This is a genomic window from Citrobacter sp. 172116965, from assembly GCF_013458095.1.
Classification (GTDB): Bacteria; Pseudomonadota; Gammaproteobacteria; order Enterobacterales; family Enterobacteriaceae; genus Citrobacter; species Citrobacter braakii.
Map to the genome: position 1 here is coordinate 5,112,323 of NZ_CP046673.1, position 50,852 is coordinate 5,163,174.

Here is a 50,852-nt window from a genome sequence, read left to right on the forward strand (position 1 = left end):
ACACTACCATCGGCGCTACGGCGTTTCACTTCTGAGTTCGGCATGGGGTCAGGTGGGACCACCGCGCTACAGCCGCCAGGCAAATTCTGTTTATCAACACACTTTTCGCATGTCGATGTAATCTGTATCAAACTGAAAATGATGTCTCTTTCGCCAAAACATCTTCGGCGTTGTAAGGTTAAGCCTCACGGTTCATTAGTATCGGTTAGCTCAACGTATCGCTACGCTTACACACCCGACCTATCAACGTCGTCGTCTTCAACGTTCCTTCAGGACCCTTAAAGGGTCAGGGAGAACTCATCTCGGGGCAAGTTTCGTGCTTAGATGCTTTCAGCACTTATCTCTTCCGCATTTAGCTACCGGGCAATGCCATTGGCATGACAACCCGAACACCAGTGATGCGTCCACTCCGGTCCTCTCGTACTAGGAGCAGCCCCCCTCAATTCTCCAGCGCCCACGGCAGATAGGGACCGAACTGTCTCACGACGTTCTAAACCCAGCTCGCGTACCACTTTAAATGGCGAACAGCCATACCCTTGGGACCTACTTCAGCCCCAGGATGTGATGAGCCGACATCGAGGTGCCAAACACCGCCGTCGATATGAACTCTTGGGCGGTATCAGCCTGTTATCCCCGGAGTACCTTTTATCCGTTGAGCGATGGCCCTTCCATTCAGAACCACCGGATCACTAAGACCTGCTTTCGCACCTGCTCGAGCCGTCACTCTCGCAGTCAAGCTAGCTTATGCCTTTGCACTAACCTCCTGATGTCCGACCAGGATTAGCTAACCTTCGTGCTCCTCCGTTACTCTTTAGGAGGAGACCGCCCCAGTCAAACTACCCACCAGACACTGTCCGCAACCCGGATCACGGGTCTACGTTAGAACACCAGCCATTAAAGGGTGGTATTTCAAGGTTGGCTCCATGCAGACTGGCGTCCACACTTCAAAGCCTCCCACCTATCCTACACATCAAGGACCAGTGTTCAGTGTCAAGCTATAGTAAAGGTTCACGGGGTCTTTCCGTCTTGCCGCGGGTACACTGCATCTTCACAGCGAGTTCAATTTCACTGAGTCTCGGGTGGAGACAGCCTGGCCATCATTACGCCATTCGTGCAGGTCGGAACTTACCCGACAAGGAATTTCGCTACCTTAGGACCGTTATAGTTACGGCCGCCGTTTACCGGGGCTTCGATCAAGAGCTTCTCCTTACGGATAACCCCATCAATTAACCTTCCGGCACCGGGCAGGCGTCACACCGTATACGTCCACTTTCGTGTTTGCACAGTGCTGTGTTTTTAATAAACAGTTGCAGCCAGCTGGTATCTTCGACTGATTTCAGCTCCATGAGTAAATCACTTCACCTACATATCAGCGTGCCTTCTCCCGAAGTTACGGCACCATTTTGCCTAGTTCCTTCACCCGAGTTCTCTCAAGCGCCTTGGTATTCTCTACCTGACCACCTGTGTCGGTTTGGGGTACGATTTTGTGTTACCTGATGCTTAGAGGCTTTTCCTGGAAGCAGGGCATTTGTTACTTCAGCACCGTAGTGCCTCGTCATCACACCTCAGCGTTAGCAAGACTCCGGATTTACCTGGAATCTCCGCCTACATGCTTAAACCGGGACAACCGTCGCCCGGCTAACATAGCCTTCTCCGTCCCCCCTTCGCAGTAACACCAAGTACAGGAATATTAACCTGTTTCCCATCGACTACGCCTTTCGGCCTCGCCTTAGGGGTCGACTCACCCTGCCCCGATTAACGTTGGACAGGAACCCTTGGTCTTCCGGCGTGCGGGTTTTTCACCCGCATTATCGTTACTTATGTCAGCATTCGCACTTCTGATACCTCCAGCATGCCTCACAGCACACCTTCAACGGCTTACAGAACGCTCCCCTACCCAACAACACATAGTGTCGCTGCCGCAGCTTCGGTGCATGGTTTAGCCCCGTTACATCTTCCGCGCAGGCCGACTCGACCAGTGAGCTATTACGCTTTCTTTAAATGATGGCTGCTTCTAAGCCAACATCCTGGCTGTCTGTGCCTTCCCACATCGTTTCCCACTTAACCATGACTTTGGGACCTTAGCTGGCGGTCTGGGTTGTTTCCCTCTTCACGACGGACGTTAGCACCCGCCGTGTGTCTCCCGTGATAACATTCTTCGGTATTCGCAGTTTGCATCGGGTTGGTAAGTCGGGATGACCCCCTAGCCGAAACAGTGCTCTACCCCCGAAGATGAGTTCACGAGGCGCTACCTAAATAGCTTTCGGGGAGAACCAGCTATCTCCCGGTTTGATTGGCCTTTCACCCCCAGCCACAAGTCATCCGCTAATTTTTCAACATTAGTCGGTTCGGTCCTCCAGTTAGTGTTACCCAACCTTCAACCTGCCCATGGCTAGATCACCGGGTTTCGGGTCTATACCCTGCAACTTAACGCCCAGTTAAGACTCGGTTTCCCTTCGGCTCCCCTATTCGGTTAACCTTGCTACAGAATATAAGTCGCTGACCCATTATACAAAAGGTACGCAGTCACCCCATAAAGAGGCTCCCACTGCTTGTACGTACACGGTTTCAGGTTCTTTTTCACTCCCCTCGCCGGGGTTCTTTTCGCCTTTCCCTCACGGTACTGGTTCACTATCGGTCAGTCAGGAGTATTTAGCCTTGGAGGATGGTCCCCCCATATTCAGACAGGATACCACGTGTCCCGCCCTACTCTTCGAGTTCACAACACATGCACTTTTGTGTACGGGACTATCACCCTGTACCGTCGGACTTTCCAGACCGTTCCACTACCACACATGCTGATTCAGACTCTGGGCTGCTCCCCGTTCGCTCGCCGCTACTGGGGGAATCTCGGTTGATTTCTTTTCCTCGGGGTACTTAGATGTTTCAGTTCCCCCGGTTCGCTTCATTACGCTATGTATTCACGCAATGATAGTGTGACGAATCACACTGGGTTTCCCCATTCGGAAATCGCCGGTTATAACGGTTCATATCACCTTACCGACGCTTATCGCAGATTAGCACGTCCTTCATCGCCTCTGACTGCCAGGGCATCCACCGTGTACGCTTAGTCGCTTAACCTCACAACCCGAAGATGTTTCGTAAAACACTTCAGTGTTGCGAAAATTTGAGAGACTCGAACACACCGCTTTTCATTTCTTGTTTACGGAGAAATGAAACAGTGTGTCGTTTCAATTTTCAGCTTGATCCAGATTTTTAAAGAGCAAATATCTCAAACGAGACTCGAAAGTCTGTTTTGAGATACTTCGGTCGGCGACTTTCACTCACACATACCAGCAAGTGGCGTCCCCTAGGGGATTCGAACCCCTGTTACCGCCGTGAAAGGGCGGTGTCCTGGGCCTCTAGACGAAGGGGACACTGAAGTCTCAATCGCAAGACGCCTTGCTATTTACTTTTCATCAGACAATCTGTGTGAGCACTACAAAGAACGTTTCTTTAAGGTAAGGAGGTGATCCAACCGCAGGTTCCCCTACGGTTACCTTGTTACGACTTCACCCCAGTCATGAATCACAAAGTGGTAAGCGCCCTCCCGAAGGTTAAGCTACCTACTTCTTTTGCAACCCACTCCCATGGTGTGACGGGCGGTGTGTACAAGGCCCGGGAACGTATTCACCGTGGCATTCTGATCCACGATTACTAGCGATTCCGACTTCATGGAGTCGAGTTGCAGACTCCAATCCGGACTACGACATACTTTATGAGGTCCGCTTGCTCTCGCGAGGTCGCTTCTCTTTGTATATGCCATTGTAGCACGTGTGTAGCCCTACTCGTAAGGGCCATGATGACTTGACGTCATCCCCACCTTCCTCCAGTTTATCACTGGCAGTCTCCTTTGAGTTCCCGGCCGAACCGCTGGCAACAAAGGATAAGGGTTGCGCTCGTTGCGGGACTTAACCCAACATTTCACAACACGAGCTGACGACAGCCATGCAGCACCTGTCTCAGAGTTCCCGAAGGCACCAAAGCATCTCTGCTAAGTTCTCTGGATGTCAAGAGTAGGTAAGGTTCTTCGCGTTGCATCGAATTAAACCACATGCTCCACCGCTTGTGCGGGCCCCCGTCAATTCATTTGAGTTTTAACCTTGCGGCCGTACTCCCCAGGCGGTCGACTTAACGCGTTAGCTCCGGAAGCCACGCCTCAAGGGCACAACCTCCAAGTCGACATCGTTTACGGCGTGGACTACCAGGGTATCTAATCCTGTTTGCTCCCCACGCTTTCGCACCTGAGCGTCAGTCTTTGTCCAGGGGGCCGCCTTCGCCACCGGTATTCCTCCAGATCTCTACGCATTTCACCGCTACACCTGGAATTCTACCCCCCTCTACAAGACTCTAGCCTGCCAGTTTCGGATGCAGTTCCCAGGTTGAGCCCGGGGATTTCACATCCGACTTGACAGACCGCCTGCGTGCGCTTTACGCCCAGTAATTCCGATTAACGCTTGCACCCTCCGTATTACCGCGGCTGCTGGCACGGAGTTAGCCGGTGCTTCTTCTGCGAGTAACGTCAATTGCTGCGGTTATTAACCACAACACTTCCTCCTCGCTGAAAGTACTTTACAACCCGAAGGCCTTCTTCATACACGCGGCATGGCTGCATCAGGCTTGCGCCCATTGTGCAATATTCCCCACTGCTGCCTCCCGTAGGAGTCTGGACCGTGTCTCAGTTCCAGTGTGGCTGGTCATCCTCTCAGACCAGCTAGGGATCGTCGCCTAGGTGAGCCGTTACCCCACCTACTAGCTAATCCCATCTGGGCACATCCGATGGCAAGAGGCCCGAAGGTCCCCCTCTTTGGTCTTGCGACGTTATGCGGTATTAGCTACCGTTTCCAGTAGTTATCCCCCTCCATCGGGCAGTTTCCCAGACATTACTCACCCGTCCGCCACTCGTCACCCAAGGAGCAAGCTCCTCTGTGCTACCGTTCGACTTGCATGTGTTAGGCCTGCCGCCAGCGTTCAATCTGAGCCATGATCAAACTCTTCAATTTAAGTTTGATGCTCGTGAATTAAACTTCGTAATGAATTACGTGTTCACTCAGAGACTTGGTATTCATTTTTCGTCTTGCGACGTTAAGAATCCGTTTCTTCGAGTGCCCACACAGATTGTCTGATAAATTGTTAAAGAGCAGTGCCGCTTTGCTTTTTCTCAGCGGCGCGGGGTGTGCATATTACGCCATCCCGCTACAGAGTCAAGCGTTTATTTTCGCTTTTCTCCGCTGACCCGGCGGTTTGTAATCCGTTGTTCCGTGTCAGTGGAGGCGCATTATAGGGAGTTATTTCAGGCTGACAAGGGGAAATTTAAAATAACTTTCCGAGTGCGTGTTTTTTCAGCAAAACCACCATTAACATGCCATAAAATAAGCAAATTGCCGTTTTTGCAGCCGCAATAACACTTCCAGGTGGCATACTAATGAATAGGAAATAAAGTAAGGAAAACCATTCATGCCGTTAAATGCCCAACAGCTAGCCGCACAGAAAAACCTGTCCTACGTTCTGGCCGAAAAGCTGGCTCAGCGAATATTAAAAGGTGAATACGCACCGGGCGCTATATTGCCTGGCGAAATAGAGCTGGGCGATCAGTTTGGCGTAAGTCGTACCGCGGTAAGAGAAGCGGTAAAGACGTTAACGGCAAAAGGTATGGTATTACCGCGCCCGCGTATTGGTACACGCGTCATGCCGCAGGCAAACTGGAACTTCCTCGACCAGGAGCTGCTCACCTGGTGGATGACAGAAGATAATTTCTCTCAGGTCATTAAACATTTTCTGGTGATGCGTATCAGCCTGGAGCCTCAGGCGTGTTTACTGGCGGCGACTATAGGTACGGCAGAACAGAAAGCGCATCTCAACACGCTGATGGAAGAAATGGTCGAGCTGAAAAGAAACTTCAGACGCGAGCGTTGGATTGAGGTTGATATCGCCTGGCATGAACACATCTATGAAATGAGTGCGAACCCGTTCCTTATCTCCTTCGCGTCACTCTTCCATTCCGTTTACCAGACCTACTTTACCTCTATTACCTATAACGACGTGGTCAAGCTGGATTTACACCAGGCCATTGTCGACGCAATAGATGAGAGCGATGGCGATCGCGCCTTCGCTGCCTGTCAGGCATTGCTGATAGCACCGAACGTGCTACCGGATAAATAATATGTCAGAAAAGAAATCACGCAGTATGGCCGGGCTACCGTGGATAGCAGCCATGGCCTTTTTTATGCAGGCACTAGACGCCACGATCCTCAATACCGCCTTACCCGCAATAGCACACAGCCTTAACCGCTCTCCGCTCGCCATGCAGTCAGCCATTATCAGTTACACCCTGACGGTCGCGATGCTGATCCCGGTGAGTGGATGGCTGGCAGACAGGTTTGGTACCCGGCGCGTCTTTATGATAGCTGTTAGCCTGTTTACGCTGGGTTCGCTGGCCTGTGCGCTGTCCAGCTCCCTAAGCGAACTGGTGATTTTCCGCATCATTCAGGGCATTGGCGGCGCTATGATGATGCCCGTTGCCCGTCTGGCATTATTGCGTGCTTACCCCCGCAGCGAACTGCTTCCCGTGCTTAACTTCGTAACCATGCCTGGACTTGTGGGGCCGATTTTAGGTCCGGTATTGGGCGGTGTACTGGTCACGTGGGCCAGTTGGCACTGGATCTTCCTGATTAATATTCCAATTGGGGTTGCCGGTATCTTCTATGCCCGCAAATATATGCCGAACTTCACCACGCCGCGCCGCGGTTTTGATATGACCGGTTTCTTTCTGTTTGGTTTGAGCCTGGTGTTGTTTTCCAGCGGGGTAGAGCTGTTCGGTGAGAAGCTTGTCGAGACCTGGATAGCGCTCAGCATTATTCTTGCCAGCATTCTGTTACTGCTCGCCTACATTCGCCACGCGCGTCGTCACCCAACGCCGCTAATATCGCTTCCTATATTTAAGACCCGAACTTTTTCCGTCGGGATCGCCGGAAACCTTGCCACTCGTCTGGGTACAGGGTGCGTGCCCTTCTTAATGCCGCTGATGTTGCAGGTAGGCTTTGGATACCCGGCGCTGATCGCCGGTTGCATGATGGCGCCAACGGCGCTGGGATCAATACTGGCGAAATCAATGGTGACGCAGGTGCTGCGCCGGCTCGGCTACAGAACCACACTGGTGGGTGTTACGGTATTTATCGGCCTGATGATTGCGCAGTTCGCATTGCAATCTCCCGCCATGCCGGTCTGGATGTTGATCCTGCCGTTGTTCATTTTGGGTATGGCGATGTCCACCCAGTTTACCTCCATGAATACCATCACTCTGGCGGACCTGACCGATGAAAACGCCAGCAGCGGCAACAGTGTGCTGGCCGTTACTCAGCAGTTATCAATCAGTTTAGGGGTCGCCATCAGCGCTGCCGTTCTGCGTATCTATGAAGGTATGGAAGGAACCAATACGGTCGAGCAGTTCCACTACACCTTTATGACGATGGGCGCTATCACGGTAGTGTCTGCGCTGATGTTCATGCTGCTAAAAGCAAAAGATGGACGTAACCTGATTAAAGAGCGACATAATCCTAAACCGACCCCCGCTCCATCAAAACAGGAGTAAGTTGCAGGCGCTGTTGCTGTAATGCGGGCTGCGCCATCCGGTGGATTAATACATCGATGGCCAGTTCGCCCAGTTCATCTTTTGGTTGATGGATGGTCGTCAGCGGCGGCGTCATATAGCGCGCCAGCTCGATATCATCATAACCCACCACCGCCATATCCTGCGGAATGCGCAATCCCGATTGGTACAGTGCCTGATACGCGCCAACCGCCATGGCATCATTGCCGGTAAAAACGGCCTGCGGTCGCTGTTTATGCGACAGCAACGTTTGCATAGCTTCAAAGCCGCCGCCGAACTCAAAGTCACCGGTAATCTCGTAACCTTCCGGGACCGGCAGCCCCGCCCGCTTCATTGCCGCCCGATATCCTTCCAGACGTAAACGCGCCGGGGTTTTATCCAGCGGCCCGGTGATGCAGGCAATGCGCGTAAAACCTTTTTCGATAAGATGTTGAGTGGCTAAATCCCCGCCCAACAGGGAGTTATCCTGGATCAGATCGCTTTCACCATCAAAAGGAGACCAGTCCATCATGACGGTCGGTATAGAAGGATAGCGTTGCATGATCTCCCTGGAAGGTTGATGTGTTTCCGTACAGAGCAGCAGCAAGCCGTCCACCCGTTTTTGCATTAACGTTTCCAGATTACGGTTCATGCGCTGTTCATCACCTTCAGTGTTGCACAGCACCAGGCTGTAGCCGCGTTCAAAACAACTACGTTCAACGCCGCGCACCAGCTCGGAATAAAAGGGGTTGGTACTGGCAGTGATTAACATGCCAATAGTGTGGGTCTGGTTTAACTTGAGACTACGCGCCAGCGCTGAGGGCGCGTAGTTAAGCTCTTTAATCGCCGCTTCAACTTTGTCAGTGACAGACTCACTGACAAAGCGATCTTTATTAATGACGTGAGAAACCGTCGACGTGGAAACCCCCGCCAGGCGGGCGACGTCCTTCATTGTAGCCAAGCGTTACCTCTGTTGACTTAAAAACGCTTCTATTTCTTCGCGCCATGGAACGGAAGGCTGTGCGCCCTTACGGGTGACCGCAATCGCCGCAGCGGCATGTGCAAATCGGATCGCTTCAGGCAGCGGAGTCTCTTCCAGTAACGCTGTAATTAACGCGCCGTTAAAGGTATCCCCAGCAGCGATGGTATCAACGGCGTCCACTTTAAACCCTGGCACACGCTGACCTTCACCATTTACGCTGGCCCACACCCCGCGACTGCCTAAGGTAATCAGTACAGTATGGATCCCCTTCGCGTGCAATGCCTGCGCAGCTTTGGCCGCGTCTTCATCGTTTTCAACCCGGATCCCCGTGAGCTTTTCAGCCTCGGTTTCATTCGGGGTAATAATATCCACCAGCGCCAGCAGTTCGTCAGAAAGTTCACGTGCCGGGGCCGGGTTAAGGGCTACCGTGGTCTTATTTTGATGTGCAATCTTTGCCGCAGCCAGTACGCTTTCGATCGGCGACTCTAACTGCATCAGTAAGGCAGACGCCTGGGCAATACGCTCATGCTGAGCTTCCACCAGCGCAGGCGAAAGTGCCGCGTTCGCACCAGCATGAATGCCGATGACGTTCTCACCTTCACCATTCACAAAAATCAACGCCACACCGGTCGATTCCCCCGAAATTACGCTAATCGGCGCAATATCGATATTATCTTTGGCTAACTGTTTACGAACACTTTCGCCAATATCATCATCACCCGTACAGGCAATAAATGCGATATTCGCGCCACTACGCCCCGCAGCAACAGCCTGATTCGCGCCTTTACCACCAAATGCGACCTGATAATGGTTACCGGTTACGGTTTCACCAGGTGTCGGGAAAGAGTTAAGGTTGAGGATGTGATCGGCATTGATACTGCCAAGAACAACGAGGTTGCCTGCGGTTTTCATATTTGGTGTTCCAAGTCAAAGTGCGCCACCGGATTAGGGTGGCGCGTGCCCTGCTTTTCTTTTTACGCTTTCATCCCCAAAACCCGATACGGGGATGGCGTCTTTATGTCTCCATCAGGCCGCGAGCGACCTGAATCGGTATTACTGCTTGATGACCAGCTTCAGGTCAACCGGATATTTAGCCTGAACCTTCTCGCCTTTCAGGACTTTATCCGCAGTCTCAACGCCTTTCGCGCCGATCTGATCCGGCAGCTGAGCAATGGTCGCAGCCAGTTTGCCATCATTTACTGCTTTTTCGCCATCTGGAGTACCGTCAAATCCAACCACCATCACATCAGATTTACCCGCAGTTTGCAGTGCGCGCAGCGCACCCAACGCCATTTCATCGTTCTGGGCAAATACGGCCTGCACGTCAGGATGCGCGGTAAGCAGGTTCTGCATGACGTTCAGACCTTTGGTGCGGTCGAAGTCGGCCGGCTGGCTGGCCAGTACGTTAAATTTGTGTGCCGCAACAGCCTGCTGGAAACCTTCGCCACGCTCACGCGCTGCTGAAGTACCGGCAATACCCTGCAGTTCGATAACTTTCGCGCCTTCACCCGCTTTCTTCGCGATGTAATCGCCCGCAATCTTGCCGCCCAGCACGTTATCAGATGCAATATGGCTTACCACTTCGCCTTTGGACGCAACGCGGTCAAGGGTGATAACCGGAATTTTCGCCTGGTTAGCCATCTTCACAGCGTTACCAACAGCATCGGAGTCTGTCGGGTTAATCAGCAGAATTTTAGTTCCACGAACCGTTAAATCCTGAACGTTAGCCAGCTCTTTCGCCGGGTTGTTCTGTGAATCCAGAATCACCAGGTTGTAGCCCAGCTTATCGGCCTCTTTTTGCGCCCCGTCCTTCAAAGAAACAAAGAACGGGTTGTTGAGGGTGGAGACCACCAGCGCAATGGTATCTTTCGCCATCGCATTCGCGCTCACGGTGGCGCTCAGCGCAACAGCAGAAACCAGGGTAGCCAGTTTTTTCATGTTCATATTTAAGATGTCCTGTAATCGTTGTTACTGCTTTTTGTTGTCTACCAGTACCGCCAGCAAAATCACCACCGCTTTGACGATCATCTGGTAATAGGAGGATACACCTAACAAATTCAAACCATTATTGAGGAAACCAAGAATCAATGCGCCGATCAGCGTCCCAACAATACGTCCTTTACCACCCGCCAGGCTGGTACCACCTAACACCACCGCGGCGATAGCATCCAGCTCATAGCCAGTACCTGCCGTCGGTTGCGCCGAGGAGAGGCGCGCTACTTCAATGATGCCCGCCAGCGATGCCAGCAGACCACACAGGGAGTAAACGATAATTTTGATTTTACTTACGCTGATACCGGACAGGCGCGTTGCCGCTTCGTTACCGCCCAGCGCATAGATATAACGACCCAGACGAGTGTGGTGCAGCATGTACCACGCCGCGAGGAAGACAATCCCCATAATCCACACAGGCGTAGGGACGCCTAACGGACGACCAATACCAAACCAGCCAAACAGATCGGCATTGTCAGTAAACCCGGTATTAACCGGACTGCCGTTGGTGTATACCATGGTCACACCACGCAGCAGCAGCATCATCACCAGGGTCGCGATAAACGCCTGTACCCGGCCTTTCGCGACAATCACCCCGGTTACCGCGCCAATAGCAGCACCGAGCGCCAGGGCCGCAGCGACAGCCACCAGCGCATTGACTTCAATCCCTACAATGGAAGCCGCAACCGCACCGGTAAGCGCCAGCAAAGAACCGACAGACAGATCGATCCCCGACGTCAGGATAACCAGCGTCATGCCAACGGCCATGATGGCGTTCACCGACGTTTGCTGGAGGATGTTGAACAGGTTATTAACGGTAAAAAAGTTAGGGCTCATGGTGGAAACAATCGCGATCAGCACTAACAGAGCGATAAGCGACTTTTGCTCCAGAAGCCATGCTTTAGTGAAATAACGGCGACCAGAAACAGCCTGGGTAGTCATCTTTTTTACTCCTGATTCACGCGATTAAGCTTACCCACAGCGGCAGCCATTAATACTTCCTGAGTGGCCTGCTCGCGAGTGAACTCACCGCCGAGATGCCCTTCATGCATAACGATAATTCGATCGCTCATGCCCAATACTTCTGGCATCTCAGAGGAGACCAGAATGATGCTCAGCCCATCGGCCTTAAACTGGTTGATAAGCTGATAGATTTCTTTTTTAGCCCCAACGTCAACACCGCGCGTTGGTTCATCGAGGATCAGGACTTTTGGTCGGGTCATCAGACCGCGCGCAATCGCCACTTTCTGCTGATTACCGCCAGAAAGCAGGCCGATAGCCTGTTCCATTGATGGCGTTTTAACATTGAACAGACGAATAAAATCACCTACCGCCTGCTGCTCGTCTTTATGTTTAAGGCTTCCACCAGCGTGACTGAAATAACGCAGCGCGGTTAGTGACATGTTCTCTTTCACCGACATGCCCAGCACTAAACCATCGCGTTTACGGTCTTCAGAAATATAGACGATGCCGTTAGCCAACCCATCCTGCGGCGAACGGGTGACCACTTCATGGCCATCAAGCGTGACGTAACCGCTGGTGCGCGGCAATGCGCCGTACAACACTTTCATCAGCTCGGTACGTCCGGCACCCATCAGCCCCGATACGCCAAGGATCTCGCCTTTACGTAGCGTGAATGAAACATCGTTTACGCCAGGGCCGCACAGGTTATCGACCTTCAGGCGAATATCACCCGGCGCTTTTTCCAGGCGCGGGTATTGATCTTCCAGCTTACGTCCCACCATCATTTCAATCAGCGAGTCTTCGGTCAGCGAAGCGACTTCACGTTCGGCAATAAACTGCCCGTCGCGAAAAACGGTCACGTCGTCGCAAATCTCGAAGATCTCTTTCATGCGGTGAGAAATATAGACAATGCCGCGTCCCTGGGATTTCAGTTCGCGAATGACGCGGAACAGGGATTCGGTTTCGGTATCGGTGAGCGCATCCGTCGGCTCATCCATAATGATGACCTTCGATTCAAAGCTCAGCACTTTGGCAATTTCAACCATCTGCTGATCGCCAATCGACAGTTCACCGACCAGTCTGTCGCTTTTAAAGCGCAGATTCAGTTTGGCAAGCAGCAGATCGGCTTCGGCGTACATCTTCTTCCAGTCAATTTTGCCAAAGCGATTAACGAACTCACGGCCAAGAAAAATGTTCTCGGCGATAGTGAGTTGCGGGATCAAATTCAGCTCCTGGTGGATGATACCGATCCCGGCTTCCTGGGAGGATTTAGGGCCGTTAAAGGTGGTCTCTTTTCCCAACCACAATAAAGAACCGGCATCACGGGTATAGATCCCGGTCAGCACTTTCATCATGGTGGATTTGCCCGCGCCGTTTTCGCCCACCAGCGCCATTACGCGGCCTGGGTAGACATTCAGCGCGGCGCCGGATAGCGCTTTTACGCCCGGGAACGCTTTATCGATCCCTTTGAGTTGCAGTAATGCGTTCATGATGGCCTCAGAACGTGACGCCAGCACAGAGAATGATATTCGCATACGGAGAACACTCTCCGCTGCGAATTACCGCCTGACTGTCTGCGGTTTGTTTTTTGAATTGTTCATGCGTGGTGTAACGAATTTCTATGGTGTTTCCCTGGTGTTGTTGCAGTTGCTCAATGTGGCTGAGCAACGTTTCGTGGAGTTGCGGATTATGTTGTTTAATTTCCGTCGCGAGAATGGCCGCCTCGACCTGCATTTCACGTGTCACCACATCCAGTACCTGCATAAAAGAAGGTACGCCCTGGGTTAATGCCATATCGATACGCGTTGTGCTATTCGGGATGGGTAAACCTGCATCACACACCACCAGCGTATCGGTATGCCCCAGACGGGAGATCACCGATGAAATTTCAGAGTTGAGTACCGTGCCTTTCTTCATTTTCTTTCCCCACTAGCGAAACGTTTCGCTGAAGATAAGTGTAGAGCGAAGAGTGGAGATAAAACCACCGCGAAGTTACGAAAATGTGATCGCCATCGAAACGTTTCGCAAGGATTATCATTCGATGAAATGAAAACTGGGAGGGACAAAACAAAACGCCCCCTTTCGCGATGAAAGAGGGCGTCGATGAGATTAAATCTCGACCTGAGTACCGAGCTCAATAACCCGGTTCGGTGGGATTTCAAACTGGTCCGGGGCGCGCAGCGCATTGCGTTGTAGTAGCAGATACAGCTTGCCGCGCAGACGCAGATACCATGGTCGTTTGCCAACAATCAACGACTCGTGCGACATGAAGAACGAGGTTTCCATCATCCGACAGCTTAAGCCTTCCAGACCGCAGCGATGGAACACTTCTTCAACGTTCGGCGTTTCGCGCCAACCGTAGCTGGCTACCACGCGCCAGAAGGTGGGCGATAACTGCTCAATCTGCACCCTACGCACGTTGTGAACATATGGTGCATCTTCCGTGCGCAGCGTCAGCAGAATAACGCGTTCATGCAGCACCTTGTTATGTTTGAGGTTATGCAGTAGCGCAAACGGGATGACGTTCAATGCACGAGACATGTACACCGCCGTTCCCGGCACGCGTACCGGTGGTGATTTCTCCAGAGAGGCAATCATCGCCTCCAGAGAGTTGCCGTGCTCATGCATGCGACGCAGCAGACGGAAACGCTCGCTTTTCCAGGTAGTCATGATGGTGAACATCACCAGACCCAGCGTCAGAGGCAGCCAACCGCCGGAAATCAGTTTATCGAGGTTCGCGGAGAACAGCGGAACATCGACGCACAAGAACGCCACCAGGATCAGGAAGACGAAGTATTTATTCCAGTGCCAGTTTTTGCGCGCCACGGTGGTCGACAGAATTGAGGTCAGCACCATCGTCCCCGTCACCGCAATCCCGTACGCCGCAGCCAGATTACTGGAGTGTTCAAAGCTCACAATCACAATAACCACTGCAAAATAGAGCATCCAGTTAACGAAAGGAATGTAGATCTGGCCCGACTCCATTTCCGAGGTATGGATGATACGCATCGGCGATAAATACCCCAGACGCACGGCCTGACGCGTCAGTGAGAAGACGCCGGAGATAACCGCCTGTGAAGCGATAACCGTTGCCAGCGCGGCGAGGATCAGGAGCGGTATCAACGCCCAGTCCGGCGCCAGCAGGAAGAACGGGTTTTTAATCGCTTCAGGATGCTTTAACAGCAACGCCCCCTGACCAAAATAGTTCAGTACCAGCGAAGGCAATACCACGGAGAACCATGCCAGGCGAATCGGCAACTTACCGAAGTGGCCCATATCCGCATACAGCGCTTCAACACCGGTAATCGACAACACCACCGCACCCAGCGCAATAAAGGACAACGTTTTGAATTCGAGGAAGAAATGCACCGCCCAATATGGATTGAGCGCCTGCAGCACTTCCGGATTGCCAATAATACTACGCACGCCTAACACTGCCAGCGTCAGGAACCACAACAGCATAATCGGCGCAAACAGCTTACCGACCATGCCGGTACCGTGTTTTTGAATCAAAAACAGCAGGGTCAGTACGATTATCGAGAGCGGAACAATCCAGGTATCCAGTTGCGGGGCAATGATCTCCAGACCTTCAATCGCCGACATCACCGAGATAGCAGGCGTTATCACCACTTCTCCATAGAAGAAGCTGCCGCCAATCAACCCCATAATCACCAACATGGAGGTTGTTCGTGCTGAAGTATTACGCCCGGCCAATGACATCAGCGTCAGGATCCCGCCTTCTCCGGCGTTATCCGCGCGCATGACAAACGTCAGGTATTTAATGGAGACAACAAAGATCAGCAGCCAGAAAATCAGCGAGAGAAAGCCAAATACGGCGTCACGTTCAACGCCAAAACCAAACTGGCCGGACAAACATTCACGAAGCGTATAAAGTGGGCTGGTACCAATATCACCGTAGACAACCCCAATGGCCGCAAGGGTAATCGCAGACAATGATTGTTTATTATCAGTGCTCATAGACTCGTCTTTCGTTTATACACATCATCTTTCAAGCCACCTCCGCGTGGGCTGCATTCGTTATTCCCCCCATCCCAGAAGAAAGCTCCATTGCCGCCTTGGTGCAGCTTGATTGATTTGGTGTATATATAAGAAATGTGTGCGTCGTCCCTTGGCCCACAAAAAGGCGCACAGTATGCACGATTAATCGCAAAATCGTACCCCTAAATGAGACCAGATTAATCTGGCTCAAAGAAAAATAAGCGCACCTTCAGTCTATTACTGCACTGGTGTGAAGCATCTATACTCGCTGTTTATGCAGTACATTTGGCGAAAGGACGCCACTTCATTATGGCTCACCCACATTTATTAGCGGAAAGAATTTCCCGTCTGAGCAATGCGCTGGAAAAGGGACTTTATGAACGTAGCCACGCCATTCGTCTGTGTCTGCTGGCTGCGCTTAGCGGCGAGAGCGTTTTCTTATTAGGTCCTCCCGGGATCGCGAAAAGCTTAATTGCCCGCAGACTGAAATTTGCCTTTCAAAATGCTCGCGCCTTCGAATATCTGATGACGCGCTTCTCTACGCCGGAAGAGGTTTTCGGCCCGCTGTCCATTCAGGCGTTAAAAGACGAAGGTCGCTATGAACGCTTAACGGCAGGCTATCTCCCTGAAGCTGAAATCGTCTTTCTCGATGAAATCTGGAAGGCGGGACCGGCGATTCTTAACACCCTCCTGACCGCCATCAACGAACGCCACTTCCGCAACGGCGCGCATGAAGAGAAAATCCCGATGCGCCTGCTGGTGGCAGCCTCCAACGAACTGCCTGAGGCAGACAGCAGCCTGGAAGCGCTGTACGACCGTATGCTGATTCGTCTGTGGCTGGATAAAGTCCAGGACAAGGCCAACTTCCGCTCGATGCTGTTAAGTCAGCAGGATGAAAGCGACAATCCGGTCCCGGTATCGTTACAGGTAACGGATGAAGAGTATTACCAGTGGCAAAAGGACATTGGCGCCATCACGCTTCCCGATCGCGTGTTTGAGCTTATTTTCATGCTGCGCCAGCAGTTGGACACGCTACCGAATGCCCCCTACGTGTCCGATCGTCGCTGGAAAAAAGCCATTCGCTTGCTCCAGGCCAGCGCCTTCTTTAGCGGACGTGATGCGGTAGTTCCCATCGACCTGATCCTGCTGAAAGATTGCCTGTGGTACGACGCACAAAGCCTGAATCTAATGCAGCAGCAGCTGGAAATATTGATGACCGGACACGCATGGCAACAGCAAGCCATGCTGACCCGTCTGGGCAGTATTGTGCAGCGCCGCATTCAGCTCCAGCAGCAGCAAAGCGATAAAACAGCATTCACCGTGATCCGTCAGGGCGGCATGTTCAGCCGTCGTCCTCATTATGATTTACCGCCGGAGGCCACGTCATCCGTCGTGACATTACTACTGCAAAAGCCCTTAAAGCTGCATGATATGGAAGTAATCCATATTGCTTTCGAACGTAGCGCGCTGGAACTGTGGTTAACCAAAGGTGGTGAGATCCGCGGAAAATTAAACGGCATCGGTTTTGCCCAGACGCTGAACATGGAAGTGGATAGCGCGCAGCACCTGGTTGTACGCGACGTCAGCTTACAAGGCTCTCGCCTGGCATTGCCCGGTACATCACAAGAGAGTATGCCCGCTGAAATAAAACAGGAGCTTGAAGCGCTCGATAACGAGTGGCATCAGCAGCACAGCGCATTTAGCGAGCAGCAAAAATGTCTGTTTATTCATAGCGACTGGTTAGGCCGCATTGAGGCCAGCCTGCAGGATGTCGGGGCACAAATCCGCCAGGCGCAACAATGCTGACCCTTGATACACTCAACATCATGCTGGCGGTCAGTGAAGAAGCGATGATCGAAGAGATGATCGTCGCCCTACTGGCTTCTCCGAAGATGGTGGTATTTTTTAACAAATTCCCTCGCCTTAAAAAAGCGATCACTGACGATATTCCCCGCTGGCGTGAATCTTTGCGTAGCCGCCTCAAAGATACCCATGTACCGCCGGAGTTAGCGGAAGAGGTTATATGCTATCAACAAAGCCAGCTCCTCTCTCATGCGCAGTTTATCGTCCAGCTACCGCAAATATTGTCGCTATTGCACCACCTCCATTCGCCATGGGCCGGACAAGCGCAGCAACTGGTCAATGACAACAGCGCGTTTACGCCTGCCCTACATACGCTTTTTCTCCAGCGCTGGCGCCTGAGCCTGGTGGTGCAAACCACAACGCTGAATCAGCAACTGCTGGAAGAAGAGCGCGAGCATTTGCTCAGTGAAGTACAGGAACGGATGACCCTTAGCGGGCAACTGGAACCCGTACTGGCAGAAAATGACAACGCCGCAGGCCGGTTGTGGGATATGAGCGCAGGTCAAATTAAGCGCGGTGATTATCAGTTGATGGTGAAATATGGCGAATTCCTGACGCAACAACCTGAACTCCAGCGTCTGGCTGAGCAGTTAGGCCGTTCCAGAGAAGCGAAATCCGTACCGCGTAAAGATGCGCCAATGGAAACCTTCCGCACCCTGGTGCGCGAACCGGCAACCGTCCCGGAGCAAGTAGATGGCATCCAGCAAAGCGACGATATCCTGCGCCTGCTGCCGCCGGAACTGGCCACGCTGGGCATTACCGAACTGGAATACGAGTTCTACCGACGACTGGTGGAAAAGCAGTTGTTGACCTATCGCCTGCACGGCGAAGCATGGCGTGAGAAAGTCACGGAACACCCCGTGGTGCATCAGGATTTTGACGAGCAACCGCGCGGACCTTTTATCGTCTGCGTTGATACTTCGGGATCGATGGGCGGCTTTAATGAGCAGTGTGCGAAAGCCTTTTGCCTGGCGCTAATGCGCGTCGCCCTTGCCGATAACCGACGCTGTTTCATCATGCTGTTTTCAACAGAAGTAGTGCGCTATGAGCTATCCGGCCCGGAGGGCATCGAACAGGCGATCCGTTTTTTAAGTCAGCGCTTTCGCGGTGGTACCGATATTGCCAGCTGTTTTCGCGCCATTACTGAGCGCATGCAGGGTCGGGAATGGTTTGATGCTGATGCGGTGGTGATCTCAGATTTTATCGCACAGCGATTGCCCGATGAGGTTGTCAGCAAAGTGGAGGAATTACAGCGGGTGCACCAGCACCGTTTTCACGCGGTGGCGATGTCAGAACATGGTAAACCCGGCATCATGCGCATTTTCGATCATATCTGGCGCTTTGATACCGGGATGCGAAGCCGCCTGCTCAGACGCTGGCGGCGTTAATTCTTACAACAGAGAGGCGACGCTTTCACGTACCTGTGCCGGCCATACGCCACACTGAACCTGACCAATGTGTGGTAATTGCAGCAACAGCATGGTCAGACGCGACTGCCCAATTCCTCCACCAATCGTCTGTGGCATTTCACCGCGCAGCAGCGCCTGGTGCCATTCCAGACTCAGACGATCTTCATCTCCGGTCAGAGACAGCTGATGTTTCAGAGCGTCAGCATCCACACGGATCCCCATAGAAGACAGCTCAAACGCATCCTCCAGTACCGGGTTCCAGACCAAAATATCACCGTTCAGACCGGCGTGACCCAGCTCGGATGCTGAACTCCAGTCATCATAATCCGGCGCACGTACATCATGGCGGTGACCGTCGCTGAGCTTGCCGCCGATCCCCACCAGGAATACCGCGCCCAGTTCTTTAGCAATCGCACGTTCACGACCTTTTGCGTCAAGACCAGGATAACGAGATAACAGTTCCTGGCTATGAACAAAGTGGATCTGCTCTGGCAGGAACGGTGCCAGACCAAACTCTTTGCTCACCGCAGCTTCGGTAGCCTTAATTCCCGCCCAGATAGCCTCTACCGTGCTTTTCAGAGTGGAGAATTGACGCTCGCCGTCGCCCATCACGCGCTCCCAGTCCCACTGGTCAACATACACGGAGTGCAGCGGGGAAAGGCGATCTTCATCAGGACGCAGGGCCTTCATATGCGTGTACAGCCCTTCGCCTGCGCTAAAGTCGTGTTGTCCTAATGTTTGACGCTTCCACTTCGCCAGTGAATGAACCACTTCGAATTGAGCGTCTGGCAATGCTTTAACCTTCACCTGCACCGCTTTTTCACAGCCCGACAAGTTATCTTGCGTGCCATCTCCTACGCGGCTGAGGATCGGAGCCTGAACTTCGATCAGACCTAAACGCTCTTCCAGCTGACGAGAAAAATGAGATTTTACGAAGCTAATTTGACGTTGTTTGGCAATGTAAGCGGTTTTCATTATGTGTACTCCTGTGTCCTGTTGCCTATGATTAAGCAACAGAATGTAGGTAATATTCAATAATCAACAAACAAAAAGCCGTCTTCGATTTTGATTCGTTAAAATTAACGTCTAAAATAGAGGGAATCATTAATCTACATAAGAAAAACCTATGGAAAATTATCAGATCGACAATCTGGACCGCGGCATTCTTGACGCCCTGATGGAAAATGCCCGAACGGCCTATGCCGAATTAGCCAAACAGTTCGGCGTTAGCCCGGGGACAATTCACGTTCGCGTAGAGAAGATGAAGCAGGCCGGGATTATTACCGGCGCGCGGATTGATGTTAGTCCCAAACAGTTGGGCTATGACGTCGGTTGCTTTATCGGCATCATCCTGAAAAGTGCGAAAGACTATCCGTCAGCGTTGGCCAGACTGGAAAGCCTCGATGAGGTGACCGAAGCGTATTACACCACCGGGCACTACAGCATCTTTATAAAGGTGATGTGCAAGTCGATCGACGCGTTACAGCAGGTACTTATCAACAAGATCCAAACAATTGACGAAATTCAGTCCACGGAGACCCTGATCGTCCTGCAAAACCCGATCATGCGTACCATCAAGCCATGATCGCTTTTTTTTAATCCCCTATTTTTCCACAGGTAGATCCCAGCTCGCTCACAGCGTACAATACGCCCTCTTTATAAAGGTGGGCGATCATGGCAGAAATCACTCTTATCAGCGGCAGCACGCTTGGCAGTGCGGAATATGTAGCAGAGCATCTGGCTGAAAAACTGGACGACGCGGGTTTTTCCAGCGAAATACTGCATGGGCCAATGCTTGAAGAGGTCCCGACTGATGGGATCTGGCTGATTATTAGCTCCACGCACGGTGCGGGAGACATTCCTGACAACCTGCAGCCTTTATATGATGCCTTATGCGAGCAAAAACCGGACCTTTCACAAGTGCACTTTGGTGCAATCGGGATCGGCAGTCGTGAATATGACACCTTTTGCGGCGCAATCGACAAGCTGGAAGCCGAACTGAAAGCCTGCGGGGCAAAACAGATCGGCGAAACGCTCAGGATCAACGTACTGGAACATGAAATTCCGGAAGATCCGGCTGAAATTTGGCTGGGATCCTGGCATCCATTGCTCAGAGATTTGTAAAGATCGTACTTTTTTATGTGGATAACTCTGGTTAAAAGCTTGGATCAACCGGTAGTTATCCCAAGAACAACCGTTGTTCAGTTTTTGAGTTGTGTATAACCCTTCATTCTGCTCCCAGCTTATACGGGCCAGGATCACCGATCATTCACAGCTAATGATCCTCAACAACCTGTTGATCTTATTAAAAGGATCGCCATTATCCACAGAAAGTTGCGATCCTAATAAGAGATCACAATAAAACAGATCTCTAAATAAAAAGATCTTCTTTTTAATACCCAGGATCCCAGGGCTTTCTCGATCGACTAAAGTTGAGTAGAATCCACGGCCCGGGCTTCAATCCACTTTCACACCGCGTTATGCGAGGCAATTACCATGTTTTATCAGGATCCTTTTGACGTCATCATCATTGGCGGGGGTCATGCAGGCACCGAGGCCGCAATGGCCGCGGCGCGAATGGGTCAACAGACTCTGCTTTTGACACACAATATCGACACTCTGGGACAGATGAGCTGCAACCCGGCGATCGGCGGTATTGGGAAGGGACACCTGGTAAAAGAAGTGGATGCGCTTGGTGGGTTGATGGCAAAAGCGATCGACCATGCAGGTATCCAGTTTAGGATACTAAACGCCAGCAAAGGGCCAGCCGTTCGTGCTACCCGAGCTCAGGCCGACCGTGTGCTCTATCGCCAGGCTGTACGCACCGCACTCGAGAATCAACCCAATCTGATGATCTTCCAACAGGCGGTTGAAGATCTGATTGTTGAAAACGATCGTGTTGTGGGTGCAGTGACCCAAATGGGACTGAAGTTCCGTGCCAAAGCGGTTGTGTTAACCGTAGGGACTTTTCTTGACGGCAAAATTCATATTGGTCTGGACAACTACAGCGGCGGCCGTGCTGGCGATCCGCCGTCTATCCCGCTGTCACGCCGTCTGCGTGAACTGCCTTTGCGCGTCAGCCGCCTGAAAACCGGTACGCCGCCGCGTATCGATGCACGCACTATTGATTTCAGCGTGCTCGGCCAACAAAACAGCGATAACCCGATGCCGGTCTTCTCATTCTTGGGCGATGCTTCTCAACATCCGCGTCAGATGCCGTGTTACATCACGCATACCAATGAGAGAACCCATGACGTGATCCGCAATAACCTCGATCGTAGCCCGATGTACGCAGGCGTGATCGAAGGTATCGGTCCGCGCTACTGCCCGTCGATCGAAGACAAAGTGATGCGCTTTGCCGATCGTAATCAGCATCAGATCTTCCTCGAGCCGGAAGGACTGACGTCTAACGAAATTTATCCGAATGGTATCTCCACCAGCTTGCCGTTCGATGTGCAGATGCAAATTGTCCGCTCCATGCAGGGAATGGAAAATGCCAGAATCGTCCGTCCTGGCTACGCGATTGAGTATGATTTCTTCGATCCGCGCGACCTGAAACCCACTCTGGAAAGCAAATTCATCCAAGGTCTGTTCTTTGCGGGCCAGATTAACGGTACTACCGGTTACGAAGAAGCTGCCGCGCAAGGGATGTTGGCGGGTCTGAACGCCGCGCGCTTGTCTGCTGAGAAAGACGGTTGGGCACCGCGTCGCGATCAGGCTTATCTTGGTGTACTGGTGGACGATCTGTGTACGCTTGGCACCAAAGAACCGTACCGTATGTTCACCTCACGCGCAGAATACCGTTTGATGCTGCGCGAAGATAACGCCGACCTGCGTCTGACCGAAATTGGTCGTGAACTGGGTCTGGTGGACGACGAGCGCTGGGCTCGTTTCAACGAGAAGCTGGAGCGTATCGAACAGGAACGTCAGCGTCTCAAATCAACCTGGGTAAATCCGTTAGCGGAATCTGCAGCAGAAGTGAATGCTCACCTGGCTACGCCTTTGTCACGTGAAGCCAGCGGTGAAGATCTCCTGCGCCGCCCGGATATGACCTATGCTCAGTTGACCTCTTTATCTGCGTTTGCACCAGCGCTCGACGATGCTCAGGCCGCGGAACAGGTTGAGATTCAGGTGAAATACGAAGGGTATATCGCCCGTCAGCAGGAAGAAATCGAAAGACAACAGCGTAATGAGAACACCCTGTTGCCTGCAACGCTGGATTATCGTCAGGTCTCAGGCTTGTCGAATGAAGTTATCGCCAAGCTGAACGATCACAAACCGGTATCAATCGGTCAGGCATCGCGTATTTCTGGCGTTACGCCTGCCGCCATTTCCATTCTGCTGGTATGGCTGAAGAAACAAGGTATGCTGCGCCGCAGCGCTTGATAACACTATTTTGGCGGCGGGCGCTTCGCCTGCCCGCCCTACCAATTTGTAGTCCCGATAAGCTATAGCTCATCGGGAAATTGATTATGAACAGGTAACGACCGTGCTCAACAAACTCTCTCGTCTGCTGGCTGATGCTGGTATTTCTCTTACCGATCACCAGAAAAATCAGCTGATTGCGTATGTCGATATGCTGCACAAATGGAACAAAGCGTACAACTTGACGTCGGTACGGGATCCTAACGAAATGCTGGTGCGCCATATTCTGGACAGTATTGTCGTCGCGCCGTATCTGAAGGGGGAGCGTTTTATCGACGTGGGTACGGGACCGGGCCTGCCGGGTATTCCTCTCTCTATCGTGCGCCCAGAAGCGCATTTCACACTGCTGGATAGTCTGGGAAAACGCGTCCGTTTCTTGCGTCAGGTGCAGCATGAGCTTGCGCTTACTAACATCACGCCTGTGCAAAGTCGCGTTGAAGAATTCCCTTCAGAGCCGCCGTTCGATGGGGTCATTAGCCGTGCGTTCGCGTCACTTACTGATATGGTGAGTTGGTGCCATCATTTGCCTGGCCTGGATGGGCGTTTTTATGCGCTAAAAGGGCAGTTGCCAGAAGACGAAATTGCTTCGTTGCCTGCAGAATTCAGCGTCGAGTCGGTCGAAAAATTACGCGTTCCGCAACTGGATGGTGAACGTCATCTGGTGGTTATTAAGCCAAACAAAATTTAATTTTTATCAAAAAAAATAGAAAAAAAACGGCTATTCAGGTGTTAAAAGTCATAGGGAATAGTGTGGTTAAATGTCGTTACAATTCACTAGCGCCTTACGGTTTTGCATCATAACTATAACGTACCGTTTTTTGTTAAAAGCGAAACAAGTCAGCTGTGAAAATATCAGTCTGCTAAAAATAGAACGTAAGAACCACCCGTTGTGTTAATTTTTTATTATAAATGTCAATGCGTGGTTTTTTTGTTGTTAGCTGTTGTTTTTGAAATAGTGGCTATTTTTACGCTTAAATATCAAAAAGATGAAAAGGCATCATTTGCCACGTAAATAAATTATGCGAAGGTGAATATGTTCAATATGTGATCTGGTGCACGCTTTGCCGCCAGTATTTACGCGGCATTTGCAGTTTTGCATGATCGTTCACAGTTTGCTTAAAAGTGATAAATGTGGGGTAGCGAAAAATATTTAAACATTTATTCACTTTTTAGCTACTTATTGTTTGAAATCACGAAGGCGCACCGTATAATTTGACCGCTTTTTGATGCTTGACTCTAAGCCATAAAGAACGTTTTATACGACACGCGGCATACCTCGAAGGGAGCAGGAGTAAAAACGTGATGTCTATGTCGCTCTTGAGTCGAAACGTTGCTCGTAAGCTTTTGCTCACACAGTTTCTGGCGGTAATAGCAAGTGGATTGCTGTTTAGCCTCAAAGACCCTTTCTGGGGCATCTCCGCATTGTGCGGTGGATTGGCAGTGTTACTGCCTAATGTGTTGTTTATGATATTTGCCTGGCGTCACCAGGCGCATACACCAGCTAAAGGCCGAGTAGCCTGGACGTTCGCCTTCGGCGAAGCCTTCAAGGTGTTAGCTATGCTGGTTTTGCTGGTGGTGGCGTTGGCTGTTTTGAAAGCGGTATTCATGCCGCTGATCGTTACGTGGGTTTTGGTGCTGGTGGTTCAGATACTGGCGCCGGCTGTAATTAACAACAAAGGGTAAAGGCATCATGGCTTCAGAAAATATGACGCCGCAGGATTACATAGGACACCATCTGAATAACCTTCAGTTGGACCTACGTACATTCTCGCTGGTGGATCCGCACAACCCCCCAGCCACCTTCTGGACGCTCAATATTGACTCCATTTTCTTCTCGGTGGTTCTGGGTCTGTTGTTCCTGCTTATGTTCCGTAGCGTAGCTAAAAAGGCGACCAGCGGCGTACCAGGTAAATTTCAGACCGCGATTGAGCTGGTAATCGGCTTTGTGCATGGTAGCGTGAAAGACATGTACCATGGCAAAAGCAAGCTGATTGCTCCGCTGGCCCTGACGATTTTCGTCTGGGTATTCCTGATGAACTTGATGGATTTACTGCCTATCGACCTGCTGCCGTACATCGGTGAGCATATCTTTGGCCTGCCGGCTCTGCGTGTGGTTCCGTCTGCTGACGTGAACATCACCCTGTCGATGGCGCTGGGCGTATTTATCCTCATTCTGTTCTACAGCATCAAAATGAAAGGCATCGGCGGCTTCGCGAAAGAGTTGACGCTGCAGCCGTTCAATCACTGGGCGTTCATCCCTGTCAACTTAATCCTTGAAGGGGTAAGCCTGCTGTCCAAACCAATTTCTCTTGGTCTGCGACTGTTCGGCAACATGTATGCCGGTGAGCTGATTTTCATTCTGATTGCTGGTCTGTTGCCGTGGTGGTCACAGTGGATCCTGAATGTGCCATGGGCCATTTTCCACATACTGATTATCACGCTGCAAGCCTTCATATTTATGGTTCTGACGATTGTCTATCTGTCGATGGCATCTGAAGAGCATTAATTTACCAACACTACTACGTTTTAACTGAAACAAACTGGAGACTGTCATGGAAAACCTGAATATGGATCTGCTGTACATTGCTGCCGCTGTGATGATGGGTCTGGCGGCAATCGGTGCTGCGATCGGTATCGGCATCCTCGGGGGTAAATTCCTGGAAGGCGCAGCGCGTCAACCGGATCTGATTCCTCTGCTGCGTACTCAGTTCTTTATCGTTATGGGTCTGGTGGATGCAATCCCAATGATCGCTGTAGGTCTGGGTCTGTACGTGATGTTTGCTGTCGCGTAGTAAGCGTTGCTTGAATTAAGAGCAATATCAGAACGTTAACTAGATAGAGGCATTGTGCTGTGAATCTTAACGCAACAATCCTCGGCCAGGCCATCGCGTTTGTCCTGTTCGTTCTGTTCTGCATGAAGTACGTATGGCCGCCTTTAATGGCTGCCATCGAAAAACGTCAAAAAGAAATTGCTGACGGCCTTGCTTCTGCAGAACGAGCACATAAGGATCTTGACCTTGCAAAGGCCAGCGCGACCGACCAGCTGAAAAAAGCGAAGGCGGAAGCTCAGGTAATCATCGAGCAGGCGAACAAACGCCGTGCTCAGATCCTGGACGAAGCTAAAACTGAAGCAGAGCAGGAACGTACTAAAATCGTGGCACAGGCGCAGGCGGAAATTGACGCCGAGCGTAAACGTGCTCGCGAAGAACTGCGTAAGCAAGTTGCTATCCTGGCTGTTGCTGGCGCCGAGAAGATCATCGAACGTTCCGTGGATGAAGCTGCTAATAGCGACATCGTGGACAAACTTGTCGCTGAACTGTAAGGAGGGAGGGGCTGATGTCTGAATTTATTACGGTAGCTCGCCCCTACGCCAAAGCAGCTTTTGACTTTGCCGTTGAGCACCAAAGCGTTGACCGTTGGCAGGATATGCTGACGTTTGCCGCTGAGGTGACGAAAAACGAACAAATGGCAGAGCTTCTCTCTGGCGCGCTGGCGCCGGAAACGCTCGCTGAGTCGTTTATCGCCGTGTGCGGTGAGCAGCTGGACGAAAGCGGCCAAAACCTGATTAGGGTAATGGCTGAAAATAACCGTCTGAATGCGCTCCCGGATGTTCTTGAGCAGTTTATTCATCTGCGTGCAGCCAGTGAGGCTATCTCTGAGGTAGAAGTCACTTCTGCCAATGCACTGAGTGATGAACAGCTTACGAAGATTAGTGCAGCGATGGAAAAACGTCTGTCACGCAAAGTTAAGCTGAATTGCAAAATCGATAAGTCTGTAATGGCTGGCGTAATCATCCGAGCGGGTGATATGGTCATTGATGGCAGCGTACGCGGCCGTCTTGAGCGCCTTGCAGACGTCTTGCAGTCTTAAGGGGACTGGAGCATGCAACTGAATTCCACCGAAATCAGCGAACTGATCAAGCAGCGCATTGCTCAGTTCAATGTTGTGAGCGAAGCTCACAACGAAGGTACTATTGTTTCTGTAAGTGACGGTGTTATCCGCATTCACGGCCTGGCCGATTGTATGCAGGGTGAGATGATTTCCCTGCCGGGTAACCGTTACGCTATCGCACTGAACCTGGAGCGCGACTCCGTAGGTGCCGTTGTGATGGGTCCATACGCTGACCTCGCCGAAGGCATGAAGGTTAAGTGTACGGGTCGTATTCTGGAAGTTCCGGTTGGCCGTGGCCTGCTGGGTCGTGTGGTGAACACTCTGGGTTCTCCAATTGACGGTAAAGGTCCGGTTGATAACGATGGCTTCTCGCCAATCGAAGTTATCGCACCAGGCGTAATCGAACGTCAGTCCGTCGACCAGCCAGTACAGACAGGTTATAAATCTGTTGATGCCATGATCCCAATCGGTCGTGGCCAGCGTGAGCTGATCATCGGTGACCGTCAGACAGGTAAAACCGCGATGGCAATCGACGCCATCATCAACCAGCGTGATTCCGGTATCAAATGTGTGTACGTGGCTATCGGCCAGAAAGCGTCCACCATTTCTAACGTGGTTCGTAAACTGGAAGAACACGGCGCACTGTCCAACACCATCGTTGTTGTGGCGACCGCGTCTGAATCTGCTGCTCTGCAATACCTGGCGCCATATGCCGGTTGCGCAATGGGCGAATACTTCCGTGACCGCGGTGAAGACGCGCTGATCGTTTACGATGACCTGTCTAAACAGGCTGTTGCTTACCGTCAGGTTTCCCTGTTGCTCCGTCGTCCACCAGGACGTGAAGCATTCCCGGGCGACGTATTTTACCTCCACTCCCGTCTGCTGGAGCGCGCATCCCGCGTAAACGCGGAATACGTTGAGAAGTTCACCAATGGTGAAGTTAAAGGTAAAACCGGCTCCCTGACCGCTCTGCCGATTATCGAAACCCAGGCGGGTGACGTTTCTGCGTTCGTTCCGACCAACGTAATTTCCATTACAGATGGTCAGATCTTCCTGGAAACCAACCTGTTCAACTCCGGTATTCGTCCGGCAGTTAACCCGGGTATCTCCGTATCTCGTGTAGGTGGCGCAGCGCAGACCAAGATCATCAAGAAACTGTCCGGTGGTATTCGTACCGCACTGGCGCAGTATCGTGAACTGGCTGCGTTTTCTCAGTTCGCTTCCGACCTGGATGAAGCTACTCGTAAGCAGCTGAGCCACGGTCAGAAAGTAACTGAACTGCTGAAGCAGAAACAGTATGCCCCAATGTCTGTAGCACAGCAGGGTGTGGTGCTGTTTGCGGCTGAACGCGGTTACCTCGAAGATGTGGAACTGGCGAAAATCGGTAGCTTCGAAGCCGCTCTGCTGGCTTACGTTGACCGTGACCACGCTCCGCTGATGCAAGAGATCAACCAGTCCGGTGGCTATAACGATGAAATCGAAGGCAAGCTGAAAGCTATCCTCGATTCCTTCAAGGCAACCCAGTCCTGGTAACGTCTGGCGGTCTGCTTTAGGGCGGACCGCAAGGCATTGAGGAGAAGCTCATGGCCGGCGCAAAAGAGATACGTAGTAAGATCGCAAGCGTCCAGAACACGCAGAAGATCACTAAAGCGATGGAGATGGTCGCCGCTTCCAAAATGCGTAAATCGCAGGATCGCATGGCGGCCAGCCGTCCTTATGCAGAGACCATGCGCAAAGTGATTGGTCACCTTGCGAATGGTAATCTGGAATATAAGCACCCTTACCTGGAAGAACGCGACGTTAAGCGCGTGGGCTACCTGGTGGTGTCGACCGACCGTGGTCTGTGCGGTGGCTTGAACATTAACCTGTTCAAAAAGCTGCTGGCGGATATGAAAGCATGGTCCGATAAAGGCGTTCAGTGCGATATCGCAATGATCGGCTCTAAGGGCGTGTCTTTCTTTAACTCCGTTGGCGGTAATGTGATTGCTCAGGTAACCGGTATGGGGGATAACCCTTCCCTGTCCGAACTGATCGGTCCGGTTAAAGTGATGCTGCAGGCCTACGATGAAGGTCGTCTGGACAGACTGTACGTTGTCAGCAACAAATTTATTAACACCATGTCTCAGACGCCAACCATCACCCAACTGCTGCCTCTGCCGGCATCAGATGATGATGAATTGAAGCGTAAATCCTGGGATTACCTGTATGAGCCAGACCCGAAAGCGCTGCTGGATACCCTGCTGCGTCGTTATGTCGAGTCTCAGGTTTATCAGGGCGTGGTAGAAAACCTGGCCAGCGAGCAGGCCGCACGTATGGTGGCGATGAAAGCCGCGACCGACAATGGCGGCAGCCTGATTAAAGAGCTGCAGTTGGTATACAACAAAGCTCGTCAGGCCAGCATTACTCAGGAACTCACCGAAATCGTCGGTGGTGCATCCGCGGTATAACCAGGTTAATTCGTAGAGGATTCAAGATGGCTACTGGAAAAATTGTCCAGGTAATCGGCGCCGTGGTTGACGTCGAATTCCCTCAGGATGCCGTACCGCGCGTGTACGATGCTCTTGAGGTTATGAATGGTAAAGAGAGCCTGGTGCTGGAAGTTCAGCAGCAGCTCGGCGGCGGTATCGTACGTACCATCGCCATGGGTTCTTCCGACGGTCTGCGTCGTGGTCTGGAAGTCAAAGATCTCGAGCACCCGATCGAAGTCCCGGTAGGTAAAGCAACTCTGGGTCGTATCATGAACGTCCTGGGTCACCCGATCGACATGAAAGGCGATATCGGTGAAGAAGAGCGTTGGGCTATCCACCGCGCGGCACCTTCCTATGAAGAGCTGTCCAGCTCTCAGGAACTGCTGGAAACCGGCATCAAAGTTATCGACCTGATGTGTCCGTTCGCTAAGGGCGGTAAAGTTGGTCTGTTCGGTGGTGCGGGTGTAGGTAAAACCGTAAACATGATGGAGCTGATCCGTAACATCGCGATCGAACACTCCGGTTACTCCGTGTTTGCGGGCGTGGGTGAACGTACTCGTGAGGGTAACGACTTCTACCACGAAATGACCGACTCCAACGTTCTGGACAAAGTATCCCTGGTATATGGCCAGATGAACGAGCCGCCGGGAAACCGTCTGCGCGTTGCTCTGACCGGTCTGACCATGGCTGAGAAGTTCCGTGACGAAGGTCGTGACGTTCTGCTGTTCGTTGATAACATCTATCGTTACACCCTGGCCGGTACAGAAGTATCCGCTCTGCTGGGTCGTATGCCATCAGCGGTAGGCTACCAGCCGACCCTGGCGGAAGAGATGGGTGTTCTTCAGGAACGTATCACCTCTACCAAAACCGGTTCTATCACCTCCGTTCAGGCGGTATACGTACCTGCGGATGACTTGACTGACCCATCCCCAGCAACCACCTTTGCTCACTTAGATGCAACCGTGGTACTGAGCCGTCAGATCGCATCTCTGGGTATCTACCCGGCAGTTGACCCGCTGGACTCCACCAGCCGTCAGCTGGATCCGCTGGTTGTTGGTCAGGAACACTACGACACCGCGCGTGGCGTACAGTCTCTGCTGCAGCGTTATCAGGAACTGAAAGACATCATCGCCATCTTGGGTATGGATGAACTGTCTGAAGAAGACAAACTGGTGGTAGCACGCGCACGTAAAATTCAGCGCTTCCTGTCCCAGCCGTTCTTCGTTGCGGAAGTATTCACCGGTTCTCCGGGTAAATACGTATCCCTTAAAGACACCATCCGTGGCTTTAAAGGCATCATGGAAGGCGAATACGACCACCTGCCAGAGCAGGCGTTCTACATGGTTGGTTCTATCGACGAAGCCGTGGAAAAAGCCAAAAAACTTTAACGCCTTAATCGGAGGGTGATATGGCAATGACTTACCACCTGGACGTCGTCAGCGCAGAGCAGCAAATGTTCTCTGGTCTGGTCGAAAAAATCCAGGTAACGGGTAGTGAAGGTGAACTGGGTATTTTCCCGGGTCACGCACCGCTGCTCACCGCCATTAAGCCTGGTATGATCCGCATCGTTAAACAGTTCGGTCATGAAGAGTTTATCTATCTGTCCGGCGGCATTCTCGAAGTGCAGCCTGGCAGCGTGACCGTTCTGGCTGATACCGCGATTCGCGGACAGGATCTCGATGAAGCGAGAGCCCTGGAAGCGAAGCGTAAGGCTGAAGAGCACATCAAGAGCTCTCATGGTGACGTGGATTACGCTCAGGCATCTGCGGAACTGGCCAAAGCGATCGCGAAACTGCGCGTTATCGAGTTGACCAAAAAAGCGATGTAACACCGGCTTGAAAAGCACAAAAGCCAGTCTGGTTGCCAGGCTGGCTTTTTTTATGGTTTTGTTTCAGTGAAAGTGGAACTAAAAAGCTGTTTTATTATTTTGTGATTTGTGTCACAAAAATATTGATCGGTTAAAAGATGAGGCGTAGACTCTTTTTTGTGTGATGTGTGTCACATAATTAACTCAGATAAAAACAGGATACCAACATGAAACTGATTAATAAAATCATCGCCCTTTTCAGCAGCATGGAAGTTTAGTCTTCCCGACCTGCTCTGTGGCGCGATGCTTCATACGGTTATCAGCCCGCGCCAGCTGTTATTAAATTCCCCTCCTCCGCTTTATCGTTTGTCCTCTTCCCTTTTAAAACTCTATTTTCCCTGTCTGTTTTTTCTGCTTCTCGCTGAATCACATTAATAAAATTGTACTTTTCTTTTGTAGCTCTTTATTCATGCAGTAAAAAAATAGCAAAAACATTAACCTAGGCTTTAATAAGAGCAGCCTCCTGGTTTTTGGGAGACAAAAGACGCCGAAATAGACGAAAATAGAGAGTTATCAGAGGGGAAATTTCCCCGATTGAACGTTTTATCTTCGGTCCATTTCACGATGAAAAAAATGTAGTATTTTCAATGTGAAACGGTATAAATTCGTTCTCAAATTACAGTCAGGACGTGTATGTTGAATAATGCTATGAGCGTCGTGATCCTTGCCGCAGGCAAAGGCACGCGTATGTATTCCGATCTCCCTAAAGTGCTGCATACCCTCGCAGGAAAGCCGATGGTTCAGCATGTCATTGATGCTGCTAATGAATTAGGTGCAACTCACGTACATCTGGTCTACGGGCACGGTGGTGATTTGCTTAAGCAGACGCTGAAAGATGGCAATCTAAACTGGATTCTGCAGGCAGAGCAGTTGGGGACCGGCCATGCAATGCAGCAGGCAGCGCCATTCTTTGGTGATGACGAAGACATTTTAATGCTTTATGGCGATGTGCCGCTGATCTCTACCGATACCTTACGTAGCCTGCGTGATGCTAAACCGCAGGGCGGCATCGGCCTGTTAACGGTAAAACTGGATGATCCATCCGGCTATGGGCGTATTACGCGTGAGAACGGTAACGTCACTGGTATCGTCGAGCATAAAGATGCAACTGACGAGCAGCGCCAAATCCAGGAAATCAACACCGGTATTCTGATTGCCAATGGCGCTGATATGAAGCGCTGGCTGTCCAAACTCACCAATAATAATGCGCAGGGTGAATACTACATCACCGATATCATTGCGATGGCGTATCAGGAAGGACGCGAAATTGCTGCGGTACATCCGGCACGTATTAGCGAAACGGAAGGGGTGAATAACCGTCTTCAGTTATCCCGTCTGGAGCGTGTTTATCAGTCTGAGCAAGCAGAGAAACTGTTGTTGGCGGGCGTGATGCTGCGCGATCCTGCACGTTTTGATCTTCGCGGTACGCTTATTCACGGGCGCGATGTTGAAATTGATACTAACGTTATCATTGAAGGTAACGTAACCGTTGGGGATCGCGTCAAGATTGGTGCTGGCTGTATCATCAAAAACAGCGTGATTGGTGAAGGTTGTGAGCTTAGCCCATACAGTGTGGTGGAAGATGCCCATCTGGAAGCCGCTTGCACCATCGGCCCATTCGCGCGTCTGCGCCCGGGTGCTGAGCTGCAGGAAGGCGCGCACGTGGGTAACTTCGTCGAAATGAAAAAAGCGCGTCTGGGTAAAGGTTCTAAAGCTGGTCATCTGACCTATCTGGGCGATGCGGAAATTGGCGATAATGTGAATATCGGCGCGGGTACGATTACCTGCAACTACGATGGTGCCAATAAGTTTAAAACCATTATTGGTGATGATGTGTTTGTGGGTTCTGATACTCAGTTGGTGGCGCCAGTCACCGTGGGTAAAGGTGCGACGATTGCCGCCGGAACCACCGTAACGCGTAATGTCGCCGATAACGAACTGGTATTAAGCCGTGTACCTCAGGTCCATAAACAGGGCTGGCAGCGTCCGGTGAAGAAGAAGTAAGTGATTTTTGCCGGATGGCGGCCTACGTGCGGTGACGTTCTGTAGGCCTCATAAGCGTAAGCGCCATCAGGCAGACAAGAGATGAGGGGATAACATAATCCTCCGCTCAACAAGCAGTACCATAAAAATAACCCCACTCTCTACAAGGCTCGGGGCGCCCGGAAAGGGCAAATACAGGTCAGCGACAACGACAGGCAAATGCCTAAATTCGGAATCAAAAAATATGTGTGGAATTGTTGGCGCTATCGCGCAGCGTGATGTAGCTGAAATCCTTCTCGAAGGTTTACGTCGTCTGGAATATCGTGGTTATGACTCTGCTGGTCTGGCCGTTGTCGATGCTGAAGGCAACATGACCCGTCTGCGTCGTCTGGGTAAAGTGCAGATGCTGACTGCTGCTGCGGAAGAACATCCGCTGCATGGTGGTACAGGTATCGCTCATACCCGTTGGGCGACACACGGTGAACCTTCAGAAGTGAACGCGCATCCCCATGTTTCTGAACACATTGTTGTTGTGCATAACGGCATCATTGAAAACCATGAACCTCTGCGTGAACTACTGAAAACCCGTGGTTACACCTTTGTTTCTGAAACCGACACCGAAGTGATTGCTCACCTGGTGCATTGGGAACTGGAACAGGGTGGTACGCTGCGTGAAGCCGTACTGCGTACTATTCCACAGTTGCGCGGTGCCTATGGCACGGTGATCATGGATACCCGTAACCCGGAAACTCTGCTGGCGGCCCGTTCAGGTAGCCCGCTGGTGATTGGTCTGGGGATGGGGGAAAACTTTATCGCTTCCGATCAGCTGGCGTTGCTGCCGGTAACCCGTCGCTTTATCTTCCTGGAAGAAGGTGACATCGCAGAAGTGACCCGTCGTTCTGTCTCTATTTTCGACAAGTCTGGCGCACAAGTGAAGCGTCAGGATATCGAATCGAATCTGCAGTATGACGCGGGCGAAAAAGGTATTTATCGCCACTACATGCAGAAAGAGATCTACGAACAGCCGAATGCAATTAAAAATACGCTGACCGGTCGCATTAGTCACGGTGAAGTGGATTTAAGCGAGCTGGGTTCACGTGCCAACGAGTTGCTGTCTCAGGTTGAGCATATCCAGATTATCGCCTGCGGTACGTCCTACAACTCCGGTATGGTGTCCCGCTACTGGTTTGAATCGCTGGCTGGTATTCCTTGTGATGTCGAAATCGCTTCCGAGTTCCGCTATCGCAAATCCGCCGTGCGTCGTAACAGCCTGATGATTACCCTTTCCCAGTCCGGTGAAACGGCGGATACCCTGGCAGGTCTGCGCTTATCTAAAGAGCTGGGCTATCTGGGCTCGCTGGCTATTTGTAACGTACCGGGATCTTCTCTGGTGCGCGAATCCGACCTGGCGATGATGACCAATGCCGGTACCGAAATCGGTGTGGCCTCGACGAAAGCATTTACCACCCAACTGACCGTTCTGCTGATGCTGGTGGCGAAACTGTCTCGTCTGAAAGGTCTGGATGCGTCTATCGAGCAGGAGATCGTTCATGGTCTGCAGGCACTTCCTAGCCGTATTGAGCAGATGCTGTCTCAGGACAAACGCATTGCCGCTCTGGCGGAAGGTTTCTCAGACAAACACCATGCGCTGTTCCTGGGCCGTGGCGATCAGTACCCGATTGCGCTGGAAGGCGCGCTGAAGCTGAAAGAGATCTCTTATATTCACGCTGAAGCTTATGCTGCAGGCGAACTGAAACACGGTCCGCTGGCGCTGATTGATGCCGATATGCCGGTTATCGTAGTTGCGCCGAACAACGAACTGTTGGAAAAACTGAAATCCAACATTGAAGAAGTTCGCGCTCGTGGCGGTCAGTTGTACGTCTTTGCGGACCAGGATGCTGGCTTTATCAGCAGCGAAAACATGCACATCATTGAGATGCCGCATGTGGAAGAGGTGATTGCACCGATCTTCTACACCGTTCCGCTGCAGTTGCTGGCGTATCACGTGGCGCTGATTAAAGGCACCGACGTGGACCAGCCGCGTAACCTGGCAAAGTCGGTTACCGTAGAGTAATCCGCACTTAACTGAACTGAAAATGCCCTGCTGCAAGCGGGGCATTTTTTTAGCTTGTTCTGTTTTTAATCAATTACCCCGCCTGTTTTATGTGACAAACCGTCATCTTCAACTACTGTTTTCAGTGTCATAAAAAGAAAATTTCAGCGAAATGTTATTGTCATGATGGTGATTAACATTCTGTTTTAAATGTATTTTTAGATAAAAAACTTCCCAAGTTTTTCATTGTCATAAAACTGTCATATTTCGTACATTTAACTGTCACCTGTTTGTCCTATTTTGCTCACAGTAGCAACTCAAACAACGATTTACGAAAACCGTGCAGGAGACATTATGAAAGTTATGCGTACCACTGTCGCAACTGTTGTCGCCGCGACCTTATCCATGAGCGCGTTTTCTGCGTTTGCAGCAGCGAGCCTGACAGGTGCAGGTGCAACCTTCCCTGCGCCAGTGTATGCCAAATGGGCAGATACCTATCAGAAAGAGACCGGTAGCAAAGTAAACTACCAGGGTATCGGCTCCTCCGGTGGTGTAAAACAAATTACGGCCAATACCGTTGATTTCGGCGCCTCAGACGCACCGTTGTCTGACGAGAAACTGGCGCAAGAAGGCCTGTTCCAGTTCCCGACTGTTATCGGTGGTGTGGTGCTGGCGGTGAACATCCCTGGCCTGAAATCCGGCGAACTGGTGCTGGACGGTAAAACGCTGGGCGACATCTACCTCGGTAAAATTAAGAAGTGGGATGATGAAGCCATCACCAAACTGAACCCGGGTCTGAAGCTGCCTTCTCAGAATATCGCCGTTGTGCGTCGTGCTGACGGTTCCGGTACTTCCTTCGTTTTCACCAGCTACCTGGCGAAAGTGAACGAAGAGTGGAAATCTAAAATTGGTTCCGGCTCTACCGTTAACTGGCCGACCGGTCTGGGCGGTAAAGGTAACGACGGTATCGCTGCGTTCGTACAGCGTCTGCCGGGTTCTATCGGCTACGTTGAGTACGCTTACGCTAAGCAGAACAACCTGGCGTACACCAAGCTGGTCTCTGCTGATGGCAAACCGGTAAGTCCGACCGAAGAAAACTTTGCCAACGCTGCAAAAGGCGCTGACTGGAGCAAAACCTTCGCTCAGGATCTGACTAACCAGAAAGGTGACGATGCGTGGCCGATCACTTCCACCACCTTCATCCTGGTGCATAAAGAGCAGAAGAAACCTGAGCAGGGCGCTGAAGTGCTGAAGTTCTTCGATTGGGCGTACAAAAATGGCGGCAAACAGGCTAATGACCTGGATTACGCCAGCCTGCCGGACAGCGTGGTTGAGCAGATTCGTGCTGCATGGAAGACCAACGTAAAAGACAGCAGCGGTAAAGCGCTGTACTAATAGAATATCTTTAACGAGTTGGCGGATGGCGCTACGCTTATCCGCCCTACAGTTTTGACTGTAGGCCCGATGTGTAGGCCGGATAAGCGTAGCGCCATCCGGCAGGGCAACTTCGTAAACGCGTTTAACTTAAAGAGTGATTTATGGCTGCAACCAAGCCTGCTTTGAACCCACCGGGTAAAAAAGGTGACATGATATTCAGCGCGCTGGTAAAACTGGCTGCGCTGATTGTGCTATTGATGTTGGGTGGCATTATTGTCTCTCTGGTTATCTCCTCCTGGCCAAGCATTCAGAAATTTGGCTTCTCCTTTCTGTGGACTAAAGAATGGGATGCGCCAAACGATATCTACGGTGCATTAGTACCGATTTACGGTACGCTGGTCACCTCGCTTATCGCACTGCTGATCGCCGTTCCGGTGAGTTTTGGCATTGCCTTATTCCTGACTGAACTTGCCCCTGGCTGGCTGCGTCGCCCGCTGGGTATCGCTATTGAATTGCTGGCGGCAATTCCGAGTATCGTGTACGGCATGTGGGGCCTGTTTATCTTTGCCCCGCTGTTTGCGACTTACTTCCAGGAGCCGGTCGGGAACATCCTTTCCAACATTCCGTTTGTTGGCGCGCTGTTTGCGGGTCCGGCATTTGGTATTGGTATTCTGGCCGCTGGCGTGATCCTCGCCATCATGATCATCCCGTACATTGCGGCGGTTATGCGCGATGTGTTCGAACAAACGCCGGTGCTGATGAAAGAGTCAGCCTACGGCATCGGTTGTACTACCTGGGAAGTTATCTGGCGCATCGTCCTGCCGTTCACCAAAAACGGTGTGATCGGCGGCGTAATGCTCGGTCTGGGCCGCGCGCTGGGTGAAACCATGGCGGTGACGTTTATCATCGGTAACACCTACCAGCTCGATAGTGCCTCGCTGTACATGCCGGGCAACAGTATTACTTCTGCGCTGGCGAATGAATTTGCCGAAGCGGAATCAGGACTGCACGTTGCCGCGTTGATGGAACTGGGCCTGATTCTGTTTGTGATTACCTTCATCGTGCTGGCGGCGTCTAAGTTCATGATCATGCGCCTTGCGAAGAACGAGGGGGCACGCTAATGGCTACGCTTGAAATGCAAAACACTGCTGCGCTTGCGGAATCCCGCCGTAAAATGCAGGCGCGTCGTCGTCTGAAGAACCGCATCGCGCTGACGCTCTCTATGGCGACCATGGCATTCGGTCTGTTCTGGCTTATCTGGATCCTGATGTCCACGATCACCCGCGGTATTGACGGTATGTCACTGGCGCTGTTCACCGAAATGACACCTCCGCCGAATACGGCTGGTGGTGGTCTGGCGAATGCCCTGGCCGGTAGCGGACTGTTAATTCTGTGGGCGACCGTGTTTGGTACACCGCTTGGTATTATGGCGGGCATCTACCTGGCAGAGTACGGACGTAAGTCCTGGCTGGCTGAGGTGATCCGCTTTATCAACGACATCCTGCTTTCTGCGCCATCAATCGTGGTCGGTCTGTTCGTTTACACCATCGTGGTAGCAAAAATGGAGCACTTCTCCGGCTGGGCGGGCGTTATCGCGCTGGCGCTGCTGCAGGTGCCCATTGTTATTCGTACCACGGAGAACATGCTCAAACTGGTACCGGATAGCCTGCGTGAAGCCGCCTATGCGCTGGGTACGCCGAAATGGAAGATGATTTCTGCAATCACCCTGAAGGCGTCTGTCTCAGGCATCATTACAGGCGTTTTACTGGCTATTGCACGTATCGCAGGTGAAACGGCTCCGCTGCTGTTTACGTCGCTCTCCAATCAGTTCTGGAGCACCGACATGATGCAGCCTATCGCCAACCTGCCGGTCACTATCTTTAAGTTTGCAATGAGCCCGTTTGCTGAGTGGCAGCAACTGGCCTGGGCCGGGGTACTGATTATTACCCTGTGCGTACTGCTGCTGAACATTCTGGCGCGCGTCATTTTCGCGAAGAAGAAACACGGTTAAGACGAAGTGCCGGATGGCGGCGTAAACGCCTTATCCGGCCTACGATTGAAGACATTTGTAGGCCTGAAAGCTGCGCGCCATCAGGCATGATGAGGAAAAGATTGAAATGAGTATGGTTGATACTGCCCCGGGTAAGATTCAGGTTCGTGATTTGAACTTCTACTATGGCAAGTTCCATGCCCTGAAGAACATCAACCTGGATATTGCCAAAAACCAGGTAACGGCGTTTATCGGGCCGTCAGGCTGTGGTAAATCGACGTTGCTGCGTACGTTCAATAAAATGTTTGAACTGTACCCGGAACAGCGTGCGGAAGGCGAAATCCTGCTGGATGGCGACAATATTCTCACCAACACTCAGGATATCGCTCTGCTGCGTGCCAAAGTGGGCATGGTATTCCAGAAGCCGACGCCGTTCCCGATGTCCATCTACGACAACATCGCTTTTGGCGTGCGTCTGTTTGAGAAACTCTCTCGTGCGGATATAGACGAGCGTGTGCAGTGGGCATTGACCAAGGCCGCACTGTGGAACGAAACCAAAGATAAATTACACCAGAGCGGGTACTCTCTCTCCGGTGGTCAGCAGCAGCGTCTGTGTATTGCGCGTGGGATCGCCATTCGCCCGGAAGTGCTTCTGCTTGATGAGCCGTGCTCAGCGCTCGACCCTATTTCTACCGGGCGTATCGAAGAGCTGATCACTGAGCTGAAAGAGGATTACACCGTCGTTATCGTTACCCACAACATGCAGCAGGCTGCGCGTTGTTCCGATCACACGGCATTTATGTACCTGGGCGAGTTGATTGAGTTCAGTAACACGGACGATCTGTTCACCAAGCCCGCGAAGAAACAAACTGAAGACTACATCACCGGTCGTTACGGCTGATTCAGGAGCTTGTTGTGGATAATCTTAACCTTAATAAACATATTTCCGGCCAGTTCAATGCAGAGCTGGAAAGCATCCGTACCCAGGTGATGACCATGGGCGGCATGGTCGAGCAGCAGCTTTCTGATGCGATTACCGCCATGCACAATCAGGACAGTGAGCTGGCGAAGCGCGTCATTGAAGGCGATAAGAACGTCAATATGATGGAAGTGGCGATCGACGAGGCCTGCGTGCGTATCATTGCCAAGCGTCAGCCGACCGCCAGTGACTTGCGTCTGGTGATGGCGATTATCAAAACGATCGCTGAGCTGGAACGTATTGGCGACGTTGCGGATAAAATTTGCCGCACCGCGCTGGAGAAATTTTCTCAACAGCATCAGCCGCTGCTGGTAAGCCTGGAATCACTGGGTCGCCACACCGTACAAATGCTGCATGACGTGCTGGATGCGTTTGCGCGTATGGATCTTGACGAAGCGGTACGTATTTATCGCGAAGATAAGAAAGTCGACCAGGAGTATGAAGGTATCGTGCGTCAGCTGATGACCTACATGATGGAAGATCCGCGTACCATTCCAAGCGTGCTGACCGCGCTGTTCTGCGCGCGCTCCATCGAGCGTATCGGTGACCGTTGCCAGAATATCTGCGAATACATCTTCTACTTCGTGAAGGGACAAGACTTCCGTCACGTGGGCGGTGATGAGCTGGATAAGCTGCTGGCGGGCAAAGATCCGAAAGAGTGATGTTTGTGGCGGGTGGCGCTAACGCTTACCCGCTCTACGAGACATGCAGGCCGGATCAGCGTTAGCGCCATCCGGCCTTTCAGTTATCGCGTAATATTCCAACCCCGCGCCTTCCATAACGCTGGCAACTGCGCCAGATCGGTAAACGTCGTCACTTTTGGATGATCGATTGGTTTGTTATGCGGATCGGCGCAGAAGTAAAACACTTCCATCCCTGCAGCAATCCCCGCCTGGGCACCTGCGCTGGAGTCATCAACCAGAATGCAGTTATCAACGTTAACGTCCATCGCTTTCGCCGCATGGAACATCAGGGCCGGATCGGGTTTCCAGCGTTGAATATCGTAGCCGCTGAACAGTAAATCAGGGAAATGGTGCAACATACCCAGCTTACCCAGCGAGTGCTGCATTTTGCTGACCGGACCGTTAGATACCACGCACATAGGGACGGTCATGCTGTCCAGCAGCGCATTGGCTCCGGCAATCACCTCCAGTTCCGTATCGAACAGACGTGCGACCTCTGCGCGGTAAACCGGTTCTAATTCGGCTTTTGCCAGTTCGACACCGTGCTCTTCGTTGATAATGTCGATGATCTCGTACAGCTTTACCCCCTTGAAGCGTTTAAAAGTTTCTTCAAGATCGAGCGTAATGCCGAACGCCTGGAACATGCTGACATACGCGCGAGAACAAATCACTTCACTGTCGACAAGGGTACCGTCACAGTCAAAAAATACGGCTTCTATCTGGGACATGTCATTTCCGTTTTAACAAGTTTAACGTTTTCGTAATGCATTATTGGGCGACGCAATCGTTGCCGTATAAGCAAAATCAATGAAAAAAGTTGCTCATAACCCAACCCTATTGTCGCATTTTGGTATAGGATAGCGACGAATTTTCCCTCCTTGTTCGGAAATTGATAATGAGTCAACAACACACAACCCAGGCTTCTGGCCAGGGGATGCTGGAACGCGTGTTCAAACTGCGCGAACATGGCACGACGGCACGGACCGAAGTGATCGCCGGTTTAACCACCTTCCTGACGATGGTGTATATCGTTTTTGTTAACCCGCAAATTCTTGGCGTGGCTGGCATGGATACCAGCGCCGTCTTTGTGACCACCTGCCTGATTGCTGCATTTGGTAGCATCCTGATGGGCCTGTTTGCCAACCTGCCGGTCGCACTTGCGCCTGCTATGGGTCTGAATGCGTTCTTCGCCTTCGTGGTCGTTGGCGCGATGGGCCTGTCATGGCAGATCGGTATGGGTGCAATCTTCTGGGGCGCGGTAGGTCTGCTGCTACTGACGATTTTCCGCGTACGTTACTGGATGATTGCCAACATCCCGGTTAGCTTGCGCGTGGGGATCACCAGCGGTATTGGTCTGTTCATCGGCATGATGGGGCTGAAAAACGCTGGTGTTATCGTCGCCAACCAAGACACCCTGGTGTCTATTGGCAACCTGACGTCCCACAGCGTACTGCTCGGTATTCTGGGCTTCTTTATCATCGCGATTCTGGCTTCACGTAACATCCATGCGGCGGTACTGATCTCTATCATTGTGACCACGCTGCTGGGTTGGATGCTGGGCGATGTCCATTACAACGGGATCGTCTCCGCGCCGCCGAGCGTAATGTCCGTTATCGGGCATGTTGATCTGGCTGGTTCGTTTAACATTGGTCTTGCGGGCGTAATTTTCTCGTTCATGCTGGTCAACCTGTTCGACTCCTCCGGTACGCTAATTGGCGTCACGGATAAAGCAGGTCTGGCGGATGCGAAGGGTAAGTTTCCGCGCATGAAGCAGGCGCTGTATGTGGATAGCGTGTCATCGGTTGCTGGTGCGTTTATCGGTACTTCTTCCGTTACCGCGTATATCGAGTCTTCTTCCGGGGTTTCTGTCGGTGGACGTACTGGCCTGACCGCGGTAGTTGTTGGCCTGTTGTTCCTGCTGGTTATCTTCCTGTCGCCGCTGGCGGGAATGGTACCGGGATATGCGGCCGCTGGTGCGCTGATTTACGTTGGCGTCCTGATGACATCAAGCCTGTCACGCGTGAAGTGGGATGACCTGACTGAAGCCGTTCCGGCGTTTATTACCGCCGTGATGATGCCGTTTAGCTTCTCGATTACCGAAGGTATCGCGCTGGGCTTTATTTCCTACTGTGTGATGAAAATCGGTACCGGACGTTTCCGCGATCTCAGCCCGTGCGTCATCGTTGTCGCACTGCTGTTTGTGCTGAAGATTGTGTTTATCGACGCGCATTAATTGCCGCTGAGACGGTGCTGCGCGAGGTGTGTAGACCTGATAAGCGCAGCGCCATCAGGCAAATTTGATAACCGGATACGGCCCGCCAGGCATTGCAGCCAGCGGGCTTTTTCTTTTAGGCTTTCACACGCTGGATGTAGTCGCCAAATGCGGTCAGCTGGCCGGTTAGATGGTCCAGCGTACTTTGGTCGATCACTTCACCTGTCTGCGGGTCCACTTTGTTCTGAATCACGCCGCCCATAAATTCCGGCTTATTCATTACCATGGCGTCGAGGAACACCAGGATCTGACGCAGATGGTACTGGCAGCGCGCGCCGCCAATAGCGCCCATGGAGCTGGTCTGGATCAGCACCGGCTTACCCGATAATGGCTGATCCGGCAGGCGGGACAGCCAGTCGATGGCGTTCTTCAGTCCTCCAGGCACAGAATAGTTATATTCCGGTGTCACGATGACGACACCGTCAGCCTTCCTGATTTGCTCTGCCAGCGCTTCTACGCTTGCCGGAAAACCTTCTTCCTGCTGGAGGTCGGCATCGTACAGTGGGATATCACCAATTGATGGCAACGCGTTGACTTCCATTCCTGCTGGAGCAATCTTGGGCAGCGTACGGGCAACCATTCCATTAAACGAACCTTTGCGTAGACTTCCCAGTAACGTAACAACATTCAATGTTTCTGACATGGTGACTCCTGTTTCATCATAAAGGTTAAATCAAAGCGTATGGCTCTTCGCTGCGCATAATTGAGAGAACCGGATCAGACGACCCGTAGGCTCATTGGCGCGGGTCTGGATATCAGGCAAACTTTTCCAGTCCTGTTTACCATCAAACTCCCAAACCTTGAGTTTTTCAATGGTTGGCGTAACCGCAACCGACCACACCAGAACATCTTCCGCATCGCAAATGGCTTCAACCTGCGCAACATGGGCACATTTCAGACGTCCTGCGCCGGGTAAAAGCTGGAGTTCGTGCGGATCATCATTGCTTACATCGCCGGTGAGTTTGAGTACGCTCTGGCGCAACGTAATGAGCTGCGCGCGTGCTTCGTTGGGGTCGTTTTGGTTATTGATCCACAGATTTTCGTTGCTGGAGAAGCGCCATGTTTCCGTTGAATGCGGATGGTGAAAGCTGCGGGTAGCTCGCTGCAGTTCCATATCCAGCCCGCACGTTCCTTCAGTTGTTAGCGCAACGCCAACGATATTCCCGGCATAGGAAATCGAAAATCCCGGCAGGTTCTTATCGCGAAAAATGGGCTTACCTTTGGCCTGAGTAACAATCTCGGGCAGCGTACTGGTGCCGTAAAGCATAAACATCAGTTCAGCGAGTAAACTTCGGGAAGCCAGGAAACGTGTTCGGCGATGAGCTGGGAGATCTCTTGCTTCGATATGACATGGAGAAGGGAGGCGAGCTGAAACCAGGTGTCCCTCCGTAAGAATCCCTCTGGCAAAATGTGTCGCCATTTTTCGCTCCGTGATTAATGGTCCGTGATAATTACCAGAGTAACATTTACGCGGCATCCAGGCAGGCTTTGCTGCCCAAAAAGTAAGCTGAAATAGAATACATTACGCGATATTTACATTTCTGTTGCCAGAATAGTCGATTTAGCAACAAAGTGGCGGTGCAACGTCAGGACATATCGCGATAAAGCGCCTTGATGGTGTCTTTCAACCAGACGATCTTAGGATTATGACTGTTACGTTTGTGCCAAAGAAGGGTGAACGGTACGCGCATTTTTTCCAGCTGCGCGGCATCAAAAGGCATAGGACGCGCCACGAGCGGAAGCTGGTGGAGTTGGTTATAACGCTGGCAATAAACCGGAGCTGTGGCTATCAGCGCGTGATCCGGCTGGGCGGCCATAAACAGCGACTGCTCAAAACCGGGCAGACATAACGCAATATTGCGCGCACGCCCCATCTCTTGCAGGACTTCATCCAGTGCCCAGGTATCACTTTGCTCCCAGCTAATGCTGATGTGCGGATAGCGTAGAAATGTGTCCAGATTCCACTCTTCCTGCAATGCCGGATGATCTTCACGTAGCCAGACACAGGGGAGATCGGAAAACAGCACTTCATGGTCGATCGACAACGGCAGCAAACTCAACAGTTCACGCGAACGCGGATGGCTTTCCCGGCCAGTAAAGCCGATATCCACTTCGCCGCGAATAATTGCATCCAGCGAATCATAGTCCCAGTTGCGTATTTTGATCGTCGCCTGGGGATAACGCTGATAGATCTGTCGGGAGAGCGCGTTAAACATGATCATCACCAGCGGCGTTTCGGCCACCAGATCAAACTTCAGCCCGCGCGGCGCTTCATGGTGTGGCTTATCCAGCAACTGGTTGCTCATCTGCATCCACTCTGCCAGATTCTGTTCCATGCTGACCATCAGCGGTGTTGGCGTTAGCCCCAGCGGGGTGTTTACAAACAGTGGATCGTCAAACCAGGCCCGCAGTTTAGACAGCGACTTGCTGACCGCCGACGGCGTGACGTTCATCCGTTTGGCAGTTTTGGTAACACTGCGTTCCTGCATCAACAGCTGCAGGCAGAGCAATAAATTAAGATCGAGACTGCTGAGGGATTTCTTCATGAGTTGGCGTGGACCGGTTAGGGGCAACAGTGATAATCAGCATGATACTCACTATGCTACAGCCAATCAGAATCCCGATCAGCATATTCAGCGCATCAAGACCGAGCACCGCCGCCAGCCATATCCACAGCGAGGAACCGCAAACCTGCGCAATACCTAACGCCGAGCTGGCAACGCCCGCACGCAGCGAGAAAGGTCCCAGCGCCTGGCTCATCGCGACACCGAAGCCGACCGAGAACCCGGCACAGATTAAGGTCAGCCCAAACAGCGTCACCATGTGCGTACTGGCAAGGGTTAACACCACGCCGGCAGACAGAAACAGCACTTGTGAGGTCAGCATCAGAACGCGAGGTTTAAACACGCTCAGGGCGAATGGCGTAGAGAAAGAGACCGCCATACTGATGCCTGCGGTCATGGCCATCGTGGTGGCGTACTCACCACGGTCAAAGCCCATTACTTCCATCAACAGCACCGGCGAAGTATTCACGAAGGTCAGGATCACCGACACGCTGAGAGTGGTGATGGCCAGACGGCTTAAGAAAAAACGGTTCACCAGCGATTCAGATAGGTGGTTCTTCTCTGCAGATGCCGGGAGCGTCGCTGGGCGCGATTCTCGCAGGATAAACACTGACAGCAGGCAAACGGCCACCCCCATACCGATCATCGTGTAGAACAGGCTCTGCCACGGGTATTTGAGCATAATCAGATGCCCCATCACCGGTGCCAGTACCGGCACGATACAGGTGATACCGTTCAACAGCGACAGTACCTTCGCCCGGCGGCGATCGTCGAGCGTATCGCGCAGGATGGCGAAAGCCACCACATAGCAGCAGCCTGCGCCTACGCCCTGAATAAAGCGGCCTGTGAGAAACGGCGTACCGCTTTCGGCGAATGAACACAGCGCAGAGGCGAAAATAAAGATGAGGGCGCCGACAATAGCGACGGGTTTGCGTCCTGACTGGTCGGCAATTTTCCCGGCAAACAGCATCGCCGTCGCCATTCCCGCCAGATAAACCGAAAACGCGATATGCAGTTGCGCCTCGCTGGCCTGTAAATCGGCAGCAATACGGGGCAGCCCCACCAGATACATATCAATACCCGCGGGATAGAGTAACACCAGGGCGAAACTGCAGATTAGAAAGCGTGTCATAGCGACCTCATGAGGAATGTGGCGCTAAGCATACGGGCAGAGAGTCAACTGCACGAGTTGCCATTTGGACAACAGTGATTTCCATATGGGAAATTACTTGTAGCCGGATAGCCGCTTTGCTTTATCCGACTTACGGGTACTGTAGGCCCGGTAGGCATCGCACCACCGGGCAACACAACGTTACTTGCCAATACAGAAGCTGGAGAAAATCCTTCCCAGCAGATCGTCGGAGGTAAATTCCCCGGTGATCTCACTGAGGTTCTGCTGCGCCAGACGTAGTTCCTCTGCCAGCAATTCTCCGGCCCATGCTCCGAGCAGTTGGGCTTTACCCTGCTCGAGATGCTCCGCCGCTTCTGCCAGAGCCTGCAGGTGACGACGGCGCGCCAGGAAGCCGCCTTCCATATTGGTTTCAAAGCCCATGCTCTGTTTGAGATGGTTACGCAGCACGTCAACGCCTTCACCGGTACGCGCGGATAGGCGAACCAGTGAGTGGCCATTTACTTCGCTAAGGCCCAGCGTCTCACCGGTAATATCCGCTTTGTTACGCACCACGGTAATCGGCAGTTTGGCTGGCAGGCGGGCAATAAAGTCTGGCCAGATGTCAGCCGGGTCCACGGCGTCGGTGGTGGTGCCATCAACCATAAACAGAACGCGGTCGGCCTGTTCAATTTCCTGCCACGCGCGTTCGATACCAATGCGTTCAACTTCATCGCTGGCATCGCGCAGACCGGCAGTGTCGATGATGTGCAGCGGCATACCGTCGATATGAATATGCTCACGCAGTACGTCGCGAGTCGTGCCCGCAATGTCGGTCACAATGGCCGCCTCACGACCTGCCAGCGCGTTCAGTAGGCTTGATTTCCCGGCATTTGGGCGACCGGCAATGACTACCTTCATCCCTTCGCGCAGCAGGCTGCCCTGACGCGCTTCGGCACGAACGGCATCGAGATCGCTGATAACGTTGTTGAGCTGCGCTTCAATCTTGCCATCAGACAGGAAGTCGATTTCTTCATCCGGAAAGTCGATCGCCGCTTCCACGTAGATGCGCAGGTGAGTGAGCGCTTCCACAAGATGATTTACCCGTGCAGAAAATGCGCCCTGCAACGAGTTCAGCGCCGAGCGAGCGGCTTGCTCTGAACTGGCATCGATCAGGTCGGCAATTGCCTCTGCCTGGGCCAGATCAAGCTTATCATTGAGAAACGCACGCTCGGAGAATTCACCCGGTCTGGCAATGCGCAGCCCGGGAATGGTCAGAATACGTTTGAGCAGCAGATCGAGAATCACCGGACCGCCGTGGCCCTGAAGCTCTAAAACATCTTCACCGGTAAAGGAGTTCGGACCGGGGAACCACAGGGCAATTCCTTGATCCAGCGTGCTGCCATCCGCGTCTTTAAACGGCAGATAGTCGGCATAGCGCGGTTTTGGTAGTTTCCCCAGTACGGTTTCTGCAACCTCGCGCGCCTTCAGGCCGGAGATGCGCAGGATACCCACGCCACCACGTCCCGGTGGGGTGGCCTGAGCGACGATGGTGTCGTTATGGTTCATGATAGCTCTCTTGTAAATGTAAAAAAGGCGGTCTAATGACCGCCTTCTCTGGCATTAACTTTACCGTGAATACTCGAAATAATTCAAGTTGCAGGAAGGCGGCAAGCAAATGCAGCCAACGCACCTGCGACTAATATCAGGAGTTTTTCTTCTCGCGGCTATGCAGGCCACGTTTCTCCAGACCACGGTAAATCAGCTGCTGCTGAATAATGGTTACCAGGTTGCTGACGATATAGTACAGCACCAGACCTGACGGGAACCACAGGAAGAACACGGTGAAGATGACCGGCATAAAGGTCATGATCTTCTGCTGCATCGGGTCGGTCACGGTGGTCGGAGACATCTTCTGAATGAAGAACATCGTCACGCCCATCAGGATCGGCAGGATGTAGTACGGGTCCTGTGCAGACAGGTCATGGATCCACAGAGCGAACGGCGCATGACGCAGTTCAATGGAGCCCATCAGCATGTAGTACAACGCCAGGAAGATTGGCATCTGGATGATCAGCGGGAAGCAGCCGCCCAGCGGGTTAACCTTCTCAGCTTTGTACAGGGCCATCATTTCCTGGCTCTGACGCTGTTTGTCATCGCCCAGACGCTCACGCATAGCCTGAATCTTCGGCTGCAGCATACGCATCTTCGCCATGGAGGTGTACTGCGCTTTGGTCAGCGGGTACATGATGCCACGAACGATAAAGGTGATAACGATGATGGAGAAGCCCCAGTTACCCAGGAAGCTATGGATCCACTTCAGCAGTTTGAACAGCGGCTGAGAGATGAACCACAACCAGCCGTAATCCACGGTCAGATCCAGGTGCGGTGCAACTGCCGCCATTTTATCCTGAATTTCCGGGCCGACCCACAGGGTGCTGGTCATCGCGCCAGTCTGGCCAGGCTGAACCAGCACCGGCTGTGATTTATAGCCGATAGCGGCAATGCCGTTACCCAGGTTAGCGGTATAGAAGTTGTTGGTGCCGTCGTTACGCGGAACCCATGCCGTTGCGAAATACTGTTGCAGCATTGCGACCCAGCCGTCTTTAGCATTGACGTTCAGGTTTTCGTTTTCAGCAATGGTGTCGAATTTGTATTTCTCATACTTCTCATCCGGCGTGGAGTACGCCGCGCCACGGAAGGTGTGCAGCGCAAAGTTGCTGCTACCGGTGTCGCGATGAGATGGCAGATTGATGGATTGCTTCAGCTGACCAAAGGTGGAGACTTCCAGCGGTTTTTCGCCGGCGTTCTGCACGCTGTAGTTAACGTTGACAGCATATTCACCGCGCTTGAGTACAAACGTTTTAGTGAATGTGTTACCCGCTGCGTCAGTATAGGTCATCGGGATCTGCAGTTCGTTCTGACCGTCAGCCAGTACAAACGCGTCTTTTTCGACGTTGTACAGCGGACGCGGGCCGTTAGCCGGGTTATCCGGGCCGTCACGACCTGTCAGGCCACTCTGTGCCTGGTAGATGAACTGTGGCGTGGTTTCCAGTAACTGGAACGGTTCGGTAGAACCGAGTTCTTTCGGGTAAGCTGGCAGTGAAGCCTGTTCCACATCACCACCACGGGTGTTGATGGTCAGATCAAGCACGTCAGTTTTAACCGTAATCAGTTTCCCCTGGCCACTGGCCGGTACGCCCTGGTCTGCGGCGCTACCCGCTGCGGTGGTCGTTGTCTGCGTGGTCTGTTGGGCCTGAGGTTGCGGGTTTTTATCCTGCTCCCAGGCTTGCCAGATCATGAAAGACACGAACAGCAAAGCGATGACTAAAAGATTGCGTTGCGAATCCATCGTTAGTGTTCTCTGGTATCAAATGGTCCGGGCGGGACGGGATCGTCACCACCAGGGTGTAAAGGGTGGCATTTTAATACGCGTTTCACCGTCAACCAACTGCCTTTTATCACTCCAAACCTGCGCAATGCCTCAATTCCGTAGCTCGAACAGGTTGGAGTGAAACGGCAATGCGGCCCAAGCAGCGGACTGATCAGGCGTTGATAGACCCGAATAAGGGCTATCAGGACCCGCGAGCCAGGCGACAATGGCGACGCCATAATTTTTCCAACGCTTCCGAGAGAGCACGGTTATCGAGGTCAGCAACCCCTTTTTTCGCCACCACCACGAAATCCATTGCTGGAAGTTCGTGCTGACGTAAACGAAAGCTTTCACGTGTCAGACGTTTAATCCGATTGCGTTCATGCGCGCGTTTAACGTTTTTCTTGGCGACGGTAAGACCGATACGGGGATGCCCCAGCGAATTCAGGCGGCCGAGGATGGTGATTTGCGGCGTGCCAGCCCGTTGTGGCTGCTGGAAGACGAATGTGAAATGAGTGGGAGTTAACAAACGTAACTCCCTGGGAAATGCGAGCTTAACCACTCAGGGGCTAGCTTTTATTACTTAGAAACGGTCAGACGAGAACGGCCTTTAGCACGACGACGTGCCAGAACCTGACGACCATTTTTATTAGCCATACGAGCACGGAAGCCGTGAGAACGGTTGCGCTTCAGTACAGACGGTTGAAAAGTGCGTTTCATGGCGATTTCTACCTAAACTTGAATAAATTCACTGACTTTTGCGTATACCCGAACGAATTTCGAACGACTTACGCCACAGTGTGGGTGATTAAAGAGGCCGGATTGTAATAATTGTACACTCCGGAGTCAATTCTCTTTCCTTATTTCCCGCTTTTTTCCGCATGGTTTCGCGTATAAAACAGGCAGCGTTGACGCCGTAAGGCGACCGTTACTCGCTGGGGGTAAGAATTATACGGGCTGGCGGATAAAGCGCAAGGATCGCTCGGGATCTTTATTAGATCGTTTAAGCAGTAAAGCATCTTT

Annotated in this window: 43 protein-coding genes, 1 tRNA gene and 3 rRNA genes (1 of these 47 cut by a window edge); 25 read left to right on the forward strand and 22 right to left on the reverse strand. The window is 52.1% G+C overall.

Features of this window, described 5'->3' with window-relative positions; translation table 11 throughout:
- From rrf to GPJ68_RS24710, 4 genes are all read right to left on the reverse strand, one after another.
- A 5S ribosomal RNA gene (gene rrf, locus GPJ68_RS24695) occupies window positions 1–80 on the reverse strand (it extends 36 nt beyond the left edge of the window).
- 94 nt (window positions 81–174) lie between these two features.
- A 23S ribosomal RNA gene (locus GPJ68_RS24700) occupies window positions 175–3,081 on the reverse strand.
- 220 nt (window positions 3,082–3,301) lie between these two features.
- Window positions 3,302–3,377 (reverse strand) — tRNA-Glu (locus tag GPJ68_RS24705).
- Window positions 3,378–3,462: 85 nt separating this feature from the next.
- Window positions 3,463–5,003: ribosomal RNA gene (locus GPJ68_RS24710) — 16S ribosomal RNA — on the reverse strand.
- The 16S, 23S and 5S rRNA genes sit together here with 1 tRNA gene alongside, the layout of an rRNA operon.
- Before the next feature lie 454 nt (window positions 5,004–5,457).
- Between GPJ68_RS24710 and GPJ68_RS24715 the strand changes: the two genes are divergently transcribed.
- A complete protein-coding gene (locus GPJ68_RS24715) occupies window positions 5,458–6,162 on the forward strand; it encodes a FadR/GntR family transcriptional regulator (protein ID WP_016157828.1) in 705 nt (234 codons plus the stop codon).
- Window position 6,163: 1 nt separating this feature from the next.
- On the forward strand, window positions 6,164–7,591 hold the full coding sequence (mdtD, locus tag GPJ68_RS24720) for a multidrug transporter subunit MdtD (RefSeq protein ID WP_016157827.1): 1,428 nt from the start codon (window positions 6,164–6,166) through the stop codon (window positions 7,589–7,591).
- Here mdtD and rbsR read toward each other — a convergent pair.
- From rbsR to kup, 7 genes are all read right to left on the reverse strand, one after another.
- Window positions 7,557–8,549, reverse strand: coding sequence for a ribose operon transcriptional repressor RbsR (gene rbsR, locus GPJ68_RS24725; RefSeq protein ID WP_016155093.1), 993 nt, complete (start codon window positions 8,547–8,549; stop codon window positions 7,557–7,559). The genes mdtD and rbsR overlap by 35 nt on opposite strands.
- 3 nt (window positions 8,550–8,552) lie before the next feature.
- Window positions 8,553–9,482 (reverse strand): ribokinase, encoded by a 930-nt coding sequence (rbsK, locus tag GPJ68_RS24730; protein ID WP_016157826.1) that lies wholly within the window; start codon window positions 9,480–9,482, stop codon window positions 8,553–8,555.
- A gap of 141 nt (window positions 9,483–9,623) precedes the next feature.
- Window positions 9,624–10,514, reverse strand: a complete 891-nt coding sequence (gene rbsB / locus GPJ68_RS24735) for a ribose ABC transporter substrate-binding protein RbsB (RefSeq protein ID WP_003023760.1) — start codon at window positions 10,512–10,514, stop codon at window positions 9,624–9,626.
- A gap of 24 nt (window positions 10,515–10,538) precedes the next feature.
- Window positions 10,539–11,504 (reverse strand): ribose ABC transporter permease, encoded by a 966-nt coding sequence (gene rbsC, locus GPJ68_RS24740; protein ID WP_003023762.1) that lies wholly within the window; start codon window positions 11,502–11,504, stop codon window positions 10,539–10,541.
- Window positions 11,505–11,509: 5 nt separating this feature from the next.
- Window positions 11,510–13,015 (reverse strand): ribose ABC transporter ATP-binding protein RbsA, encoded by a 1,506-nt coding sequence (gene rbsA / locus GPJ68_RS24745; RefSeq protein ID WP_104651925.1) that lies wholly within the window; start codon window positions 13,013–13,015, stop codon window positions 11,510–11,512.
- Between the two features lie 7 nt (window positions 13,016–13,022).
- Window positions 13,023–13,442: a D-ribose pyranase gene (gene rbsD, locus GPJ68_RS24750; protein WP_016155090.1), complete on the reverse strand. Its 420-nt coding sequence runs from the start codon at window positions 13,440–13,442 to the stop codon at window positions 13,023–13,025.
- 192 nt (window positions 13,443–13,634) lie between these two features.
- Window positions 13,635–15,503 carry a low affinity potassium transporter Kup gene (gene kup, locus GPJ68_RS24755; RefSeq protein WP_003023768.1) on the reverse strand — a complete coding sequence of 623 codons (1,869 nt, stop codon included), beginning with the start codon at window positions 15,501–15,503 and terminating at the stop codon, window positions 13,635–13,637.
- Between the two features lie 330 nt (window positions 15,504–15,833).
- Between kup and ravA the strand changes: the two genes are divergently transcribed.
- Window positions 15,834–17,330 (forward strand): ATPase RavA, encoded by a 1,497-nt coding sequence (gene ravA / locus GPJ68_RS24760; protein WP_104651924.1) that lies wholly within the window; start codon window positions 15,834–15,836, stop codon window positions 17,328–17,330.
- Window positions 17,324–18,775: an ATPase RavA stimulator ViaA gene (gene viaA, locus GPJ68_RS24765; RefSeq protein WP_104651923.1), complete on the forward strand. Its 1,452-nt coding sequence runs from the start codon at window positions 17,324–17,326 to the stop codon at window positions 18,773–18,775. Before ravA ends, viaA begins: the two co-directional genes overlap by 7 nt.
- 3 nt (window positions 18,776–18,778) lie before the next feature.
- On the opposite strand, the gene asnA is transcribed toward viaA, so the two are convergent.
- Complete coding sequence (gene asnA, locus GPJ68_RS24770; RefSeq protein WP_016155087.1) at window positions 18,779–19,771, reverse strand: aspartate--ammonia ligase; 993 nt, start codon at window positions 19,769–19,771, stop codon at window positions 18,779–18,781.
- 151 nt (window positions 19,772–19,922) lie between these two features.
- Here asnA and asnC point away from each other — a divergent pair, with 151 nt between their 5' ends.
- The 20 genes from asnC (at window position 19,923) to phoU (ending at window position 40,491) form a co-directional block, all read left to right on the forward strand.
- Window positions 19,923–20,381, forward strand: a complete 459-nt coding sequence (asnC, locus tag GPJ68_RS24775; RefSeq protein WP_003023780.1) for a transcriptional regulator AsnC — start codon at window positions 19,923–19,925, stop codon at window positions 20,379–20,381.
- Between the two features lie 89 nt (window positions 20,382–20,470).
- Window positions 20,471–20,920, forward strand: coding sequence for an FMN-binding protein MioC (gene mioC / locus GPJ68_RS24780; RefSeq protein ID WP_016155086.1), 450 nt, complete (start codon window positions 20,471–20,473; stop codon window positions 20,918–20,920).
- Window positions 20,921–21,292: 372 nt separating this feature from the next.
- Window positions 21,293–23,182 (forward strand): tRNA uridine-5-carboxymethylaminomethyl(34) synthesis enzyme MnmG, encoded by a 1,890-nt coding sequence (mnmG, locus tag GPJ68_RS24785; protein WP_016155085.1) that lies wholly within the window; start codon window positions 21,293–21,295, stop codon window positions 23,180–23,182.
- 103 nt (window positions 23,183–23,285) lie between these two features.
- Window positions 23,286–23,909 (forward strand): 16S rRNA (guanine(527)-N(7))-methyltransferase RsmG, encoded by a 624-nt coding sequence (gene rsmG / locus GPJ68_RS24790; protein ID WP_016155084.1) that lies wholly within the window; start codon window positions 23,286–23,288, stop codon window positions 23,907–23,909.
- A 614-nt stretch (window positions 23,910–24,523) separates the two neighbouring features.
- Window positions 24,524–24,904 carry a F0F1 ATP synthase subunit I gene (gene atpI, locus GPJ68_RS24795; RefSeq protein WP_003023790.1) on the forward strand — a complete coding sequence of 127 codons (381 nt, stop codon included), beginning with the start codon at window positions 24,524–24,526 and terminating at the stop codon, window positions 24,902–24,904.
- A 7-nt stretch (window positions 24,905–24,911) separates the two neighbouring features.
- Window positions 24,912–25,727 carry a F0F1 ATP synthase subunit A gene (atpB, locus tag GPJ68_RS24800; protein ID WP_003023792.1) on the forward strand — a complete coding sequence of 272 codons (816 nt, stop codon included), beginning with the start codon at window positions 24,912–24,914 and terminating at the stop codon, window positions 25,725–25,727.
- 46 nt (window positions 25,728–25,773) lie between these two features.
- Window positions 25,774–26,013, forward strand: coding sequence for a F0F1 ATP synthase subunit C (atpE, locus tag GPJ68_RS24805; protein ID WP_003023794.1), 240 nt, complete (start codon window positions 25,774–25,776; stop codon window positions 26,011–26,013).
- Between the two features lie 59 nt (window positions 26,014–26,072).
- Window positions 26,073–26,543, forward strand: coding sequence for a F0F1 ATP synthase subunit B (atpF, locus tag GPJ68_RS24810; RefSeq protein WP_003827022.1), 471 nt, complete (start codon window positions 26,073–26,075; stop codon window positions 26,541–26,543).
- Between the two features lie 14 nt (window positions 26,544–26,557).
- Window positions 26,558–27,091: a F0F1 ATP synthase subunit delta gene (gene atpH, locus GPJ68_RS24815; RefSeq protein WP_006687767.1), complete on the forward strand. Its 534-nt coding sequence runs from the start codon at window positions 26,558–26,560 to the stop codon at window positions 27,089–27,091.
- 12 nt (window positions 27,092–27,103) lie between these two features.
- Entirely contained in the window at window positions 27,104–28,645 is a 1,542-nt protein-coding gene (gene atpA / locus GPJ68_RS24820) for a F0F1 ATP synthase subunit alpha (RefSeq protein ID WP_003023802.1), read from the forward strand.
- Between the two features lie 50 nt (window positions 28,646–28,695).
- Window positions 28,696–29,559, forward strand: a complete 864-nt coding sequence (gene atpG, locus GPJ68_RS24825) for a F0F1 ATP synthase subunit gamma (protein WP_016155083.1) — start codon at window positions 28,696–28,698, stop codon at window positions 29,557–29,559.
- A 26-nt stretch (window positions 29,560–29,585) separates the two neighbouring features.
- On the forward strand, window positions 29,586–30,968 hold the full coding sequence (gene atpD, locus GPJ68_RS24830; RefSeq protein WP_003023806.1) for a F0F1 ATP synthase subunit beta: 1,383 nt from the start codon (window positions 29,586–29,588) through the stop codon (window positions 30,966–30,968).
- Window positions 30,969–30,988: 20 nt separating this feature from the next.
- Window positions 30,989–31,408: a F0F1 ATP synthase subunit epsilon gene (locus tag GPJ68_RS24835; protein WP_003023809.1), complete on the forward strand. Its 420-nt coding sequence runs from the start codon at window positions 30,989–30,991 to the stop codon at window positions 31,406–31,408.
- A 672-nt stretch (window positions 31,409–32,080) separates the two neighbouring features.
- Window positions 32,081–33,451, forward strand: a complete 1,371-nt coding sequence (glmU, locus tag GPJ68_RS24840) for a bifunctional UDP-N-acetylglucosamine diphosphorylase/glucosamine-1-phosphate N-acetyltransferase GlmU (RefSeq protein WP_019077996.1) — start codon at window positions 32,081–32,083, stop codon at window positions 33,449–33,451.
- Window positions 33,452–33,674: 223 nt separating this feature from the next.
- Window positions 33,675–35,504 (forward strand): glutamine--fructose-6-phosphate transaminase (isomerizing), encoded by a 1,830-nt coding sequence (gene glmS, locus GPJ68_RS24845; RefSeq protein WP_104651922.1) that lies wholly within the window; start codon window positions 33,675–33,677, stop codon window positions 35,502–35,504.
- A 333-nt stretch (window positions 35,505–35,837) separates the two neighbouring features.
- Window positions 35,838–36,878, forward strand: coding sequence for a phosphate ABC transporter substrate-binding protein PstS (gene pstS, locus GPJ68_RS24850; RefSeq protein WP_016155079.1), 1,041 nt, complete (start codon window positions 35,838–35,840; stop codon window positions 36,876–36,878).
- Window positions 36,879–37,021: 143 nt separating this feature from the next.
- A complete protein-coding gene (gene pstC / locus GPJ68_RS24855) occupies window positions 37,022–37,981 on the forward strand; it encodes a phosphate ABC transporter permease PstC (protein WP_016155078.1) in 960 nt (319 codons plus the stop codon).
- Window positions 37,981–38,871, forward strand: a complete 891-nt coding sequence (gene pstA / locus GPJ68_RS24860; RefSeq protein WP_016155077.1) for a phosphate ABC transporter permease PstA — start codon at window positions 37,981–37,983, stop codon at window positions 38,869–38,871. Before pstC ends, pstA begins: the two co-directional genes overlap by 1 nt.
- A gap of 106 nt (window positions 38,872–38,977) precedes the next feature.
- Entirely contained in the window at window positions 38,978–39,751 is a 774-nt protein-coding gene (gene pstB, locus GPJ68_RS24865) for a phosphate ABC transporter ATP-binding protein PstB (protein ID WP_180837055.1), read from the forward strand.
- Window positions 39,752–39,765: 14 nt separating this feature from the next.
- The gene (gene phoU / locus GPJ68_RS24870) at window positions 39,766–40,491 is read left to right on the forward strand and encodes a phosphate signaling complex protein PhoU (RefSeq protein ID WP_003023824.1); all 726 of its coding nucleotides are present in this window, start codon (window positions 39,766–39,768) and stop codon (window positions 40,489–40,491) included.
- A gap of 83 nt (window positions 40,492–40,574) precedes the next feature.
- Here the strand turns inward: phoU and yieH are convergent, their stop codons facing one another.
- On the reverse strand, window positions 40,575–41,240 hold the full coding sequence (yieH, locus tag GPJ68_RS24875) for a 6-phosphogluconate phosphatase (RefSeq protein ID WP_104651921.1): 666 nt from the start codon (window positions 41,238–41,240) through the stop codon (window positions 40,575–40,577).
- 167 nt (window positions 41,241–41,407) lie between these two features.
- On the opposite strand from yieH, the gene adeP reads away from it, so the two are divergent.
- On the forward strand, window positions 41,408–42,745 hold the full coding sequence (gene adeP, locus GPJ68_RS24880; RefSeq protein ID WP_016155075.1) for an adenine permease AdeP: 1,338 nt from the start codon (window positions 41,408–41,410) through the stop codon (window positions 42,743–42,745).
- A 115-nt stretch (window positions 42,746–42,860) separates the two neighbouring features.
- On the opposite strand, the gene GPJ68_RS24885 is transcribed toward adeP, so the two are convergent.
- The 9 genes from GPJ68_RS24885 to rpmH form a co-directional block, all read right to left on the reverse strand.
- Window positions 42,861–43,427 (reverse strand): NADPH-dependent FMN reductase, encoded by a 567-nt coding sequence (locus tag GPJ68_RS24885; RefSeq protein ID WP_003827046.1) that lies wholly within the window; start codon window positions 43,425–43,427, stop codon window positions 42,861–42,863.
- Window positions 43,428–43,457: 30 nt separating this feature from the next.
- Window positions 43,458–44,204: a 4'-phosphopantetheinyl transferase superfamily protein gene (locus GPJ68_RS24890; RefSeq protein WP_016155074.1), complete on the reverse strand. Its 747-nt coding sequence runs from the start codon at window positions 44,202–44,204 to the stop codon at window positions 43,458–43,460.
- 166 nt (window positions 44,205–44,370) lie between these two features.
- Window positions 44,371–45,330 carry an HTH-type transcriptional regulator YidZ gene (gene yidZ / locus GPJ68_RS24895; RefSeq protein ID WP_016155073.1) on the reverse strand — a complete coding sequence of 320 codons (960 nt, stop codon included), beginning with the start codon at window positions 45,328–45,330 and terminating at the stop codon, window positions 44,371–44,373.
- On the reverse strand, window positions 45,299–46,480 hold the full coding sequence (locus GPJ68_RS24900) for an MFS transporter (protein WP_019078000.1): 1,182 nt from the start codon (window positions 46,478–46,480) through the stop codon (window positions 45,299–45,301). Before GPJ68_RS24900 ends, yidZ begins: the two co-directional genes overlap by 32 nt.
- A gap of 180 nt (window positions 46,481–46,660) precedes the next feature.
- Window positions 46,661–48,025, reverse strand: coding sequence for a tRNA uridine-5-carboxymethylaminomethyl(34) synthesis GTPase MnmE (gene mnmE, locus GPJ68_RS24905; protein ID WP_016155071.1), 1,365 nt, complete (start codon window positions 48,023–48,025; stop codon window positions 46,661–46,663).
- Between the two features lie 136 nt (window positions 48,026–48,161).
- A complete protein-coding gene (yidC, locus tag GPJ68_RS24910) occupies window positions 48,162–49,808 on the reverse strand; it encodes a membrane protein insertase YidC (protein WP_003023844.1) in 1,647 nt (548 codons plus the stop codon).
- 2 nt (window positions 49,809–49,810) lie between these two features.
- Complete coding sequence (gene yidD, locus GPJ68_RS24915) at window positions 49,811–50,068, reverse strand: membrane protein insertion efficiency factor YidD (protein ID WP_003023846.1); 258 nt, start codon at window positions 50,066–50,068, stop codon at window positions 49,811–49,813.
- On the reverse strand, window positions 50,032–50,391 hold the full coding sequence (gene rnpA, locus GPJ68_RS24920) for a ribonuclease P protein component (RefSeq protein ID WP_003844432.1): 360 nt from the start codon (window positions 50,389–50,391) through the stop codon (window positions 50,032–50,034). The genes yidD and rnpA overlap by 37 nt, the downstream gene beginning before the upstream one ends.
- Window positions 50,392–50,408: 17 nt before the next feature.
- On the reverse strand, window positions 50,409–50,549 hold the full coding sequence (gene rpmH / locus GPJ68_RS24925; protein WP_003023858.1) for a 50S ribosomal protein L34: 141 nt from the start codon (window positions 50,547–50,549) through the stop codon (window positions 50,409–50,411).
- Window positions 50,550–50,852 lie beyond the last annotated feature (303 nt).

Bases quoted from the DNA above. Each gene is read 5' to 3' on its own strand.
- GPJ68_RS24715 (WP_016157828.1), top strand. From the start codon at position 5,458: ATGCCGTTAAATGCCCAACAGCTAGCCGCACAGAAAAACCTGTCCTAC.
- mdtD (WP_016157827.1), top strand. From the start codon at position 6,164: ATGTCAGAAAAGAAATCACGCAGTATGGCCGGGCTACCGTGGATAGCA.
- rbsK (WP_016157826.1), bottom strand. From the start codon at position 9,482: ATGAAAACCGCAGGCAACCTCGTTGTTCTTGGCAGTATCAATGCCGAT.
- rbsB (WP_003023760.1), bottom strand. From the start codon at position 10,514: ATGAACATGAAAAAACTGGCTACCCTGGTTTCTGCTGTTGCGCTGAGC.
- rbsC (WP_003023762.1), bottom strand. From the start codon at position 11,504: ATGACTACCCAGGCTGTTTCTGGTCGCCGTTATTTCACTAAAGCATGG.
- rbsA (WP_104651925.1), bottom strand. From the start codon at position 13,015: ATGAACGCATTACTGCAACTCAAAGGGATCGATAAAGCGTTCCCGGGC.
- rbsD (WP_016155090.1), bottom strand. From the start codon at position 13,442: ATGAAGAAAGGCACGGTACTCAACTCTGAAATTTCATCGGTGATCTCC.
- kup (WP_003023768.1), bottom strand. From the start codon at position 15,503: ATGAGCACTGATAATAAACAATCATTGTCTGCGATTACCCTTGCGGCC.
- ravA (WP_104651924.1), top strand. From the start codon at position 15,834: ATGGCTCACCCACATTTATTAGCGGAAAGAATTTCCCGTCTGAGCAAT.
- viaA (WP_104651923.1), top strand. From the start codon at position 17,324: ATGCTGACCCTTGATACACTCAACATCATGCTGGCGGTCAGTGAAGAA.
- asnA (WP_016155087.1), bottom strand. From the start codon at position 19,771: ATGAAAACCGCTTACATTGCCAAACAACGTCAAATTAGCTTCGTAAAA.
- asnC (WP_003023780.1), top strand. From the start codon at position 19,923: ATGGAAAATTATCAGATCGACAATCTGGACCGCGGCATTCTTGACGCC.
- mioC (WP_016155086.1), top strand. From the start codon at position 20,471: ATGGCAGAAATCACTCTTATCAGCGGCAGCACGCTTGGCAGTGCGGAA.
- mnmG (WP_016155085.1), top strand. From the start codon at position 21,293: ATGTTTTATCAGGATCCTTTTGACGTCATCATCATTGGCGGGGGTCAT.
- atpI (WP_003023790.1), top strand. From the start codon at position 24,524: ATGTCTATGTCGCTCTTGAGTCGAAACGTTGCTCGTAAGCTTTTGCTC.
- atpB (WP_003023792.1), top strand. From the start codon at position 24,912: ATGGCTTCAGAAAATATGACGCCGCAGGATTACATAGGACACCATCTG.
- atpE (WP_003023794.1), top strand. From the start codon at position 25,774: ATGGAAAACCTGAATATGGATCTGCTGTACATTGCTGCCGCTGTGATG.
- atpH (WP_006687767.1), top strand. From the start codon at position 26,558: ATGTCTGAATTTATTACGGTAGCTCGCCCCTACGCCAAAGCAGCTTTT.
- atpA (WP_003023802.1), top strand. From the start codon at position 27,104: ATGCAACTGAATTCCACCGAAATCAGCGAACTGATCAAGCAGCGCATT.
- atpG (WP_016155083.1), top strand. From the start codon at position 28,696: ATGGCCGGCGCAAAAGAGATACGTAGTAAGATCGCAAGCGTCCAGAAC.
- atpD (WP_003023806.1), top strand. From the start codon at position 29,586: ATGGCTACTGGAAAAATTGTCCAGGTAATCGGCGCCGTGGTTGACGTC.
- GPJ68_RS24835 (WP_003023809.1), top strand. From the start codon at position 30,989: ATGGCAATGACTTACCACCTGGACGTCGTCAGCGCAGAGCAGCAAATG.
- glmU (WP_019077996.1), top strand. From the start codon at position 32,081: ATGTTGAATAATGCTATGAGCGTCGTGATCCTTGCCGCAGGCAAAGGC.
- glmS (WP_104651922.1), top strand. From the start codon at position 33,675: ATGTGTGGAATTGTTGGCGCTATCGCGCAGCGTGATGTAGCTGAAATC.
- pstS (WP_016155079.1), top strand. From the start codon at position 35,838: ATGAAAGTTATGCGTACCACTGTCGCAACTGTTGTCGCCGCGACCTTA.
- pstC (WP_016155078.1), top strand. From the start codon at position 37,022: ATGGCTGCAACCAAGCCTGCTTTGAACCCACCGGGTAAAAAAGGTGAC.
- pstA (WP_016155077.1), top strand. From the start codon at position 37,981: ATGGCTACGCTTGAAATGCAAAACACTGCTGCGCTTGCGGAATCCCGC.
- pstB (WP_180837055.1), top strand. From the start codon at position 38,978: ATGAGTATGGTTGATACTGCCCCGGGTAAGATTCAGGTTCGTGATTTG.
- yieH (WP_104651921.1), bottom strand. From the start codon at position 41,240: ATGTCCCAGATAGAAGCCGTATTTTTTGACTGTGACGGTACCCTTGTC.
- adeP (WP_016155075.1), top strand. From the start codon at position 41,408: ATGAGTCAACAACACACAACCCAGGCTTCTGGCCAGGGGATGCTGGAA.
- GPJ68_RS24885 (WP_003827046.1), bottom strand. From the start codon at position 43,427: ATGTCAGAAACATTGAATGTTGTTACGTTACTGGGAAGTCTACGCAAA.
- GPJ68_RS24890 (WP_016155074.1), bottom strand. From the start codon at position 44,204: ATGGCGACACATTTTGCCAGAGGGATTCTTACGGAGGGACACCTGGTT.
- yidZ (WP_016155073.1), bottom strand. From the start codon at position 45,330: ATGAAGAAATCCCTCAGCAGTCTCGATCTTAATTTATTGCTCTGCCTG.
- GPJ68_RS24900 (WP_019078000.1), bottom strand. From the start codon at position 46,480: ATGACACGCTTTCTAATCTGCAGTTTCGCCCTGGTGTTACTCTATCCC.
- mnmE (WP_016155071.1), bottom strand. From the start codon at position 48,025: ATGAACCATAACGACACCATCGTCGCTCAGGCCACCCCACCGGGACGT.
- yidC (WP_003023844.1), bottom strand. From the start codon at position 49,808: ATGGATTCGCAACGCAATCTTTTAGTCATCGCTTTGCTGTTCGTGTCT.
- yidD (WP_003023846.1), bottom strand. From the start codon at position 50,068: ATGGCGTCGCCATTGTCGCCTGGCTCGCGGGTCCTGATAGCCCTTATT.
- rpmH (WP_003023858.1), bottom strand. From the start codon at position 50,549: ATGAAACGCACTTTTCAACCGTCTGTACTGAAGCGCAACCGTTCTCAC.